We start from the raw sequence: 50,517 nt of genomic DNA on the forward strand, positions 1-50,517 counted from the left end.
TAGACCACGAAGGTACATTATGGATAGCCAACAATAACAGCGGAGCGTGTGCTTATCATTTTGACAGTCAAAAATTCTCCATTTACAAACATAAGAACAGTAATAAACACAGTCTCAGTAGCAATAGCATTAATTCCATTTACGAGGACAGTCAAAAAAGGCTCTGGTTTTGTACAAACGAAAATGGACTAGATTTATATAGAAAAGAGACTGATGATTTTATCAATTTCGATAAACGTAAAAACGGGCTTGCCAGCAATGTAATATATAATATTTGCGAACTATCACCTGAAAAATTGTTAGTGACAACGGATAAAGGATTCTCAATATTAGATTATCAACATAAAGAATTCAGGAACTATGATGAATTGCCCTTAAGCTGTATAAGTGAAAATGCGCTCTATAAAAGCCGGAAAGGAGAAATATTTATTGGTGGAACCACCGGAATGATTTCTTTCCAGGAAAAAGATTTGGAACAGGCGCCACGATCTTATCGCATACTTCCATATCGTCTAACAGTGAACGGAGAAAATATTCAGACTGGAGACCAAAGTGGAATATTACACCGGAATATTACATATACCCCAAAAATAACCCTAAAATCTATTCAGAACATTTTCAATATCGAATACACAACTACAGATTACATACCTTTCAATAAGAATAAAATTGTTTATCGATTGGAAGGTTTCTCAGACACATGGAATGTATTGGAGCAAAACACTATTACTTATACTAATCTTGCTCCCGGCAATTATACATTAATTGTAAAAGCAGAAAACGTAAACGAAAAGCTAGTTCCCCCTAGTCGATTACAAATAGAAATATTACCTCCCTTTTATCGTACAATATGGGCCTATTTAGCATACATTATAAGTATCATCATACTTACATATTATATCATACATACATATCATCATCGCCTAAAATTACAGGAATCTCTTAAATACGAAAAAAGACATATCGAAGATATCGAAAAACTAAATCAGGCAAAACTACGTTTTTTCACCAACATATCCCACGAGTTCCGAACACCGTTGACACTTATTATCGGCCAAATGGAAATGCTACTGCAAGTACGTTCTTTCAACCCCAATGTGTACAATAAGATTTTGGGAGTTTACAAAAGTTGCCTGCAGTTAAGAGAACTTATAACCGAATTACTGGATTTCCGGAAACAAGAACAAGGACATATGACCATCAAAGTCTGCGAACACAATATGGTTCATTTTATATATGAACACTACCTGCTGTTTCTGGAATACGCGGCACAACGCCAAATCACTTTTAATTTTGAAAAAAGCAGTAATAATATCAGTGTATGGTTTGATGCCAAACAAATGCAAAAAGCTATTAATAATCTTATTTCTAATGCATTCAAATATACCAAAGCAGGGGGAACAATATCTATCGCAGTCAGGAAGAGAAATCAGGAAGTGTTAATTGAAATAACAGATAATGGTTCAGGCATTGCTGAAAAAGATATTGATAAGATCTTCAATCGTTTTTATCAAGCAGACATAGATTCCCCATCACATACAGGTACTGGTATTGGTCTGGCTCTCACTAAGGGTATCATCGAATTGCATCATGGAAATATTGATGTGTCCAGCGAGCTTGGAGAGGGAACAACTTTCCGCATCCACCTAATGACAGGAAAAGAGCATTTCACAAACGACCAAATTTGTACAAATTCCAATACTTCTTGTTCAAATGAAGTCACTAATTTGAATTTAGTCTATCAACAGCCTCTAGAGCAGGAAAAGGAAAATATAGATAACGAAAGTATACCAAAAGAAGGAAAATACAAAATACTAATTGTAGAAGACAATGACTCGCTTAGAGAAATGTTAGTCAACATTTTCAAATCACTTTATACAGTAATTACTGCTGTTAATGGTAAAGAAGGGTTGGAAAAAACGTGTTCGGAAATGCCTCATATTGTTATCAGTGACATCATTATGCCTGAAATGTCAGGTACAGAACTTTGCCTGGCTATCAAACAGAATTTCGATACTTGCCATATTCCCGTCGTTCTGTTAACTGCCAAAACTACAATTGAACACAATCTGGAAGGTTTGAAAATGGGAGCAGACGATTATATCGCCAAACCATTTAATATCAATATTTTATTATCAAGATGCAATAATCTCGTTAATAATCGAATTATGTTACAGGAGAAATTCAGTAAACAACCGCAAATAAATACTCTAATTCTGACCAATAATATCCTGGATAAAAAGTTTATGGATAAAGTCACAGAAATTATTGAAAATGAAATTGATAATGTGAATTTTAGTGTAGACCAACTTGTTGCCCAAATGGGAATTGCCAGAACTAAATTATTCACCAAACTAAAAGCAATAACAGGACAGACTCCAAGTGACCTCATTATGACTATCCGTTTGAAACGAGCTGCATATTTGCTAAAGAATAATCCTGAATTAAATATATCCGAAATATCTGACCGAACAGGATTCAGCTTTCCAAAATATTTTAGTAAATGTTTCAAAAAAAAATATCATGTAACTCCACAAGCTTATAGAAAAGAAGAGATTCAGATATAGAACTTCAGAACACTAGCAGAAAATTATTCGAATTATATTCTTATTTCACATTAGGGATATTCTCAAAATAAATCGGAATATTCCTAAAATAATAAAATGTAAGACAACTAATTCATCGCGAGTTAATAACTTTTTTGCATCTTTAAGTATTTCTTGTGACAAAAAGTCGCACAAGTAATTGTTCAACATTGCGTCTGAACTCATTGTTCCGTCAATAGTAGCCTAAAAAAGCGTGCATTACCAATAATGGTTTAGTGCGAAGCTCTCTTGACAATATGGTTCTATACAAAAAGATCCAATGTATAGACTGTTAAACTGACCGATATGAGTAACATAAGGAACCGCCATACCACCCGTAATAAAGAAATAACTTACGGATATTGAGAAGCTATAACCAAAAGTCAAACAGGCAGGATAGTGTTATAAAATATTCTTCAAAAAACACTTTTCTTTATACATTTTACCTCAATCTGCACAACTTTTTATAACACTTTGTCTCCTCCCAGGAGTTATGTATATTACCACTCACTTCGTTTACTGACTATTTGCCTCCAGCTAACTCGATGATAAAATCTAGGCTGTTTACTTTGAATGCTGTCTTCTTAAAGCATAATGAATTCAAAAAAAGAGTGCACATAAATGAATTTCTCAAATAAAACGTTTCTTTCATAGAGAAATTCATCCTTTGAATAAAAACTGTGGCTATTTTATTTAGCGCATCATAAAAACAATATTATATCTTGCCGTTTTTCTCATAGGACCATATCAACCTCTAAATTATTAGATAACCTGAAACATCATTGGCATTACCTAAAACACGAAAAGAGCCCCATAACCCTCCGCTGAAGTAGAAGCCCTTTCTTAATACAAAAACTTAACTTTGACTTTACTAACTATTCCATTTATTGAGTTTCACAACCCACATGTTTACGTCCTGCAAAATTATAATGGAAATTTATATATCGCAAATTATTAACACAAAAAACATCATATACATCTCAAATTCTGAAGTATACCGCTCAATAAAACATCATTAATATTTTATGGAGTATTTATTGAACCAAAGAAAAAATAAAGCGACAAGAATCCGCTGACTCTCATCGCACAATAAAACACGACAAATACTGGAACGCTTTTCACAAAGGGTACAATATTTAGAGATTCTAAAAACAATAGACAAATCTCTTATTTCTAAAATAAACAAAAAACAAAGTCCGTTGGTTTACTTAAAAAATCATTATTTACAGAAAGCCTTAATTTTAAGCAATAGATAACCACAAAGACATTATCAAACAAATCAATCTGCAAATTTCTCCACTATATTATTCCTCTTCATATAGACAACCTCTCCTCTTGAAAATAATTACTATTCAAATAAGAGAAAATAAATAAAGCGATGATAATCCAACGACTAACACCGCTTGTAAACAATTTAATGCATGAGACCCTTTTCACAAAGAGCATGCTACAGAAAGAAAATGAATCACTTTCCATTTTATTTTTAGGACAAGCAAAAATACAACTTCTTCCTGAATTTAAGAAACAACATAAACTTTATCCTACTCAAAAATCCAATGGAATAAATCTATTTATGTATGAATCATTTGCAAATAATTAAAATATTGAATACTTTTGTTACAGAATATCTTAAATCACAAGACTCTCATGGAAACCTTTTTACTTATCGGCATTACCATTGTAGCTGCCATATGGATTATACGAAAAGAAAACAAGAAACTCAAGAACACCAGCAGACTGCACAGATCCAATAAAACTTTCAGCGAAGAATGTGTCAAGCTACTTAAGTATGAAAAATACGGATGCTACAAACTTACCGGGATGCAATACAAATGCCTAAAGCAGGCTGATTATGGAGTACATCACGGATATGCAATAGCAGAAGGAAACAATCAATATGACAATGCCGTTATAATAAAGAGGAAAGACAATGGGAAGATTATAGCTTGTGTGGAAAATGATGTAAACAGGCAACTACATGATTTTATCATTCAAAACGAAGGAAAGGTACATGCACTATATTACATCTGGAAATATGGTAAAAATAGAATCTACGGATGTGCTTACATTAGGAATAGGGACGAACATCGATAATTGATATTCTTTATGGTTGAGTATTATTTCGTGCTACTAAGCCGTGAAACTTGTGAAAGGCAATACGACTTTTCAAAAGAATCCAATATAATAACAAAGCGATGAAAGTTCTTTAGGGGAGCTCACATCGCTTTAACATAAAAAATACTAGTGTGCAATGATCACCTTCTCACAAAGATGTATTATTGCAATATACAACAATTAAAATTGCACAATTAATAAACAAAGCATTTGTATTGGATAACAGTGATATGATATACAGAAAAACTGTCGTAGACATAATTCTTCTTTAATTACTCATCAGGCACAATACCAAGTGGAACGGGACGATTGTTATATCATTAAAACATAATACCACCGTAAACAACAAACAAAGCGATGAAAGTATTAACTCACACCGCTTAAAAAAACTATAACAAGCCGTAACTCTTTTCACAAAGAGTAGCTACGACGGAAGATTCACACTGATACTAAACTGAGAACAAAAATAATTATTCCCCAGGTATCTACAAAGAAATAACGCCCTAAAAATGCGACTTATAACAAGCTGCTATCAAAAACAGAATCAGAAGAATATCTCATCACTAACTATCAAATATAAAATATCCCCACCACAGATAAAATAATGCACCTCCGGAAGAACAATATTAGAAATAAATTGCTATTTTTGTCACGATCAATAGTACGAAAAACACACCCTAATGCCATTCATGACATCCTCGGAATAAGTACTAATCTGATATATGATACTGCACTGTATGAAATCTAAAGAATCAGCCCCGGTATCATCCACCAAAAACAAACAATCTGTGAATTGGAATACAAAGAAGAGAATCAACCCCAATACGAAAGCATGATTGTCCTCAGATCTATTTCAGTAGCAGAACTTATTAGAAATACTTTAATCATTTAGATAAATAGACAATTCTAGTTTATAAGTACTTGCTTTAAATTCTACATTCCTCTAATGAAAAAACATAATACCCCCTGTCAGTCACGATAGGGGTTTTGTATTTTATAACATTGAAGACACAATGCTTAAAAAATGACATTTATTAAGATCAAATAAGAAGAAAAGAATCAACTATTAACAATCAAGAGCATGTAAACAATTCAGATTATCAAATTAGCAAGGGCAAGATTTTCTCCAATTCTCGTTTATTTTGATGAAAGGATGACAGGTAGCGCTTTACATGTCATACTTTCTTCAGGGATATCTACTGTTATCCGTCACTTCCGATTTTAAACATAGAAACTTTTTATTCAATATAACCCAAAAAGAGAGTTTGTAATAACCGGTAATAAGAAAGGTATGCCTGTTAACCGAATTACCAAGCCTCAAACAATCAACAATATGCCAAAAGAAAAAAATTAAAAAAACGGAATAGAAAAGACCAAAGCACTCATAACAAGATTAGAAAAATTCAGAACAGACTCTGAAGCAGGAATGAAAAACGAGACTAACAGTTATTTCAGTTGGAGCAATAATAACAGAGAACGTACAAAACATTCGATCATCAGCAAGTGACTAAGAAGAACTAATTAAAGAATTGCAGAATCACGCGAATATATAAAAAATATCTACAAATATCTATATGTGATTAAATTTGTAAAAGAACTTCCAAAAAGTATCAGTGACAAGATTTGCCGTATAGAGACTCGCCACAATGATAAGAAAGCAAAGACATCTTCAATCTTTCACCATCCATCACTCTTATATACTAAAAAATCAAATATAGTATACAAGATCTTTTTTTATGTAAACTACTCATCCTAAAAAAATCACGAGAAATCACAAAAAACACACTTTAAAATGCATAAAATTTCAAATTATAATATAATTTTGCTAATACAAAATACATTTAGTGTTTAATAAAGAATACAAAATGAAAAAGAATTTGGATAATAGAGAATTAAATATTATAAACCGCTTTCTTCATGGAGATCATGAAGCATATTCTCTATTATATAAAGAGCATGTCCAAGAACTTTTCTCTTATGGGAAAGCCTTAACAAGTAACGATGAACGACTAAAAGACGCAATTCAAGATGTATTTTATAAAATATTATCCAATCCTTCCTCATTAAAAAATGTACAAAACTTAAAATATTTTCTTTTTAAATCATTAAAAAACAGGCTTATTGATATACTTAAATCAGAAATCAACAAAGAAGCAGTATATGAACGGATTGACTTCACTGTAAATGACGTCACAATATTGGACTCCTTGATTGAAGAAGAAGAACGCTTTGAACTAAGCCAAAAAATCAAATTATTATTGGAACAATTGACATTCCGGCAACGAGAAGCCGTATGCTTGCGATATATATATAATATGGAATACGAAGAAATTGCGGATTTGCTGAATATGAATAACTCCAAATCTGCAAGAAACCTGGTATCTCGGGCACTTGAACATATACGCAATGAAGAATCAGGCATTTTCATTTTACTCTTTCTATACAATCAGCCAAATTTTGCAGCCGACATACTTATATTATAAGTCAATATCCTCCAGCATTTATTATACAATTGCCCTCAAAAATAGTTCTCAAAAAAAAAAATGAAAAAAATATCTCTTTTTTAATGGCAAAAAAATCTGGGTATCGTCTTTATTATAAACAAGTCCGAAACTTGTTTATTGTTAACCTGATTAAAAGTGAAAATAAACTATGCCTGTCAATACCAAATACAAAAATTACTCTGTCAAGGATTTCTTGAAAGATGATTTATTTCTCCAGTGGCAATTGTTGTCTACAGAAACATTAGACAACTATTGGAAACAGGTACTACAAGAAAATCCACATCAAGAGGCTAATATTACCAATGCTATCCGAACGTTACATTCAATAGCTATTAATCGCTCAGCGCTTTCCTGCCAAAAAGAAGATGAAATTCTCAAGAATATATATGCACGTTACCACCGTCATAAAATTCGCAGATTCATTTATTGGACTACCAGTGTAGCAGCAGGCCTGATATTACTATTTTTTTCAGTATCTCCATTAACAAACATAACAGAAGAAAATATCAATGTAATGCTATCGGATGTTCAGTCCGTAAGGTTGGATACAATTCAGGATGTAAGATTAATAATAGGTAACAAGAAAACAATAACAATGGCAGAAGATGCCGATATCAGCTGGTCGAAGAAAGACGAAATTGAAGTAAATGGACGTTCATCAAATTCTAGCTACAAATCACAAATAGATGCAGACGTCGAATACAGCACTTTGCTGGTACCTTATGGCAAGCGTTCTTTTCTAACATTACGTGATGGCACGAAAATATGGATAAATTCCGGTACCGAGCTCCGGTTTCCAGCAAATATGGAGAAAAAAGGACGCGGCATCTACGTCAATGGTGAAATATACATTGAAGTCGCAAAAGACGAAACATCTCCTTTCTATGTACGCACATCCGAATTTGACGTAAGGGTATATGGAACTAAGTTTAATGTCACATCCTACAAGGCAGATCTGAATAAGTCAGTCGTGTTGGTGGAAGGTAGCGTGTCAGTATTGACGAAAGAAAAAGAAGCTGAAGAAATATTCCTTCATCCGAACCAAATGTACAAAACTGATCAACCCGGGAACAAAGTCACTGATGTGAATGCACTTCAATATATTACATGGAAAGACGGAATATGGCAATTTACGAGTGAACGGTTGGAAAACATTGTTCTTCGGCTGTCACGCTATTATGGCATAAAAATACATTGTGATGAAATATCAGCAGCAAAATCATGTACCGGTAAATTAGTACTGTTTGACGACATAAATGAAACATTGCAAATAATTGAGGAAATATTCGGCGTGAAATATACCCCCAATCAGAATGAGATAACAATTAGTATAAACCCTTAAAAACAGTGTAGCCTATGGTAAAATAAACGAAATAAAAAGCCGGATAATACGGCAATACTATCCGGCGTAATTTAGCTTACTAATAAAATATTAAAAGCAATTCTAAAAACAATCAAATGTATGAGAAAAATGGCTCATTTGAAATTAATGAATATTTATTTATATAAAAGGATGTTGAATGTTCAACGCATAGTTTTACTCCTTTTATATGTAACTTTCACTGTTCCATCGCTGGCAGAAGTCGCTACGATGCAGTTACCGCAGCTTTCGCTGAATTTAAATAACGTAACGAGACGTGAGGTATTTAACACTATTGAAAAAAATACCAAATACGTATTTATCTATTCGGACGAGTTACTTACAGAATTAAACGAAAAAGTTAGTATCCATGTCAATAAGCAAACACTGGACAAAATATTAGATAAAGTTTTACATTTAACAAGTTTGGGTTATAAGATAACTAATAGACAAATAACAGTAAGCAAGAAGGCTCAAACGGTCATCCCGAAAACTCCATTAAAGATTACAGGACACGTAACCGATGAAAAAGGAGAAGCTTTAATTGGGGTAAACATACAAGAAGAAGGAACCAACAATGTAGTTATTACAGATATGGATGGAAATTTCTCAATTTACAATGTGTCAGGTCCTTCCTCCGTCTTACAGTTTACTTATATAGGTTTTGTTCCATTAAAAATTGTAGTAGGAAAACAAACGAATATGTCCGTAAAGCTGGACCCTGATATAAAAGGATTAGAGGAAGTAGTTGTAGTGGGATACGGATCACAAAAGAGAGAAAGTGTAATTGGAGCTATTACCACCATGAAACCTGCCGCTTTACAAGTGAATCAAAGCCGTTCTGTTACAAATGCCCTCGCCGGACAAGTAGCTGGTGTTATTGCTGTGCAACGAAGCGGCGAGCCTGGGAATGATACTTCTGATTTTTGGATTCGTGGCATCTCCTCTTTTGGTGCGGGAACAACTCCGTTAGTCTTGGTTGACGGAATCGAGCGTAGCCTGAGCAATATCTCTCCAGAAGAAATTGAATCTTTTTCTGTTTTAAAAGATGCCACTGCAACAGCAGTCTATGGTGTTAGAGGAGCTAACGGTGTGATTCTGGTACAAACCAAACGCGGTCAGATTGGTAAGCCTCGCATTCAGATAAAGGCTGACTATGGTTTCTCTGCTCCGACCATGCTTCCCGAATTTGTAGACGGAGCCAAATATATGGAAGTTATGAATGTGGCGAGTCAGTTTTCCTCTGGAAAGGATATGTATACACAAGCAGCAATCGATGCCACTCGCAATGGTACCGATCCAGATTTATATCCTAACGTAAACTGGTTGAAAACAATAACCAAAGACCATGTACCCAATGGACGTGTCTCTTTAGACATCAATGGAGGTACTGAGCGATTACGCTATAGTATGGTATTGGCTTATCACGGAGAGACCGGTATGACAGTAACAGATCCGGGAGTGGAATATAATACATCCAATAATCTGTCACGTTATAATATACGTACCAATTTGGATATGAATCTAACCCCTTCCACTGAAATTAACGTAAGCTTGGGAGGATACATCATGAACCAGCGCACACCCGGCTTCTCGACAAATGCCGCTCCTTTTACGGACATCATCTATCTGGCCTTTAAAAATACTCCGATTGTCCATCCCACCGTTTACTCTAACGGACAGATTCCAGCCAACACATCACAAACTAATCCGTGGGCAGCCGCTACACATTCAGGATTTATTTCAAGCTACAAGAGCAGTTTGCAATCTGTATTTGCCGTAACACAGGATATCGGCAAGTTGTGGCATCCACTGAAAGGATTGAAAGCGAAAGCCACTTTCTCATTCGATACCTATGCTTGGAACTCATTTTTGAGAAGAAAAACACAAACTACTTATATGGCAACCGGACGTGACGAAGAAGGGAATTTATTGACCAGTATCACGAACCAGGGAGATGATTACTTGCAGTATGCAAAAGAAGCCGGCGGCAATCGCACCATGTACCTGGAAGGTCAGCTGTCTTACAGCCGTCTGCTCGCAGATAATCACCAAATAGACGGACTATTGTTGTATAATATGCGGGATTATGTAAATGCAGACGCAGCTTCAGCCATTTATTCACTACCGTATCGTACACAAGGTATCGCTGCTCGTTTGTCATATAGCTATAAAGGCAGATATTTCATCGAAGGAAACTTCGGGTATAACGGTTCAGAGAACTTTAGTAAAGGGAACAAATGGGGATTCTTTCCCTCCGTAGCCGGTGGCTGGCTTGTGACCAACGAAAAATTCATGGAGAATGCCCTCTCCGTATTATCTAAATTGAAATTTCGTGGCTCATACGGTTTGGTAGGCAACGACCAGTTGGCAGGACGACGTTTTGCTTTCCTATCTACGATAAACAGTGGAAATGGATTTACTTACGGACTTACAGGCAACCAAGGTATAGGTGGAAAATTCGAAGGAGACTTCGGGGTTGAAGATTTATCGTGGGAAACCGTAAAGAAAACAGATATCGGGGTTGAAATCGGCCTATGGGACTGCGTCAATATACAAGCCGATTATTTCCATGAAAAAAGGGAAGATATCTTTATGCAAAGAAAGACCATACCGGAAACAGCAGGATTCAATACAAATCCATGGGCAAACTTCGGTATCGTAAAAAATCAGGGATTTGATGCCAGTCTGGAAGTAAACAAGAGTTTTGGAAAAGATTTCTTTTTATCATTACGAGGTAATTTCACTTTCAGTCGTAATGAAATTGTAGAATATGACGAATCCGAGACTATGAAACAAACAACCCGTGCACGTACTGGAAATCCATTGAACACATATTACGGACTGAAAGCTATCGGTCTGTTTCAGGAAGAGGATTTTAAAGCAGACGGGACATTAGTGAACGGAATCCCCGACCATACATTCGAACCGGTAAAACCCGGTGATATTCGTTATGAAGATACCAATCATGATGGTAAAGTGGATGCCTATGATTATCAACCTATCGGTCGTCCTTCTGTTCCGGAGATTGTATATGGATTCGGATTCAGTGCACGTTGGAAGAGTTTTGATCTCAGCGCATTCTTCCAAGGTTCTACAAATGTATCCAATATGATTCAAGGAGATTTACTGATTCCCGGCAGTGGCGGTGGTGGATTGGGCAATATTTATGCCAACTGCGATGACCGTTGGGATCCGAGTGATCCGTATAGACAGGTATTCTGGCCTCGTTTGTCCACCAATAAAAGTTCTAACAACATGCAATATTCTACATGGTGGTTAAAAGATGTTTCTTATTTGCGTTTGAAAAATCTTGAAGTAGGCTATACTTTCCCAAAAAAATGGCAGAAAGCGGCGATGATGCGTGACGCACGTATTTTCTTCAGAGGAAGCAATCTGTTAACATGGGCTGCATTTGATATGTGGGACCCGGAAATCAATTCCAGTGACGGAATGAAATATCCTTTAATGAAGGTATATTCATTTGGTTTTCAAGTAACATTTTAATCTTACGTACAATGAAAAAATATACATATAAAAAATATATCCAAACAATGATGCTGGCTGTTGCCGTCATCCCGTTTTTCTCTTCTTGCGATTACTTGGATAAAGAACCGGATGATATGCTGACTATAGATGCTGTATTTGACAATGCAGATTATACAAAGCAATGGTTGGCAGGTGTTTATAATCTTGTACCCGATCCCTTGTGGGAATACATGAATTTTGCCGGATATGGCTATTACATGATGAGTGATGAGACACAAATGGCTTCGTCACTGGGACAGTTTGGTTGGGGAAATCTGATGAATGTACAACAAGGAAGTTGGACACCTACACAAATTATTCCAGGAAAAAATCTGTGGAAAGAGACCTATCAAAAAGTGCGTTCAGGACTTATTTTCCTGGAAAGAGTAAAAGAGATTCCAGACCAGAGACAAACAGTCGAACTAGTAGAACGATATAAGAATGAAGTTCGGTTCCTAATTGCTTACTATTACTCAAGAATGCTGGAGGTGTACGGACCGTTCCCATTGATTACTTCATTAATGGACGTAAATGATTCGGGTGAGGTACTGAAAAAAGAGCGCACTCCCTATGATGAAATCGTAAACTACTTGGACAATGAATTTATGGAACTTTCCAAGATACTACCTTCTTCCTATGATAATGTAAACATCGGACGTCCCACTTCCGGTGCATGTCTGGCATTGCGCGCCCGTATGCTAATGTTTGCAGCCAGCCCATTATTTAACGGGAATGAAGATTTCAAGGATGTCGTCAATAAAGACGGAACTCCACTTTTTAGTCAAAGCAAAGATAACAAAAAGTGGGAGAAAGCAGCAGTAGCAGCCAAGTTGGTTATTGATCTTCCTGAATATGATTTGTACAAAGAGTACCTGGAAGACGGTTCCATTGATGCATTAATGTCCTGTACCAATTTATATCTGACTACTACTGAACAGAACCCGGAAATTATAATGGCCTTCCCAGGAAAAACAAGTTCATTATATGAATACCATTTAATGCCTCGCAAATCCGGTTTTGCAGGTTGTATCAGTGCCACACAGAACATCGTGGATGCTTTCTTTATGAAAAATGGCTTAAGCATCGATGAATTAGGTTCAGGATATGTAGAAGAAGGATTCTCTACTGAAGATACATATTATCCTACGAAATATACCTATGGTAGTGCGGATAAGAAAGAAGGATTGGTGACACCGAAAGGTACATATAATATGTACGTTAATCGAGAACCCCGTTTTTATGCCAACATTCGTTTTCATGGCAAATATTGTTCGTTCGATGATGACAAGAGGCAACACAACTTTTTGAACGGAGGGCAAGATGGTAAACCTTCGCATGATAGTCCAATAGCTGGTTATCAAATTAATAAGGCCATTCATCCTGCCACCCGTTCAGGGTCTTATCCTTATAAACCGGGGATCATTGTTCGTTTAGGAGAGATGTATCTGAATTATGCAGAAGCACTAAATGAATATAATCCAGGACATACAGATATTACAAAGTATGTAAATCTAATTCGTGAACGTGCCGGACTGCCTGCTTTAAAATCCGGTTTGTCACAATCGGAAATGCGTGAAGCGATTCACCATGAACGCAGAGTAGAATTTGCATTTGAAGGAGGAATGCGTTATATGGATATCCGTCGTTGGAAAGAAGCGGAAAAAGTTTTTGAAACCCCGATTTCTGGTATGAATACGGATGCTAAAACCAATAATGATTTCTTCAAACGAACAGAAATACAGAAACGAATATTCTTGAAGAAAATGTATTTATGGCCTATTTACCAGACTTACTTGGATAACAATGAAAAAATGGTTCAAAACAAATATTGGTAATAAGAAAATGATTATGAAAATGAACCTCTATTGTATTTTATGTCTATTTCTAACAGTTTTTTCATCAGCTTGTGGTAATGAAAAAATTGATGGAAATAAAACTAAACAGGTGACATTGACTATTACTCCTTCCGACGAGATAATTGTAGAAGGTAAAGGGGGCAGTGTCTCGTTTACTGTCACACCAAGTGACCCTACAGTAGCACTAAAATATGTACCTAGTGTAGAGTGGGTGAAAGCAACTAGCGGCACCAAAGAGACTCTTTGGAACATAGCGACAAATACTTCCAAACTAAGCAGAGAAGGATATATTTATATTCTGGATAACGCTTCATTGGTTCAGTTAGGTAAAATCACTATCATTCAAAAATCGACAGACGGTGAAATTCAGGAGAATCCGACAGTATCGTTTAACGAAGCGGATGTACCGATTTTTATTCCTTTTGCCGGAAACTCGTATATGACTACTCCTCCAGCTTCTTCCGAAATAGACCTCTATACCGGTAAATTCAAGGATACATGGATGGACAAAACAATTGTTAGCAGCACCTACTTCCATGTGGGCGAAACTGGTAATATGAATTTGGCAGTCGTTGGAAGCAATGAAACCGGAAATAGTGTCGTACGCTTCAAGATACGGGACAAAACGTATGATGTTACTATCAGTGGTCCTACTTCTAAAATATACGGTATTGCTACAATTCCGATAAAAAAATCGGGATATATCCGGGTGGATATGCAGGGAGTATCAAGAAGCGGTAAATCTTTCGGTGATGTCACTGGTTTCCGGATAGGTGGACAGGCGACAATGGGCGACAATCATTTTGTAACAGAAGAAAAAATGGCTGAAGATAAGTTGAATTGTTACTTCTTTCGTAGAGGAGCTTCCGTGCATTGGGGGTATACAATGCCCGAAGCTAATGTTGAGTATTTCTATAATGAAGTTTTGGTCACAGAAGAAAATGTCCGAAATAGTTCATACTATATGATGAACGGGTTCTCCGAAGGCTATATGGGTATTCAACAAACGAGTTCCGGTGAGCACACTATTTTGTTCTCTGTCTGGAGCCCTTATTCTACTGACAATCCTAGTGACATACCAGAGGACAAAAGAGTGAAGCTATTACGCAAAGGTAAGAATGTCACTGTCGGAGAGTTTGGAAATGAAGGAAGCGGTGGACAAAGTTGGTTACATTGCGGTTGGAAAGCTGGCACGGTGTACAAAGCGCTTGTTCAGGTGAAACCGGACGGAAACGGAAACACCATTTATACAGCCTATTTTTATGCAGACAATGAATGGAAGCTAATCGCATCTTTCTTACGTCCGGACACAAATACATGGTATAAGGGAGCTCATTCATTCCTAGAGAACTTCGATCCGGTAAACTCAATCTATACCCGTTCCGTACTCTACAAAAACCAGTGGGTACGGCTTGCGTCAGGCGACTGGAAAGAGATTACGACAGCTAAATTCACCTGTGACAATACGGGAATACAGGGTTTGAGATACGACTATTCCGGCTCGGTCGATGAGAAGAATTGTGGTTTCGTTCTAAAGAGTTTCGGCTTCTCGGATGATCATACGGAATATGGAAAGATTTTTACCCGTCCTTCCAGTGGAACAGCTCCAGACATTGACTTTAAGAGATTAGAGAATATTCCATCTGTTGAATAAATAATTCAAAATAATGAAAAAGATAAAATTTATATATGCCACGATGTTGCTTGTCCTCGCATTAGCAACGAATGCATGCGACGATTATTATTCGGTAACTGTCAACGGTGATCCAGGCATTACACCAACAGTATTGATAACACCGGAAGAGAGCATTACTTTGCCGGCCAAAGAAGCAGCAGGAGAAATAGAGATTATATCCAACATGGATAACTCGACAATTTCTTTCCACGTTCCTTCCGATGCAGAAAGATGGTGCAGCGTAACACTCGAAGGAAATAGGATATCGCTTGCATTGGAAGATAATCCACGAATGATTGCACGTTCTACGATTCTAACTATAAAGGTTTTTTCAGTTACTCGAAAGATTGAAGTAGTGCAGGAAGCAAAAGCAGCAGAACCTATTTATCCGATAGAGAAAGTCTATAAATTCAAAATTCCTTCTGTCGAGAATTTTGATATAAGCAAGATTTATAAGGTGATGGATGATAAATTAAAAGTTGCGGAAATCTGTCTGGAGTATCTAAAAAATGATCATATTGCTTCAAAGGCTGTCGTTGTTTATACCGGTCAAGGTGGAGCGGCTGATTATACCAGAGGGTTGGTCGCATATTTGGTAGACGATGACGGCAATGTGTCCGACATCGACAAAAACGGAGGAACAGTAGCATTCAACTATAACGAAAATACACTTGATTATGTAGCCGGCAATTCTAATGCTGTTCAAACAGTTTATCTTTCTGCTTTCGGTATTACAACAGAGGAACAAGAAAATGCTGTTGAAGTTGTGGCTGAGCCGTATTTAGTAGCGGATATATCAGGCAATTCATATCCAACTGTCAAAATAGGTAGTGAAGTATGGTTGGGGACTAACCTCCGTACAACAAAATTTGGTGATGGTTCGGAGATACCATTTAGTGCTATGAATTCTTTGAATCAACAAGTTGCATCTTATACATACCCAGGTGGTGACTCTGATGTTGATGCTTCCTTATATGGTTATTTATACACAAGTAAAGTAGTGGCAGATGAAGACTTATTAGCCGGCAGCATTGTGGATGGTCTGTGGCGTATCTCTACCGGAGGAGGAAATAATAGTAACGGATTAATGGGTAATGTAACTGACTGGCAACGCTTGTTTAAGTATATCGGACAGGACCAACTGGGAACATTATTGGCACCGGGATACAATTGGAACAACGGCGGCAATGGTGCGTTTGATATTAATACAGTATCCGATTTAACAGGTTTAAGTATAGTGCCTGCCGGACAAATATATAGCAACGGAGCTTTTGCCTTAGGTTATTTAGGGCAAGCGTTTTTCTTCTATGGAAATGCAGGTCAAGGATATAACTTAGCAGAGAGAGACGGCAAAGCGGCCGATCAAGCCGGAGTACGCCAATGGAATCATGTCACGGATGCTTGTTCCATTCGTCTTGTCCGAATCGACAATCATCAATAACAATCCATTTTACAGAGTTTTCTATATCAACAATCATACTATTGGCAGAAAAATCCGTCGATAGTATGATTGGAAAAAGAACAAATATGTCACATTGTTAATATAATTAATAATTTTAAATTTTGAAACGAATGAGAAATAGGACTTTGTTTGGAACCGTTGTAAGTGCTATGCTTACCACCATGGCATCCTGTGTGTCAGCTCCTCAACACAACACTTTGACCAAAGCGGAAATAGCTGACGGTTGGCAACTATTATTTGATGGAAACACACTCAATGGCTGGCGTGACTATAATGGAGATTCACTCACACAACCTTGGCATGTAGTAGATGGATGTATTCAAGCAAATGGTGACGGAAGTGACCTTTCAGGTTATATCGTAACCGATCGGGAATTTGACAATTTTATTCTTGACTGGGATTGGAAACTTTCGTACGGTGGCAATAGCGGCATGCTTTATCACGTAGTAGAAGATCCTTATTTTAAAGTTCCGTATGTAACCGGCCCTGAATATCAGTTGATTGATGTAGAAGGTTGGGAAAAGACAAACGCTCCCACCAAATTGGAAGAATGGCAGAAACTGGGAGTAGACTATGCAATGCATCTTCCAGACCCAGACTCCATGTTCGTAAATCCACAAGGCAAATGGAATAACTCACGCATCGTGTTCGATAATGGGCATGTAGAACATTACTTAAACGGACATAAAATTTTGGAATTCGAGGCATGGACCGACGATTGGTTTCAACGCAAAGAAAGCGGTAAATGGGAAATGTCTCCTGAATATGGTTTGGGGCGCAAGGGAGTTCTCTGTTTACAGGATCATGGCTATCCTGCTTCCTTCCGCAACATCAAAATAAAGGAATTATCCAAGAAGATACCTGCTAAAACGGAGTTCCTGTTTAACGGAAAGGACTTGAACGGCTGGAAAGTGTACGGAACCGAATTGTGGTATGTGGATAAAGAAGGCTGTTTGGTATGTGAAAGTGGAAAAGACAAACAATACGGTTATTTGACTACCCGCGATTATTACAACGATTTTGACTTGAATCTGGAATTTAAGCAATTAGCTAATGGCAATTCCGGTGTCTTCTTCCGTTCATTCATCGAGCCACCGGTCAAGATTCACGGCTGGCAATGCGAAGTGGCTCCGACGGGCAACGATACCGGTGGCATTTATGAATCTTACGGGCGCGGTTGGCTGGTACAAATTCCAGATGAAAAAGAAAATATCCTGAAACAGGGAGACTGGAATACTTTACGCATCCGCGTGGAAGGTGCGCATGTACAAACATGGCTGAACGGTGAACTGATGGCAGATTTGACAGACAAAAAGATTGGTGCCACACAAGGACGTATCGCATTACAGATTCACGACGGGGGCGGTATCAAGGTGCAGTGGCGCAATATCCGTTTGACAAGACTGTAAGACAGTATTAAAACATATACAACAATAACTTATGTACAAAATATGGGAATTGACAGAAGAAAATTTTTAAAAGGCATGGGCAGCCTCGCTTTGTTCTCTATCGTGCCAAGCAAAGTATTGGGTGGGCCCAACCATATTGCTCCAAGCGATCAATTGACAAAAGGTATCATTGGAGTAGGCGGAATTGGCAGAAGTAGCTACCATTTCACAAGTAATGAACAGTGTCGCCTTGTTTCTGTGTGTGATGTTGACAAGAACCACCTACAAAAAGCAGTAGACCTGGGCAAGAAGAAATTCAATGAAACATTGCAGACATATCACGACTTTCGCGACCTAATTAAAGATTCGAATGTAGACATCGTACATATCGCTACTCCACCTCACTGGCACGGTCTGATGGCCATCGAGGCAGCCAAAGCAGGAAAGGACATCTGGTGTGAAAAACCGATGACACGTACTATCGGTGAAGGTAAACGTTTGATGGAAGCCGTGAAACAGAATAATCGTATATTTCGACTGAACACATGGTTTCGCTTTAAAGATAATTTCTACGGACTGGGTACTACTGTTGAACCATTAAAAAAACTGGTAGACAGCGGATTGCTTGGCTGGCCATTAAAAGTAATCATCTCGGGTGCTACCGGTTTCACATGGAAATTCTTTTGGGTAGGAAAGGAAAATCTTGCTCCGGAACCAGTCCCGGCAGAATTGGACTATGACATGTGGCTGGGACCGGCTCAATACAAGCCTTACAATTCTCATCGCGTTCATTCCACATTCCGGGGATATTGGGATTACGACGGAGGTGGCCTGGGGGATATGGGACAGCATTATATTGACCCGGTACAATACATATTGGGAAAAGATAATACCAATCCTATCAAAGTCGAAGTAGATGCTCCCCAGCAACATCCTGATGCTATCGGTATTTGGCGTAAGATTACCTATACTTACCTAGACGGATGCCAGATAGTATTGGAAGGTGAAGGGTTTGAAAGTGGCAATAAGGTACCGTATATAGAAGGTCCAAAAGGTAAAGTCTATAAAGGTTTTGAATGTGAATTAAACGGTAAGCCTGCTCCGGACATAATGAACATCATTGCTGAACTGCCTGATCCGGAACCGCAGAACACGGATTTTATCAAATGTGTCAAAAATAGGGAACTGTTCGCCTTGAATGAAATGAACGGGCACCGCAGCTGCAACATCGTAAATATGGCCCTTTGCGCCCTTCGTCTGAACCGTACACTACATTTTGACCCAGTAGCGCAGCAGTTCATCAACGACGATGCCGCCAATCAATTGATTGACCAGCCGATGAGAAATCCCTGGAAACTTTAATCTACTAATACTGAAAAATGAAAGATATGAAAAAGATATTTTGGGCATTAACTTTTGCAGCTTTATTGCCGTGGAGTATTGCGGCACAGGATGCCCGCCAGCGTACTATTGCCACTATTATAGCTGATGCGTTAGACCAGCTTCCTGCTGCCAAACAACAAGACTACAACAACATAATGAATGAACTGATGTCCACCGGTACTGCCGGCATAGTTCTGTTGGGAGAAATGCTTGTTCCGGCAGACAAAGGTAAGAACGCTTCCATTGAGCATGCTTTGTATGGTGTAGTTTCTTATGTTACCGCTCCGGATAAAGCAGACAAAAGGGCTGAAGTGAGAAAAGGTTTAGCAAAAGCCATTGAAAAGTGTACTGACAATCCAAACCGAGCATTCCTAATGAGCCAGTTGCAACGTTGTGCAACAGTTGAGGACATCCCTGTTTTTGTAAAATACCTGCATGATGCTTATCTGGCAGAATGGGCTATCAACGGACTGGCACATACTGAAGGGGCAAACGAGGCACTTCTTGATCTCATTAAGAAAGAGGTTGCTCCTCGAGAGAAACTGGCCTATGCTGTCGGCGTAAAAAGACTGAAAACGGCCGAACCTATACTGTTGGAATGGTTGAAGAATGCAGACGCTCCAACTCAAAAAGCAATCTATCACGCATTGAGTATTTGCGGTTCATCCGCCTCCCTTTCTACATTGGAGAAAGCCGCCAAAGCAGCGAAGTATGAGTGGATACCGGAAACAGATGTTACTGCTTGCTATTTGCGACTACTCAAGACAATGGTTGTCAACGACGAGGGACATATCGCAGCTAATGCAGCAAAAAAACTGCTAAAAGATACTGACAAGGCTTATGTACGTGGTGCTGCTCTCGATGTAATTATTGAAGCAGAGGGCAAAAAAGCTGTCTCTTACATCCTTGCCGCTTTGAAGGACAGTAATCGTGAATATAGAGTGAACGCTTTACGCCTATCTGAAAACATTGCTGATGAAACCTTATATGCAAACCTGGCAAAGACATTAAAGGCAAAGAACAATAAGAAAGTAAAGGCTGACATATTAAATTGGTTCGGTACTAATCATGTAGTTTCACAGATTGATGCCGTAATAACCAATATGGACTCCGACGACGAGGAGATTGCCATTGCTGCCATTACTGCTGCCGGAAAGATTGGCGGCGATACAGCATTGGAAGCTCTAATTGCAAAACTGAATAGTAATCATGCCGATGCTGCAACCAAAGCATTGCTCTCATTTAACGGTAAAATCAACAACAATATCATGAAAGCGTTGGATGCGGACAAAGCCATTCGGATTGCCGCACTAAATCTTGCTTCTACACGCAGTATGGACGAAGCGACCGATAAAGTGTTTAATATGCTGACTTCACCAGAAAACGATGTACGCACTGCTGCCTATAAGGCTCTTGAGGGTGTAGTAGGTCCGTCAGATCTTGAACGTCTCAGCCGATTGATTGAAAAAGAGAGTGGCAAGAACATTCCTCAAATTCAGAAAGCGATGCGGAACGCAGTTCTGCCTTTGCCTAAAGATAAACAATATGCTACCGTAATTCCATATGTCAACAAATCCTGTAATCCTTCCTTGTACTATCCGGTTCTTGCGCAAGCGGGTAATCCTGAATCCATTGCTGAGATTCTAAAAGGATACAATGGCAATTACAAACAGGAAGCATTCGCGTCATTGGTGAATATTGACAATATAAAAATGATCGAGGTTCTCTATAACATTGCAGTTAATGACAAAACGAATGCTCAAGCTGCATTAAACCGCTACACAAGTTTGGTTGCCAAGTCTGCCCATACATCGATACGAAAATACCAATTGTATCGCAGGGCATTGGAAATTGCTTCCGATGTGAAAGTACAGAATCGCCTTATTAACCTGTTGGGTGAAACTCATACTTATCAGGCTTTGATGTTGGTTGAAAAATACATGGATAATAAGGCTACGGCTGAAGCTGCTGCCGAGGCAGTAAGAACTATCGCTTCAAAGAACTCTGAAAATTTCGGCGGTGAACCGGTACGCAAAGCTTTGGAAAAAGCAATTGCATGTTTTAAGGAAGCTGGTCATGCGGATGCCGGTTATGCCATCGATGACATTAATGCCATATTGCAAAGACTTCCGCAGGCAGCCTACATTCCGATATTCGGTAATGCCGAATGGACAGTAATTGCGTTGAATCCGGCTCAGAAGGCTTCAATGAATCCCAAGAAAATCAAAAAACACGAAGCATTGACTGCCACAACTAGCGATCTTTGGAAGATTACAGAAAATGGAATAGCTTATACCGGTGGTAAAAATGCCATTCTGGGTACTGGCAATTATGAGAACTTTGAACTATGGTTTGAATGGAAAGGCACAGGCAAGGCAGGTTTGGGCGTGCGTTCTATTCGGCAAATAGACTTAGGCGGTGATAAATCCGGGGCTTTGTCCGGCAACATAAAAACAAAAAATACACCGGAAAAAGTAGCCGATAATATAGCAGGTGAATGGAATACAGTTTATGTAAAGGTATTGAACGACCGGGTGACTGTCAGTGTGAACGGTGTGGTGACCGCCACCAATATTATCCTTGAAAACTCCTGCGATCGTAATATTCCGGCTTATGTGAAAGGTCAGTTGATGCTGATAGGAGAAGGCACACCTGTAGAATACCGAGAGATGTACATCCGCGAACTTCCTTCTACTCCGAAATTCAACCTTCCTGCAGAAGAAGCAAAGGAGGGATTTGAGATATTATTCGATGGTACTTCCATGCACAAGTGGACAGGAAATACAACCGACTATGTACCTGTAGACGGAACTATCTACGTGACTGCACAATACGGTGGTAGCGGAAACCTCTATACAGTAAAAGAATACAGCGATTTTGTATTTCGCTTTGAGTTTGCATTTATGCGTGAAGGTGTCAACAATGGCGTAGGCATTCGCACTCCGATGGGAGTGGACGCAGCATATGAAGGTATGGAAATTCAAATACTAGATCATGACGCTCCTATTTATAAAGGATTACGTGAATATCAACAACATGGGTCAGTATACGGTATCATTCCTGCCAAACGAGTGAAGTTCCCTGCATTAGGTGAATGGAATACCGAGGAAATCCGTGCAGTAGGAGATCGTATTACCGTAACTGTAAACGGTGAAATTATACTGGATGGAAACATTCGTGAAGCATGCCAGGGACACAACGTATCGGAAGACGGTTCTACAAAGAACCCACATACTGTAGACAGGAAGAATCATCCCGGACTCTTCAACAAGTCGGGACATATCGGATTTCTAGGACATGGTGCAGGAGTGAAATTCCGTAATATCCGTATCAAGGATTTGAGCAAATAAAAAACTAATAAGATAGCTTTCATACTTCTTTATGAATATCAAGGCAAATGATGCCCGCAGACCGGTCTCCATCGTAGTGATAGGAGCCGGTAACCGGGCTAACAAATATCTGGAATATGCAAAAATAAACCCTGACAAGGTACAGCTTGTCGGAGTTGTGGAGTTAAATGACATCCGGCGTAATAAAGTAGCGGAACGCTTTGGATTGGACGCTTCGCAGTGTTGCTCCGATTATAAGACTTTTTTTCACAATCCTGTCAAGTCGGATGCCATCCTGATATGTACACCCGAAAACATGCATTTTGAGCCAAGCATGATGGCCATCCGCAAAGGGTTTCATGTTTTGTTGGAAAAGCCTATAGCCCAGACACTGGAAGAATGCATTGCCATTGGCAAGGCTGCAAAAGAAAAAGGGGTTATCGTTGCAGTTTGCCATGTATTACGATATCATCCGTATTTCATGAAGATCAAAGAGCTGATTGACACTGAAGAATTAGGTAGAATTATTTCAATAAATCATCGTTCATCAGTAGGAATAGACCGTTCTACACATGGGTTTGTGAGAGGCATGTGGCGTAAAGAGGAAATAACCAATCCGATGCTTATCTCCAAATGTTGTCATGACATCGATTTTCTGTTATGGCTTACACGCACCCGTTGCCATAAGTTAACCTCGTTCGGTTCTCTGCGTTGGTTTCACAGTGCGAATGCCCCAAAAGGTTCAGCCGATCGGTGCATTGATTGCAGTGTTGAAAATGATTGTCCGTTTTCGGCTGTAAAGTTATATCGTGAGCGTCGTGAGTGGATCGCTAATTTTGATGTACCGGAGGGTAAAACGATTGATGATGTGATTGAATACCAATTACATGTAGGGATTTACGGGCGTTGTGTATATCATTGTGACAACGATGTGGTAGACCATCAGATTGTATCTATGGAAATGGAAAGTGAAGTAACGATTAATTTCTCAATGGATGTATTTACTTTGAAAGATAATCGGGAAACACACATTTGCCTGACGGAAGGAGAAATAGACGGAGATGAAACGACTTTACGCGTAAAACGGTTTTGCGGAAGGGAAGAAACGGTCTATGATTTTTCGGATATTGCCGGCACTCCGTTTCATGCAGGAGCAGACTTGGCTTTGATGGAGGATTTCATTGAAGCCGTCCGTTCCAGCAAAAAATCTCTCGCTACTGCCATCGATGTTTCTGTAGAAAGCCATCTCATCTGCTATGAGGCGGAGCGTAGCCGCAGAGAAGAACGCATTATTGTTTTTTAAGGCACTGTCCTATTTTTTGTGTAAATTGAAACAGGATTCAGTTGTAAGTTTCCTCTTATATCTGTATTCTGTTTTCAAAAATAAGCATAAATTGGTTCATAATCAATCCCCAGTTATGAATTGGCTATGTCCATTTCTTCTCAATCTCCATTAGTGACAGATATACTGTTTTCTTCACGGCATCATCAGAAGGGAATAAAAACTTTGATTTCGTGTACTTTCTGATTTTCCCGTTGAGATTTTCAATGAGATTTGTGGTATAGATTATTTTTCTGATTTCCAGTGAAAACTGGAAGAAAACAGTCAGGTCATCCCAGTTGTTTCTCCATGAAAGTATGGCATAAGGGTACTTTCTTCCCTATTTCTTTTCCAGATTATCAAGTTCTGTGGCAGCAACTTCCTTATTGGGTGCATTATAGATATTCTTCATATCTGCCGTAGACTCTTTCTTGTCCTTATAAACGACATATTTACAGGAGTTTCTGATCTGATGTACCACATAGATTTGAGTGGACGACTGAGGGAATACGGTACGAATGGTATCCGTAAATCCATTCAGGTTGTCGATACAGGTAATCAGTATATCCTGCACTCCACGTACCTTTAAATCAGTCAGTACACCCATCCAGAAAGAAGAACTGTCCGATTTGCCAACCCACATGCCAAGAACTTCTTTCAGGCCATTCTGCTTCAGGACGACACAAAGATAAACGGTCTTGTTTATGATCTTGCCGTTATCCCCGTACTTTGAAGACGATTCCGTCCATCCAGACTATCAGATAAACCGGATCCAAAGGGCGGTTCTGCCATTCCTGAACGGCCTGGTTTACTTTGTTTGTAATGATGGAAATGGCTGATGTAGAGAGTTCTATTTCATAAATCTCACACATCTCTTCCTCTATATCGAAAACACTCATTCCTTTGGCATATAAGGAAATAACAAGCTTTTCTATCGAAAGTCCACTGCTTTCGTGTTTGGGCATTGCAATCAGTTCGAACTGGCTGTTACGATCATGGGGAATGGAAATAACAGCCTCCCCATGTTCGGTTTGGATTTTCTTCGGATAGCTGCCATTACGTGAATTACTGGTATTATTCCCGGCTATAGAATTCTTTTCATAGCCTAAATATGCGTCCATTTCACCTTCAAGCATCTTCTCCAATACTTGGGCATGTAACTGTTTAAGAAACTTGCTCACATTGGATTCTGTTTTGAATTGGCTAAGGAACTCCTTACTTAATACTTCATCTGGCACTACATGATTCTTTTCTTTCATAATCTTCTTCATTTTACAAATGTATAAAATAAAAATACGAGACTCTAATATGAATCCCGTATTTCAATTTACACAAAATATTTTATAGTGCCCTCCCCTTCGGGAAGTTATGCTATCATCATTCGCTTCGCTCACTGAGTATTTGCCTCTAGCTTACCCCGCCATTTCATTTTTTATTTCATTAGTGGATTCCCGCTCAATGTCACATAATTCATTAAACCTTTTGATCAGCTTCTCAATATCTCTCTGCTTTTTTAGCTATGCTTTTCCTATGGAGAGATAAGATATTAGCACTTAAGTCAAAGAGTAACCTATATAGCTCAACATTATCAATTTGTCAAATTACTTTATTACACCTTTAATTCCTTCGTAAAATCCCGAATTGTTTTACTTATGCAATTATCGAATAATGAATGCTATAAGATCTTTCCCTTTAGAAGTCAATTTATCCTCTAAAGTACGAATGGGATGACCGTTGGTTTGCAATTTTGATAATGAAACATTATCAACAATAAGTCTATTACTTTCAAGATAGTATATACTTTCGGCAACATCTTCTTGGGCAGCATTTAATAATTCGCTCAACATCTCTATGAAAAAATAAGTTCTGGTATAGAATATCAGGTTTCTGTAGCCAGGTGTTGGAGCATTGGGATCTTTTATTTTCTCTCCATTTTGCCGATTAAATTCTGAAGGATTTTGAAGAATTCGCAAAATTAGTAACTCCAAACCATTCATTTGTTCTAATATTCTTAAATATTTTTCCGTTTTATCGTAGCTGCATTCTTTTGCAGTAATGCTACTAAGCAAAATATTTCTAAACAAAATTCTTTTCTCTTCTTTACGTTCATTTACAATATGCCTAGCAGTTTGTTCAAACACATCAAGAAAATCAGGTTGATTGATGTATGATTCATTAATTTGCTCTTTAATCTTTTGAACTTCCATTTCTAAGGAAAGATAAAATTCTTCAAGCCGTTCGTGCTTTCGCTTAGCTTGAATTGCATCTATATCTGACCAAACAGAAGTTAAAGTACCTCCTAGTACAGGTATCATTGCTGTGATGCCTTTAATCGCCACCATTCCTTTTTCAATAACATTTTCTTTCTTCATATCTATATCTATGCCCCGATTGAGGCCTTTATCTACTTTTTACAATGCTTTTATTCCGAGAGCAACTGAGTAAATTCATGAAGGCGAAAACGATAACTGTTGAAGTAAAACTTACGTAAAAGTCTAAATCTTCAGATTTCATATCAAACCTGTTGACTCCTCCTTTGTATCCTCCCAACGTTCTTTTTAAATATCAATTCCTGTCGGAACTTTAATTTCTCTATCCCTCACTCAGACCCTGAAATATATTGAATATTTATCATTTCGCTTCACCGGATCCCTCCTCTAATTCAAATTATAATAAAATATTCTACCATAATATACGATTTAATTTATATTTTCCATGTACTAAAATAGTTACTTTATCAATGCAAGCAAAATTTCGCCAGAGAAACTTTATTTTATGAGTTCATCAATCGGAAAATTTCACTATCTTTGATAAGTTATTTACTGTAAACCATAATTTTTAAACAAGGATATAAAAATGAATTCATCTTACTATCAAAATCAGATAAATCGGTTAGAAAAAGATATTGCAGATTTGCAGAAGAAAATTGCTGATGAAAACAAAAAAGAAATTGATAAGAATAAACAGATAGACTCGGTGCATAGAACTATCAATAAAAATACTTCTATTTCTACTCTTAACTCAAAGCAACGGCAAATAGATGGATATCAAAAGGATATTCTTAATTGCAGAACCAAAATTGCGAGCTATCAAAAAAGTATTGCAACAAAGTCAGCAGAACTGGGGAAAAAAAGGCAAGAGTTGCTAAAAGCACAACAAAGCGAACAAAAGAAACTACAAGATGACCAATTAAAGTTCCAAAAGAAGTTACAAAGTGAAATTGAAATTCAAAAAAGACATTTGGAGACTCTTATCGCCCAAAATTATTCAACACAAAATAATAAATTGGTTTCGACAGAGGATATTCCGGAGCCGACTAAACAATATGACTTTTTCATCTCACATGCTTCAGAAGATAAAGATGATATTGTTAGAGATTTAGCCGAAGCATTAAGGAATAATGGTTTTGAAGTTTGGTATGATGAGTTTGAACTAAAAATCGGAGATAGTCTCCGAAAGAAAATAGATTATGGTTTATCCAATGCTAATTATGGAATTGTCATAATCTCCCCTTCCTTTGTCAAGAAGAATTGGACGGAATATGAATTGAATGGCATGGTTGCCAGAGAAATGAATGGGCACAAGGTTATTTTACCAATTTGGCATAAAATAACGAAAGATGAAGTTTTAAGATTTAGTCCATCATTAGCTGATAAGCTTGCACTAAACACTTCAATTCACACAATTGATGACATCGTCGAAAACCTGAAGAATTTATAAATATCTGATTACAAGAGCGTATATAGAAGCGTAAAAGATGCAATAATATGATTTTCTTTAAACTTTGATTTGAAATCGAGATTTTGTATCTTAGCAATACTGAGATTTATATAATTACAAATAAAGTCATAAGAAATCAAAGTGAACTTCACCTAAGACCTTGAAAGGATTCTTTCCGAAATAGAAACCATTGCAAAAAAATGGAATAAAAAAAGGTGCTGTTCATATTGGACAGTATCACAGTGGCGGCAACAGGAAGTGTCACGGCCAGAGTTGCAAAGGAGCTGATGAAAAGGCTGAAATTAATCTGTGGACGCTATAACGTAACAGTGATAACGCTGATGCATACAAGAAAGCGGGACAAATCCAAACCTATTGAGATGCAGGACCTGGCCGGTTCCGCCAAACTGACTGACTTGGCGGATAATGTGCTTGCAATAGCCAAATGTAATGCTACTGAGGTGTATGTCAAGGTTCTCAAGTCACGCAGCAATGCCATTCCTGACAAAGTACGGCATTTTGAGATTCGCAGTGACGGCTATCTCCATTTGGAATTCATTCGGGAATGTGAGGAAGAGGATCTGCTGGCACAGGGTAAAAGCAAGCTTACACCAGAGGTGGAACAGGAGATTCTCACCCTGCGTGGAAAAGGATACTCCGTCAGGAAAATAGCAGATCATATGAAACTGTCAAAATCTGCTGTTGACCGTGTGGTTCAAAAGCATAAGGACAGTGAAGAATCCAGCGCGGATGCTATTAAGGATGCACAATTCCCCGACAACGCAGCCTGATAAAAAGACCATATCCTGTAAGACTTTTACGTAATCATACAATGAAGACTGGAATTCAATAATGAGTTTCAGTCTTTTTGTTTATCTGAAGCTTCTTAAGCCCCCTTGAGTTATCCACTGTCCCTTTGTCCCGGAACTGACGATCCCACTGTCCCGGATATCACATTTTTCAGCATTTTAGGCATGAAATTTATATAAAATACCCTCCAAAATTATGTTTTTTATCATTCGTAAACAAGCATAATTACAGACATGATATAGTAAGTATTTGTATAGTTACAAACATTATCAATAGATTACACACAAACATCTATTTCGTATTATTTACATCACATGGGTAAAGTTCCAAAATGTACATATTTTCTGGGACACCTTCCCGGGACAGACGGATAAAAAGAGATTCAGGGTTAGCCCGACCATTTCTTTTCCTTCAAAAAAATATCTGTTTTGCCGTTCAAATCCCTCGAAAGCTTGATATATGTATGAAAACATATATAATATTGTCAAGTAAGAACGATAGCTCTATACTAGACCGTCAGGTAAGGGATTGTCCTGATGTCAGCGAAAAAACAGTTCCACAGAGAATACCCAGAAGATACAAAGAGGATATCAAGAGATTACAAGAAAAATACGATCTGCATGAAGGGCTGGTCATTAATGTGTCCCTCAAAGAATTCAGGGGCATATGTGAAAGGGATTATCCAAAGATCGAAGCCTACCTGGGATTAAAGAAATACCTGTTACGCACTTTCGGAGTAACCCTGAATATACATTCACAAAAGACTAAGGGGGATTTCGATAAAAATACAGATGAACCATAAATTTTGTATAACCGGGGTTGGCTGGAGGCAAAGAGTAAAGGAACGTAGTGAAGTGACATACATAACTCCCTGAAGGGAGATAAAGGTGGAATAAAAAAGTTTGCAAAAAGAGGTAAAATGTATAAAGAAGAGTGTGTTTTGAAGAATAAAATATTCCACCCTTCGGTTATGTATTACATACTCTCTACTATCGTATACCCTCTGTCTCCGACTTACCCCATTAATCTTAAAAGTGAAACAATGCATAAAATTACATTAAATGTCCCTGAGGGGATCAGATACCTTTCAGACTGGCATGACTTATGGAATACCCTGCTGCCGGAAGGACAACATTACATTCTAAACAAACGTATATGCGGATGCGGAGCTACTGAAGCCTATCTAAGATCAGGCAGGAAAGTCATATTAGCCAGTCCCAGAAAGCATCTGCTCTATAACAAGTATTCCCAGCATCTCTCCGACAACCTGCACCTGTACCGTTACCAGGGGGATAAGAAGAGGTATTTTGAAAGCAGACTTATTTCCCCGACCGACACGCTTGCTTTCAATGAAAACCTAACCGGATATATCAGATCCGGAGGGAACAAGATACTGACAACGTATGATTCACTCAGGAAAATCATGGAAGTCCTGATTAGTTCGGGGGAGGATATATCCGAATGGGTGGTAGTGATAGACGAGTTCCAGGCTATATTTTACGATTGCCAGTACAAGGCCACTACGGAATATGAGCTATGCCAGGTACTCCGGAAATTCTCCACTGTCATCTATTTGTCGGCTACGCCCTATCTGGACTCCTATCTGGACATGACGGAACAGTTCAGGAATATGACCATTTATGAGCTTCTCTGGCCGGAGGATATGACACAGACTCCCAATGTCGAAGTTGTGAAATCTAAGAAACCCGTCCTGGAACTGTGTTCTGACCTGATCGGGAAATACCGGGAAGGCAACGGCAAGTCAACCGTTGTGAATGGAGAAGGTTTTACCGCCAGGGAGGCCGTGTTTTATATCAACAGCGTTTCTGAAATCAAGAAGATTATCAAAAAGAACGGGCTCACACCGGAAGAAACGGCCATTATCTGTTCAGCCAAGACTGATAATCTTCGGAAACTGGATAATCTTTCCAGAGAAACGGGCATGAAATTCAGGATCGGAGATATCCCACAAAGAGGAGAGCCACATAAAATGTTCACTTTCTGTACCTCAACTGTATATATAGGTGCCGATTTCTATTCGACCAACGCCTATTCATACATTTTTGCCAATCCGCAAGTCAGTTGCATGGCAGTGGATGTTTCGGTGGACCTCCAGCAAATAGTAGGCCGCCAGAGACTTGAGGAAAACCCTTTCCGGAATTCAGCCACTCTTTATTTCAATACCAAAGAAGCCAAAGCGACAAGGGATGAACTGGAGAATTCCATCAGGGAGAAGAATGAGGGAACTCTGCGTCAGATAGAGAACTACAATGCCGTACCCAACAAAGACGAACAATTGCGGCTGATGGAGGATAACATAAGAACGGAAGGTCACAAGAAGCATTATTGCTGTATAGTCAGAGATGCGGATAATCATGTGCATGTCGTTAAGAATGAAATTCTGGAGATAGCAGACAGGAGGGCCTGGGAAGTATCCGACCGAATCTATAACAACGACTTCTCCATGTACCGTGCATTGAAAGCCGGGGTGAATGTGACAAAGGCTACCGACAGCAATAATCCGGAGATACAAAGAATCTTCACCAAATGGAACATGGACAACCGGTTCGACAGAAAGGCCAGGATGTATTGTGACCTGCATGAAAATGCCCCACTGCTCCTGGAGGAATGCAACTTTATCGAAAGGAAATACAAAGATTACTACGATGCCCTGGGAAGGGAGGGCTTTGAGAGCTCATACTGGCGGGAGGACTATATAAAACAAGCCCTTGCCCCGGTTCCCATGAAGTTATTACCCAGGAATGAAATCGCCGGTCGACTGATGAATGTACTGAAAGTAGGCGGTGAATCTACAAGACCGGAAGTAAAGGAAATCCTTCGGGGAATCTATCATGACCTGGGAATACAGGGTAAACCGAGCGCATCCGATATTACTGGTTACCTGACTTGTGAAGAGAAGACTATTAGGATAAACGGTAAAAAAACAGCAATATTCAGAATTATCTCACATGCACGGGAAAAAGTCTCCCTGTTTCCTAGAATCACCGATGTAACCCAAGCACAGGAATATGACGTGGACAAGCTGCTAGAAATTATCCGGGATGACACCTACTATCATCTGAAACCTAAAGTAGAAGCCGTCAGGAGTGCTGGAACCCAAGATGAGAAAAACAGGAAGAAAGCCCTTCTCCCCGTAGCCACCTGGAACGGAACCTTCAGGTCCAGACATAAGAATGAATGCACAGTCTACTCCTCCTATACGGCTCTCGATTTTGACCATATCGGGGTGGATGATATGCCGGATTTTGTCAGGTGGCTGCAGGGATTTCCATGTGTCTATGCCTGTTTTGTCACTCCAGGCGGAACGGGGTATAAAGCGATCATCCTGCATGATAACTGTGAACCGCTTTATCACTATGACCTGTACGGACAATTAGTAAAGCTGTTTGATTGTCCCTGGATAGACAAGAGCACCACCGACCTGGCCAGAGGGAATTATCTCTCCTATGATCCGGACTTATGGAAAAATCCATCTCCTGTTCCCTTTCACTTTGTACCGGGAACACCGGAACCTGTCATACCCAATACGATGACAGAAACAGTTATCAGGGATGTGCAAGGAGAACCTGTTCTGGTACAGGACGAATCCTGGGTCGAAGGTTTTCTGAACCAGTTGAACAAACAAGTCATTTCTGATGACAGCATTATCCGGATACTGAGAAAAGCATGGAACGGGAAATCTTTGAGCAATGGCAGGAATAATACGGCGATGTCCTATGCGGGTATCTTATGTAAGGCTGGCGTTGAGCCGGGTAAGGCAAAGGCATTCATAGAGGAACTTATTCCCGGTTTTGATATAACGGAAATAATCGAATACGCTTACGCCAATAATATATTCGGGTGTGAACGTATGCGGTACAGAAATAGAAAATGAAAAAAAAATAACTAACTTAAAAAAAAGAATTATGGCACTGAATAAAAGTATCGGGAACATGTATGCTTTCGTTTCACATACATATAACCCGATGAAAGGCGAATGTGAACACTCCTGTGCGTATTGTTTTATGAGATGTAAACTTCTCCTGCCTCCCTTGCGTCTGGAGCTGAAGGAACTGAAAGTGAACCTGGGGGAAGGCAACTTTATCTTTGTAGGCAGCAGTACGGATGAATGGGCGGCTAATGTCCCGGCAGAGTGGATTGAGCAGGTACTGGACTATTGTGACGGTTTTGATAACAGGTATCTCTTCCAATCCAAGAATCCCGCTCGTTTTTTGGAATATCTGGATCATCCGGTCATGAGAAAGTCCGTCCTTTGCACCACCATTGAGACGAACCGTTTTTATCCGGATATAATGAGGAATGCTCCCCTGCCCCGGGAACGTGCAATTGCTATGCGAGAGATTGCTAGTCATGGAATCCCCACCTATGTAACCTGTGAGCCCCTGATGCAATTTGACCTGGCAGAACTGGTGGAACTGGTCGGTATATGTTCGCCACAGCAGGTGAATATCGGTCGTAACTCACGATATGATATTATCCTTCCCGAACCGACTGCGAATGAAGTGAAGATGTTGAAAGCGGAACTGGAACAGCTGAAGAACAACGGCTACGTTCCCTCCGGAGATAAGAAGGCCGATACGGGCTGGCTTGCATTCTATATCCATCCGAGCACGCTCTCTGACAACGGGGACGAGACGATGAAGTATTATTCCGATACGGGGGCGTACCTGCTCTCACTGGAGGAGTTCCTTTACAGGTTGATGACCGAACCCGACTATGTGTTCAACGCCACTACGGGACTTTGCAAGGTGACGGTTTACGCCAACGAGTATTTCTATGAGCGAGATCCCATGCAGGAGAACGCCCCCCAGGACAAGGATCTGTGGAAGACCTTTGCCAATGTCGAAGACCGGACCTTCGACCTGCTGGTGAACACCTCACATGAAATCTCCCCCGACGGACAGTCACGGTATCACCAGGCCATTGTCTCGATTCGCCAGATGTCCATAAAGACGGTGTTTGTCAGCTGTCCCGACGGCATGCGCGTGTGGGGGGGGGTGGAGAACGTGAACGAGACCGAAGACCTGGACTGGTCAGTAAAAGCCCCCAGTGAGGCGGACGCCTTCTATAACAAGTACTATGCGAATGGCTGGACGAATACCTGGAAAGCGATGGCACGTTCGGGACTTGCGGGAGGGTTCAGCGGGGAAATCATGCGCGATCCGATGAATCGGGGGAAAGAGGACCAGATCTGGAAGGTCATGACAAAAGTGGACAATGCGAAACTGACGCTCAGCAAGGATCATTATAATCCTGCTCTTAGTAACTATCATGCGACATATGCCTGCTTTACCCCGTTCCTGAGAAATCGGGACAATAACCGTGACGGCCAGATGCAGGCCGGTGAGATGCAGTGGTATATCCCCTCCGTCAGCGAGATCAACATGCTGTATGTGGCGGAACGTTCATTGCCTTTGAAGAGCAGGCTTGTCGGGCATGCTCCGTCGGATAATGCTACAGCGTTATTCACCTCAAGGGCTTTCATGGGAAGTACCAACCTGACACTGAACAGCTGTAATCCTATTATACTTATTGAGGAGTCCCATAGTATGACCCCCATATATGAATTCGATTACCAAAGAACTGCGAGTCCGGGAGAAAGACCCCCCTATTCGGACGTGAGACTGGTCAGGGATCTTGGGATCCTGGAGACTTCTGAGGACCACAGTTACCATATTGATGAGATGGAAGATGAACTTGCCAAGACGCTGATCAACAACCGGACGGAGGATGAGTACCTGATTTTCAAGGCTGACAACCTGCCTGCCAGTACTACCAGAGCTTCAAGGGCCATTTATGAACTTCCGGCGCATGACGAGACCTCCCAGAATAATACGATCTATCAGAAAGGATTTGAGGTTGCAAAATATATTGCAAATAGAATAGACAAGCCGAAGGATTTGAACAATCCAAACAGGGAAAGTGAGTATTATTTCGAAACGTGGAGTACGCTGATGGACGATGTGGAAAAAGGCAACTCTCCCTGTGCCTATTATTACCAGAATCCGGATAAAAGTGACCTGGGTACATGGCGTCTGCCCAATGAGGCTGAACTGATGATAATGAGCGGAAGCCTGTTCGACTGGGATGACAGGGAGAAGAAAGATGTCTATGATTTCTTTCAGGGGGATAAGTTCTATTCCTTGAATATGACAGACGGCCAGGTCATCCATTCCCGGACTGGATTTTCCAAACGGGACATGAATGGTGCCAAGTCATTCAGTGCCGGATATCAGATGTTTTTCAACGGTTATCTGCGGTTTGTCACCACTGTCGATACCAGTTGGGGAGGCGACAGGGGCAGGCTTGTCAATGACAAAAAGGGATACGTGCGTTGCGTAAGGGACCTTGAATAAAGAAAAGCTCCTCTTACCCTTTGAACTTATGCCGAAGAAAAAGATGGATACCTCTTTTCTTCGGCATTCTTTTTTAGAAGAGTGTTCCCTGAATATATAAAATAGAAATGACTTTAAATGTCCAGCCTATTGATGATATCACTTTACGAGGCATACAATCTTTTATAAGTTTTATAGTTTGCATTATATTTATTAATAACTTCTAATCAGTAGTTCATTTACCGTCTCCCTCTTTTCGGCTATGGAACATACCGAGCGGAAGATGCTCAGTCGTTGGATATGGAAGCCGGCGTACAGGTTGTCGAAGAAGGTTTCCCAGGATTCTTCTGACGGGGGTCGGAGTTGGAGAGCATTCATTTGCTTCCCTTCTCTCCCAAGTCCTTGCAGAATCCGGCCAGCTCTATCTGGCAGTCGTCATCGAAGTCGTCCGGCATGTAGGAGGTACAGGCACCGGCCTCGTTGACGGGTTTGTAGGGCGGGTCGAAGTAGAAGAACGATTTCTCTCCCGCGTATTTTTCCGTCTGGCGGTAGTCCCCGTCCAGGATGATGACGCCCTGCAGCAGCTTGTGGTTGAAGCGGATCAGTTCCTCCTCCAGTATCCTGGCGCGGCTGCCCGTACCGAAGGTTACCGAGAGCCTGCCCTTGCGGTTGACCGAATAGATGCCGTTATAGCAGGTGCGCATGAAGAAAATGAAAAGGGCGGCACGGGTGATGTCATCCGGGTGCTCCTCGTTGAATACCCTTCGCTTTTTCATGAAATAGTCCCTTCTTTCCGTACGTTCCTCCAGGGCGTGGTATTCGCCCTGGATGCCGGCAAGCAGTCCGACCAGTTCTTCCGGCGTGTCGCGTATGATGCGGTAGACATTCACCAGGCTCTCGTTCGAGTCATTGATCACGCAACGGATATGCGGATAGGTCTGTCTCAGTCAGAAGAACGGGGCGCCGCCCCCGAAAAAGGGTTTCACATAGGTTTCCATTTCCCTGATATTCTCCGGCAGTGACTGGATCAGTACCGGAAGCAGTCTTCTCTTGCCTCCCACCCAGGGAGCTGGGTTTTGCCCTAGGCAGAAGACAAAGCTCGGACGCATACTCAATGGAACGGCAAGCAAGGTATGGTTCATTCCTATCTATCTAGGACTAGTCTGTTGGTTCTAACGACACCATGGCATGGAGTCCCGCTGGATCGACATTAGGACAACGTGACAAACACCTTGGCAGTCAAACTTGTCCTGCTGGGCTTCGCCCTCCATTCTGGTTTTGGCTGTCACAGTCGGCAGTGCCGACTTACCAATTACTACCGGCAAATTCACCTCTTTTTCCTGAAGGGTGAAGCAGGAAGCGAACTGACAATTTCACACAGCAACAGAAACAGCATGACGTGACACGATAGAAAGAAAATTTCCTTTGGAAACTATTCCTGAAATCATACGTCAGCTATACCCGAACACAGGAGCCCCCAAAATTCCAACTGCTAATGACGAGGCTGCTTGAAAAATACGGGGCTACGGAAAACATCTCCCGGTCGTTTCGCAACCAGTTCCGTGCCCCGACGCTGCCATTAATAAAATAGACCAACTTTGACCATATATTTTTCCTGTTGCAATATAAATCCTTATAGAAATCATTCGCCATACAATAAGTCTCTGTAATTTTAACCTCTGAGAACATAGTGGTAATCATTTTAATCTTATAATTGGACACTATGAATTTAATACTTTTATCAGAATTTCCCTCCTAACAGTCAAAAGAATAATTGGGATTTTAAACGAAAAATAACTTATATAAATATATCATTTTTTTATGATAAATTCATCCAGCATTTTTCCGTTTCGATCTATTACCTCTATCTTCATCTGTGTGGTCGTGGCATAAATACGTAGCAAAGATGTGTTAGCATTAACTACTACGGGGAAAGACGTTTTGTCAGTGGCATCATGACGTACAAAACGATGTAAGTGTCCACAAAGCATTAAATCCGGATAAGCCTGGCGTAATAAAGGCATAAACTTCTGTTCTACTTCTATATTTCCATGCCAATCCTCATCGGGACCAGCTTCAGTAACTGCGGGAGGAATGTGAGCTACAATTATTTTAAAAGGCGCTTCTTTATATTCGGCACTTTCCAAAATACCGGCCAACCATTCGGACTGTTCGGTACGGTAGAAGTCATATTGGGTAATACCGGCATATTCAATATCAGAATCAGGCTTATCTTCTCCCGTGTCCAGAACAACACAATAGACAGGACCTTGTCGAAAGGCATAATAAAGATGCTCCTGACAGGGAGAAAAATAACGTTGGATTTCGGTTGCAAATACTCCCCGTGTTTCGTGGTTGCCACGGGCGTAGTACATCGGGATCTCAGAAGCGAAAAGTCGTACAGCCGTATCCATAAACCCCTTGAAAAGCTGCTCCTCACTATTCATGAAAGAGAGCATATCACCATTAAAAAGAACAAAGTCGGTTTGCGTAAGGTTACAACGGGACATTAAGTCCTCCAGCAGTTTATTGTCCCCATGTATATCGTTGACCATTACAAAAGAGGTGGCAGGCGCTTGCGGATTGCAGGTATGAAAAGTTAGCGGTTTACGATAATAGACATCAGTGGAAGCATAATCTCCATAAATGATTTTATACCCGGTATGTTTCAACACTTCCTGAGCAAAAACACGGTAACGATATTGTTTTCCCGGTGTAAGTCCCTTGATTTTAACGGCATGGATGGTTGATGTATTCTTTATGCCATTAGACGTGTCAAAATAACGCGGATGCTCTTTGGCGTAAAAACTGCCGTTGCCATCTGATGCCAGTTCCACCCATCCTATAGAGGGCTTATCCGTTATCCATACAATGGTAGCTTCGTTAGATCCCACGTTTTGCAAGTAAGGTCCATGCGTGATTGTTATTTTGGAGATTTCATCTTGCGAATACAGGAATGTAGCTATTCCCCATAATAACATTTCTAAGAATATGATTTTTCTTATCATAATGCCTAATCTAATAAATTGTTAAACTTTCGTATGTGGAAATCTGGCAGACAGAGAGGTATCCTTACTTTACCTTCGGTATCTGGTTCAGCCGTCCTCCCTCATTATATCGTTGATTATTCGGTAACCCCTTCTTATTCACTCCCTTTTGCATGAGTGATTTTAATTCTTCCAAATGATAACGGTATATGTCACGGGGAGTGGCTTGATATTTTTTGCATAGTGAGGCTGCCATGCCTACAACTTCCCCCATCATACCTGTAGTTCGCATGACTCGTACGGTTCCCAAGGCAACATGTGTGACACTGATATTGCGTCCTGCCATGAACAGATTGTCTATATTACGGGAATAAAGACATCGGTAGGGAACAGGATAGGGATAAATTACTACATGGTCTGTCGTCGCTTTGAATTCACGTCCCGGGAAGTGCCGGGTATTCTCGGGGTCGGGCCGGTGCAGATCAATACTCCAGGTAGTAGTGAAAGATGCGTCCTCGTGGGCCACATGCTTTGTTAAATCATCCTCTTTCAGGACATAGTCGCCCAATAGCCTCCGGGATTCCCGCTTTCCGGCAATGTAGGCTACCCATTCCAATGAACGTTTTTTATAATCTTTTCTTCGTTCCGATTGATTTTTCAGGTAGCTCCAATTAGAATATATAACTAACATTCCATAGTCACGTATTTGTTCAGAATCATTAATTTGATTTTTATTCATTCCGGTTTCCCAGGTCCATTCACCATAAGTGACAGGTTCACAGGTCTCCTCATTGAATTCGATGCCGTACCGGAATTCCGGAAAATAGGATGTTTTTGTGCCTTCCACAGAATACCATTGAACAGAAGTGCCCATTACTAAGCTATCAGCTATTTCGGGAGCTATAGTCTCACCGTATTCAGAACGGCTTTCACGGCCCATACGATAGTCCGCCCCGGCCAGATAACCGATAGTGCCATCACCAGTACAGTCAGCAAATAAACGACCATAAAATTCGATCTCTTCACCGGATTCAATATGACAAGCGGTTATCGAGATGATCCGGTCCTCTTCCTTCTTCACCGAAAACGCCCGATAATTAAGAAACAGGGAAACATTAGTTTCAGCTTGTAGCCATTCCATTTTTTTATGATCTTCATAATTGCCTGCCGGTTGTGCATTACCCTCCTTGACGGGACCGAACTCTTTTTGCAGCCCCCCCAGTTCAGGATATTTTCCGATCTCAATAGCTCCTCCCAAATGAACACGAATCTCGGAACTATTGTTTCCACCGACTACGGGGCGATCATTGATAAGTGCGACTTTACAGCCCAGGCGGGCGGCAGATACTGCTGTACTCATACCTGCAATACCTGCACCTATAACTACTAAATCATATGATTCTGTTTTTTGGGGGGCTAATAATCCAAGTTTGGCACGACGAAAGTTATCTAAAGCCGCCATATCCGATGGCGGAATATCATCTTTCCGTGTCGTAAAATAAATAGCATCACACCGCCCGTCAAAACCTTTCAAGTCATGCAAAACAATGTGAATATTCTTTTCTGTTGCCTGATATTGCCCGGCATACTGCCATATCCACTGATTGCCTATAATACCCAACCGGTAAGAGATTTTCTTTCCGTTTACTGACAAACCGAACAATCCGGGCCCTTCGCCCTCCTGCCATGGAGACGTCCAGTTGTAGGTGCGTACAAAAATATAATATGTGCCATTTTCTGGAAGTTGTACATTGGTACTCGCATTTTCAACAGGACTACCTAGACCGTGTGCCAGTAAATAAGGTGATCCCATCAAGTCCATAAATTGTTGGTCCACTACCCAGCCTCCTTTTTCCGTGAAACTTTCTGCCTCTACCAATAAAGTAGCAGCATGAAGACTCGCTCCGTGAAATACCATCCAGATGAGAGAAATATATATAAATTTTTTTATCATAACAATTTTCATTATTCTTATACTTGTTTATTCATAGTAGCGAAGGATAATCTCCTTGATAGTCAGCCGGGCCATCAGTGGAGTTGTCAATTCCATTTTGAGGGCTTTAATCATGGCTGGTGTACTGAAAGATGCTGACAATTCTCCATTTTTGTTATCTGCAGCTACTTTCTTAAATATTGTACCGTCCTCGCTGACAGATAATTGTACATGTTCCGGATGTTCCTTTGAAACATCAAACACAATTCTGATTTCCTGTACTGCTTGTCTTTTTTCCAAAGTAAGAGTAAAATAATCTCCTTTTTTTAAGGAATAGGGGGTTGCAAAGAAAGTCTGTATATCACCGTCAAACGCATATTCAGGCATATAATACTTGATTCCCTTCATATTGGTATCGATACGGGCAGGACATACAAGACGGGGCCTTTGTTCGCTTTGCGGAACAAAACCTGTGTTATCCCAATCCTCGTCTTTGAAGTAACAGATATTCAGTTTTTCCATAATAGCACCGAACTTGCTGATACGTTGTCGGAACCCTTCCCATTCTTTCTTTTCTTTCGTGTTCCAGAGGGTTTCGGCCAAGGCACAAGTTCTGGGATATAACATCCTTTCCACCTCATCCGAGGTTGTAATGAATTCAGTCCACAAATTAGCCTGTCCTCCCTTGACGAGATGTGCTTGAGTATTCGTACATTCTTTGCCAACTGGTTCCCATTCATACAATCTGCGTGTGGAATTCCGTGAATACCCGAAATCAAAGTAACAGGGATCCTTAGGAGACATAATGACTGACAACCCTCTTTTCAAAGCTTTCTGTTGCTGTTCTCTTCCATCACGTTGCCAGATCATGATCACGTCACTGATGTCAGCGGCATTACGGTCATTTATTTCATCCCAACCTATCATCCTTTTTCCCTTGGAACGTACAATTTCACTAACTCGTTTCGTAAAATAGTCCTGTAACTCGTGCCATGAAGTCATATTCTCTTGTTTGTAAATCTTTTGGCATTTCGGACATTGTTCCCATAGATGTGTCGACACTTCATCTCCTCCCAGATGTATGAATGATGAAGGGAAGAGATCAGTGAGTTCTGCTACCAGTTTTTCCACAAACCTATAGGTTTCAGGATTTCCTATACACAGCATATTCTCATCCGCTCTCTTCCGTTTTTGTCCGTCCAGTTCCTCTGGATAGGCTTCAAATTTTCCGCCTTTACATGACAGTTGGGGAAGGGCTGCAAGCAAGGCCAGACAGTGTCCCGGAAGGTCAATCTCCGGAATGATCTCTATGCCGTACATGGCGGCATAGTTGATCAATTCCTGCAACTCACTTTTACGATAATAATGTCCCGAGAGATCCTCGAATGTTCGGTAGTACGTACCTTTGAACGCTAAATCCGGATATTGGTCCAGATACAGACGCCAGCCTTGATTGTCTGTCAAGTGCAGATGTAAAGTGTTAAGTTTAAAAAAGGCCAATTGTTTGGTATACTTTTTAAGTTGTTCGATAGTCCAGAAATGGCGGCTACAATCTATCATGACTCCCCTGTAACTAAAACGGGGTTTGTCGTGGATTATGAGCCGGGGTAACTCTTTTCCCTCACTTCCCAGAATCAATTGTAAAAGAGTGGAGAAAGCACGAATCATACCTGTCTGGTCGCCTGCTTCTATGATGATCCCCTGCTTTGTAATTTCCAGCATGTACATTTCCGGCTCCTGCATTTTCACCTTTTTTACATGAATGGAAGGATTTGAGGCAGTCACCATGACAGACAAATTTGCCAGTTCTTTCAGATCGCTGACAAAGAGGTTTCCTGTATTTTTCCATTCGTCCGGGAAATGGATGCTTTCCAGACGTTCGATGGATAGCGTACCTTTTTTCCGGACCATGCTTTCAACTTGCGGGATCAGACAAATATTATCTTGAGAATAAATACTGTCTGGTAATATGAGAAGAAATAGAAAAAGGTGAAAAATATAGCTCTTTCCAATCATAAAGTTAGAAAAATAAAAGGGTGAATAATTAAGGAGTTACCTTTTCCCGGACTATCAACAACTTTCCTGCATTTAATAGCCGGGATTTTGTTTTAAGTTCTCGTTGATCTGAAGTTCCGTGGTAGGGATAGGCCACAAATATTGGCGATCGTTCCAACTACGTACAGCAAGTGCCTGACATTTACCCGCTTCTTCCAATTTGGAGAAATCTGCACAACCATCCTCGTCCATTTCCGGTGTGAAAGCCCAAAACCAATCTCCCTGACTGGTTACCCGTTCGATACATAGTGAGGCCGGATAAAGGATACCATATGTCTTGCGATTCATAACCTTTTCGGCCAGTTTCCAACGGATGATATCCGTATATCGCATGTGTTCCTTTGCCATTTCCATACGACGTTCTACACGTAGCTGGTGGCGAAGTGTGGACTGGTCGTTAGAAGTGAAAGCCGGATAACTTGCCTTATCGGACTTGTCCACACCATAAGCACGCGCCCGAACCTCATTCAGTGCATCCAATACGGAGTTATCTATCTCATTTAATTCGATTTTCGCCTCGGCATATGTCAACAATATTTCGGCATAACGACAATAGATAATATCCTGGTCTACCTTGAAACCATTCTGAAGCCATGTTTCGTCTATCCCTTTTTTCCACACCAGACCATCGAAAGAAGCATATTGGGCATTGGCACGTGTATCATAATTTGTCACGATTTCACCCGTATTATAGTTCATACACGTCAGTGCCTCCGGGTGTGGGTTGTATTCATAACCGAGGTGGTTGGAACCAAATGGTACAATGGTTTCTGCTAAACGTGGATCACGGTTTGCAAATGGTTCATGCGGATCGAAGAGTGGTGATTCGTTAATAAGCAGACCGTCGGTACAGGTGAATGCAGCTAGTAACTCCCATGACGGACAGGTCTGCGTCCATCCTCCTACGTTACGGGGTAGATCATTGTATACCTGGTTAACTCCTCCGTTTCCTGTTCCCAGATAAATGTCATATGTAGCATCACGTGGAATTTTGAAAATAAATTCATTCGAGGTTTTTGTAGTAGACAAAAAAAGATTGCCAAAATCGGGATGCAATTCATAAATATTCAAGTCCATAACCGCCTTGGCTGCATCGGCCGCTGTTTCCCAATCTTCCATAATCAAGGCAACCCGGGCTTTTAGTGCCAGTGCAGCACCTTGGGTGGCTCGCTGTTGGTCAGTATAGGAAGTTGGAAGCACACTAATTGCATCATCAAAATCTTTATAGATTTGTGCCAATACGATGGATTTATCTGTACGTCCCATTGTCAACCCCTCTTCTGTACTTACATCGGTTAATACCAATGGTAAGTCACCGAACTTTACAATCAGTTTGGCATAAGCGGCAGCTCTATGGAATTTGGCTTCGGCAATCAGGCGGTTAATAGTAGCGGCAGATGCGCCATTTTCGATAGCACGATGCGATTTCTCAATAACTGCATTGGCACGTGAAATAGCTTTGTACTGATTGCCCCATAAACTGGTAACCCAAGCATTTTGTCCATTTAGAGTTCCGTCATCAAAAGAGGTCAGGAGATCGCGTGAAGTATAGTCGTCCGACCAGTCGGTCTGTTGTTGTCCGTCTTCCGGCCAGAAGTCATATCGATATAACTCATCAACGGCCATCTGCACTTCAGTTTCCGTGGAATACCAGTTTTCAGTAGAACCGCTTGACAATGGATTTAAATTGAGATCATGGCAGGCAGAGAGTAAGAGTATTCCTGCCCCGATATATAAGAGTAACTTTTTCATGTTTTTTATGGCTAGAAATTAATAGAAACACCAAATATTAGAGAGGTGGTAATAGGATACCCTTCTGTACTTACTTCCGGATCCCATCCTTTGGGGGCATTACTGATGGTAAACAGGTCACTTCCGCTTACATAAAGACGGACTGTATTCATACACGCCTTCGTAGTCCATGCTTTGGGGAGCGTATAACCGACAGAGAGATTTTTTAAACGAATGTACCGACCGTTGTAAAGCCAATAATCAGACATACAGAAATTAGCATCCCGATTGGTGCGAGTCAGGCGCGGATATTTGGCTGTCGCATTCTGCTCATCCGTATTTTTCGGACTCCAATAATTGCCATCAAGAATAGTAGGGAAATTGAGCCAGTTGTCTCGAAGCCCTTCAATCATTGCTGCACTGATTTGAGATTTCTGACTTCCAACACCTTGTAGTGTCAATCCAAAGTCCCAGCCTTTATAGGCAGCATTGAAAGTGAGTCCAAACATATAGTGAGGCAGGGAACCGCCCAAAAGTACACGGTCATACTCCGGTGAGATAACTCCGTCGGGGACACCGTCCGGTCCGGAAATATCCTTGTACTTAATATCACCCACTTTGACGCTATTGTTCAGTTTGGGCGACTTGTCCACGTCTTCCTGAGTCAGGAACAAACCATCGCTTAAGTAACCATACCATTCGTTATATTCACTTCCTTCCATTTTTACCTGATTGCCTAGGAACTGTGTACCGTTCAGGTTTCCCATTTTGGAGGTAAAATCTGACAGATTAGCGGAAATGGAGTAAGTAAAATCACCGACTTTGTCCCTCCAGCCGACTTCAATATCATAGCCGGTAGTGTGCATATTTCCGGCATTGACTTCCGGGTTGTCGTAGCCGATGAAATGTGGAATTTCCAGTGCCAGCAACATGTCCTTCGTATTTTTTCTATAATAGTCAGCGGAGAAGTGCAGGCGGTTATCCAGAAAATTAGCATCCAAACCGATATCCCAGCTTTCTGTTGTTTCCCATGAAATATCTCGTACGGCATACTTTTGCTGTGCGGCTGTAGTCACGGAAGAAACAATCCCCTGTGAATTCTGAAATAGTGCAGTGCTGTAATCAATTGCAGCTTGGTAAGGGTAATAATTATAAATAAAGTTACCGTTATCGTCATAAGCCCCGATACGTTCGTTTCCCAGTTTTCCCCAAGAGCCTCTCAATTTCAGGTAAGAAAACCAATCCATATTTATATTCTTGAAAAACTTCTCTTCAGAAATTACCCAACCAAGTGACACGGAAGGAAAATTGGCCCAACGACAATTGGATGCAAAACGTGAAGAACCATCCCGGCGGAGATTTGCTTGGATAAGATAGCGGTCTGCATAGCTATAGGTCATGCGTCCGAATAATGAGCGGTAAGCATATTCTTCCGCATTGCCACCATTATCCCGATAATCCTCCGAACCGAGGTCCAGGTAAGGATAGCTTGTCAACTGGTACTGGTCTCTGGATGCATCCAGGTTTTCCCAGAAAGCATAATAATCCTCGTAACCGATCATGACAGAGAAATCATGGCGCCCCAGTGTCTTGGCATAGTTGGCAAAGAACTGTGTTGTTATATCATGGCTGTCATTACGATTTTCCGTCAAATTGGTAGTGCGATAACCTCCCATGTAACCAACAGTGGTATTCGGATCTTCTGAACGGGTGTATGGAATCTGTTTGACAAAAGTTTTCTTCTTTACATTATTGAAATTGGGCGCCACGGCTGCTGATATTTTCAGCCCATTGACAGGAGTTATGTCAATACCGAGTTTACCGCCAATATTGGTTCCCCAGTTGGTAAAAGTGCCGCCATCTGTAATTTTGGCCAGCATATTTTCTCCATCTTTCACATCACCCCATAAGCCATTGGTCCATGTAGCAGCATAAATTGGCGGAATGTTTCGTCCACCTGCCCCCATGGGGTTGGAATTAGGCGAGAGAGCTTTAGAACGGGAAAAGTTCAAATCCAGATTTGCGGAAATATATTTATTTATATTGAAATCATTATTCACGCGTACCATAAAACGGTCATATTCCTTGTTTACATAGAGGCCGTCCGTTTTGTCATAGCGGAAAGAGGCTTTTGTACGAATAATCTTACCCCCACCAACAATGCTTAGAGTATGTGTCTGCCGGGGTGCGGAGCTTTTCAACAGAATATCTCCCCAATCCGTCATAGGATATTTGTCCGGATTAGTCGCATTATTCATGCTCCAGTTGGTAATTTCATCTTCCGTATATGTTTGGTACCATCCACCGTCTGGATTATCGTTATAGCGTGTTTCATTTACCATTTCCATGTAACGCTGGGCTCCTACATAGGTCGGCAACTTAGTCGGTATTTCCCACCCGTACTCAAAGTTGTAACTCAAAGCCACATCACCGCTCTTGGCACGTTTGGTCGTGATGACAATTACACCGGCTGCGGCACGTGAACCGTAGATCGAAGCCGAAGCAGCATCCTTCAATACGGACATACTTTCTACGTCTTCAGGATTTACGGAGTTGATATCACCCGGAATTCCGTCAATAATCACCAACGGACTGGAATCACCAATAGTTGTTACACCACGTATCTGGATAGAAGCACTACTACCGGGAGCTCCATTGTCACGACTGACCATTACTCCGGAAAGCGCGCCTTGCAAAGCTGTGGAAAGTTGGGTGGTACGACGGGCAGCAAGTTCGTCTCCTTTAACAGCTGTTACCGAACCGGTGAGGTCTTTCTTCTTCATCGTACCATACCCCACTACGACTACCTCATCCAATTGCGCATTGTCTTCCTGTAGAATAATGTTAATATTCCTCTGCTCGCCGATATTGACAGTCTGCGTTTGGTAGCCAATATAGGTTATTTGCAATGTAGAATTGGCAGAGGCACTGATACTGAAACGTCCGTTCATATCCGTAATTGTGCCTGCCGATTTTCCTACGACTTGAATATTTGCTCCGATAATAGGCTCACCATTTTCATCTTTTACTATCCCCGTAACTAAAAAATCTTTTTGCTGCGCACCCTTTTCCTTATCCGTAGAGTTAATGAGCATGATGTTTTTACCTTCTATAGCATGGCGAATGCCTGTATCCTTGAATATATCATTCAAAACTTCATTAACGGCTTTATCTTTCGCATTCACTTTGACATTACGTTTGATATTGATATCTTTTACGTTGAATACAAACAGATAGTCCGTTTGTTTCTCTATTTCATTAATCACTTGTCCGATTGTTATATGGTTGGAAACAATCGTAACATGAGCTGTCTGCGCATAGCTTCCTATAGCTAGAAGATTTCCTACACATAAGAAACAGACGTAAACAATAATTTTCATAATACGGAATAACTGTTTATTTTCTATAAATAATTCCTGGTATAGAGAATTTTTCATATTTTCGCAACATATTAGTTTATTAGGTTTAACTTGATCTAGAACTATTTTGTCAGTTGGTATAAACTGATGGAAAATGTGGGATGGTGTTGCAGCACTGTCCCCTTTTCTTTTTTAAATGTTTCTTTATTGTTTCATAGGCATTAGAAATATTAAAAAGTTAATTAATGGTTATCGTATTGCTCTCGTTATCTTTAATATAGGTAAATTTATTATTGAGGGCAAGCACACGTATTACATGTTCAATCCCATCATGGGTCCGGAATTTTCCGGTATAGTGCGCATCAAGAATCTGTTGATTGTTAATGACAAAATTCACATCATAATAGAGTTTTAATTTCTCCATTATATCGCGTAGGGAGATATCGTTGAAACAAATAAGCCCTTCTTTCCAACGAAAATAGTCTGTTGTATGTATCTTTTCTTTAGTAAGTTGGTTTTTACTTAGTCTGGCCATGTCACCTGGTTTCAGTTTCATGAGAGATACTTCACTTTTCTTTTGCAGAATTTCTACAGCACCTTCCAATAAGGCTGTTTCCCATATACTATCTTTCTCATAGGCCAGCACATTGAATTCTGTCCCCAGCACCCGGATATTGCATCGGTTAGTTCCAACAATAAAAGGTTGTTTTATATTAGAACTGACTTTAAAATATCCTTCACCATCTAATTCTACATGACGTACCTTTTTAGAAAACCGTCCCGGAAAAGTCAACCGGCTACCGGAATTCAGCCATACATGCGTTCCATCAGCCAGGTATAATTCGGCATGCTGGCCTGCCGGAACAACTACCGTTTGCATATTCTCCTCCTTGTCTTGTAAAACGTGGTGAGTGTAAAAATAAGTGGTTGCCACAGTAAAAACAATGACAGCCGCTATCCGTACAATAACATCGAGAACCCTCCTCAGCGGATCTTTCTTCTCTTGTTGTATATCAACGGGACTTTTAGTCTGCCATAACGTAATGTCATACAATTTACGTTGCCGCTTATATTCTCTAAGATGCTGTTCATCTTCGCGCAGCCACTCCATTATCCTCTGTGACTCTTTTTCAGAGGCATTTCCTGCTATATATTTTTGTAATAGTTCATCCATCTTTTTATCGCTTTCATTTATATAACGATTCATCTTCGGTTTACCCTAAACGAAAAAGAATATTTTTTTCAAAAGACAAAGGAACGTGCGTAGTAATCGGTGTTACATATGGTAAAAAAAGAAATAAAATAAAGGCAGGTAATCTTTTAGAGTTTTTCTAAAAGCCTTAAGTGATTTGGATATATGATATTCCACATCTTTGATTGAAATATTTAATTCGCAGGCAATCTCCCGATTTGTTTTATTTCCAAACCGACTGAGAGTAAATATACGGGAGGTTTGTTCAGGTAATGATTGCAATGTTCTTTGCACAATATCCATAACTTCTTTCGAGTATATTTCATTTGGATTACAGTCTTCCAGCGAGGAGAGGCGAAGAGCTAACTCTTCATTTTGTTTCTCACTAATCCGTGTTATGACCTGTTGTTTCATGCTTTCATGACGTAAGTAGTCCAAGGCTTTATTTCGCAAAATACTGAGCAATATCGGTTCAATATTTTCCACCGGGTTGTCCTGTATCCATTGCCACAGTTTGATAAGTGATTCAGATGCAATATCCTCGGCTACCATCTCATTGTGTATATATGATTTTACAAATAGAAAAGACTTTTTGTAATATCGCATATAAATATTATTAAAAGAATTCTCTGGACGAGTGAGTTTTGCAGGCATTTTAATTCTTTTTAGTTCATTAAAAATTTTGAGAAACAAAAATATAAAATGATATTTGATTCGCAAATTTTCTTTTTAGCTATTTATCCCAGCCAATTGTGACATGTGGTGAAAGCAACAGAATATTAAACACATTTGTTGCTCACTGTTACTATCTCATTCAAACATATAGTATGAAGGTCTTTTCCTATCGGAAGTGAAATCTTAATGGGTGTTTTCTAAATAAAAGATACCCTACATAAATGATTACACGTTACCGGATGAATACTAAGATTTTATTTTCCTGGGTAAAGCCGAATGGTTAGGCAGGTATGGTGTGCTCTATGAAAATGCACTTTTCTATCTCACCGGTACATTTGGGTTACATGGAATAATAAAAGGAATGGTTATCAATAATTATAATGCCAACAGAGGAGACTTCGGAAAGGACAGAATGAGGTTGTACCTGAAAAAAAAGAAGAGGGCAGAAACTATAGGATTCAAAAGTTGAAAGGGGAATAAAGTATTCGATCGAGTATACTGGAAACTATTCTTTCCCTCCCCAATCACCCCAAAACCTTATCAGAGAAGAAATAATACTCACATATGAAGAGTACCTGAAACCAAAAGTATCCTACTACTTGAACTAACACAGATTAAGAAGCAAAGAAAATACAGCGGCGGAAGGTACTCTCTATTTTTTTCTTCTCAATTATAGTCGTACCCAATATCAGACAGAAGAGAATGTATGAAAAATAAGAAATCGTTTTCTCTGTTTTAATGCCATTTTACCTGTATCTTTACGCCTCGAAAGACCTTATTCTCTTATATTATGAAGAAATAATACTCATAACAAGAGCGTCATATTGAACAAAAAATGTATATTTGCAGTGTTCGACTAGAGAAATGGCCGAATATGCAGAAAGCGTTTTTTGCTTTGTCATTGAGGGAAACGAAATCGCCAAATTTCATATAGTACCACTCGAAGAATGATGAGGGATATGACGCTCTAACTGTTTTGTATATGTATCTGATACAGCTTATGTTGTATCTTGACATAGCATTATAGCGTGAGAGTATTATTTCTTCTATTCATTTTTTGAGTGTGGCGTTTGGCGATGCCTGTTTCCTTGATGAGTAGGTAAATAAAGTCCTCACGTATTCTATGTTTCTATCCAAGTCATTTTATGAGTTTAACATTTTCTTAACATCGGTAAATTTAGCATTGTAAAACA

General features: G+C 40.1%; 25 protein-coding genes and 3 pseudogenes (1 of these 28 cut by a window edge). 18 read left to right on the forward strand and 10 right to left on the reverse strand.

Annotated elements, in window-relative coordinates; genetic code table 11:
• The 13 genes from KFO40_RS02780 to KFO40_RS02840 all read left to right on the forward strand — a co-directional run.
• A protein-coding gene (locus KFO40_RS02780) for a two-component regulator propeller domain-containing protein (RefSeq protein WP_048697637.1) crosses the window boundary here: on the forward strand, positions 1 to 2,567 show its 3' portion. Its footprint begins 1,441 nt before the window's first position; 2,567 of the gene's 4,008 nt are visible here — the last part of the coding sequence; its start codon lies beyond the left edge, outside the window; the stop codon is at positions 2,565 to 2,567.
• 1,462 nt (positions 2,568 to 4,029) lie between these two features.
• Positions 4,030 to 4,185 carry a hypothetical protein gene (locus tag KFO40_RS02785; protein ID WP_153882589.1) on the forward strand — a complete coding sequence of 52 codons (156 nt, stop codon included), beginning with the start codon at positions 4,030 to 4,032 and terminating at the stop codon, positions 4,183 to 4,185.
• A gap of 47 nt (positions 4,186 to 4,232) precedes the next feature.
• Positions 4,233 to 4,679: a hypothetical protein gene (locus tag KFO40_RS02790; protein ID WP_048697631.1), complete on the forward strand. Its 447-nt coding sequence runs from the start codon at positions 4,233 to 4,235 to the stop codon at positions 4,677 to 4,679.
• A 1,886-nt stretch (positions 4,680 to 6,565) separates the two neighbouring features.
• On the forward strand, positions 6,566 to 7,183 hold the full coding sequence (locus KFO40_RS02795) for an RNA polymerase sigma factor (protein WP_048697630.1): 618 nt from the start codon (positions 6,566 to 6,568) through the stop codon (positions 7,181 to 7,183).
• A 169-nt stretch (positions 7,184 to 7,352) separates the two neighbouring features.
• A complete protein-coding gene (locus tag KFO40_RS02800) occupies positions 7,353 to 8,546 on the forward strand; it encodes a FecR family protein (RefSeq protein ID WP_048697627.1) in 1,194 nt (397 codons plus the stop codon).
• Between the two features lie 120 nt (positions 8,547 to 8,666).
• Positions 8,667 to 12,071, forward strand: a complete 3,405-nt coding sequence (locus tag KFO40_RS02805) for a TonB-dependent receptor (protein ID WP_225629800.1) — start codon at positions 8,667 to 8,669, stop codon at positions 12,069 to 12,071.
• An 11-nt stretch (positions 12,072 to 12,082) separates the two neighbouring features.
• Positions 12,083 to 13,927 carry a RagB/SusD family nutrient uptake outer membrane protein gene (locus tag KFO40_RS02810; protein ID WP_055229376.1) on the forward strand — a complete coding sequence of 615 codons (1,845 nt, stop codon included), beginning with the start codon at positions 12,083 to 12,085 and terminating at the stop codon, positions 13,925 to 13,927.
• Positions 13,928 to 13,940: 13 nt separating this feature from the next.
• Positions 13,941 to 15,602, forward strand: coding sequence for a DUF3472 domain-containing protein (locus tag KFO40_RS02815; protein WP_167541981.1), 1,662 nt, complete (start codon positions 13,941 to 13,943; stop codon positions 15,600 to 15,602).
• Positions 15,603 to 15,615: 13 nt separating this feature from the next.
• Positions 15,616 to 17,064 (forward strand): FISUMP domain-containing protein, encoded by a 1,449-nt coding sequence (locus tag KFO40_RS02820; protein WP_074705997.1) that lies wholly within the window; start codon positions 15,616 to 15,618, stop codon positions 17,062 to 17,064.
• Positions 17,065 to 17,234: 170 nt separating this feature from the next.
• Entirely contained in the window at positions 17,235 to 18,494 is a 1,260-nt protein-coding gene (locus KFO40_RS02825) for a DUF1080 domain-containing protein (protein ID WP_048697613.1), read from the forward strand.
• 42 nt (positions 18,495 to 18,536) lie between these two features.
• On the forward strand, positions 18,537 to 19,835 hold the full coding sequence (locus tag KFO40_RS02830; RefSeq protein WP_048697610.1) for a Gfo/Idh/MocA family oxidoreductase: 1,299 nt from the start codon (positions 18,537 to 18,539) through the stop codon (positions 19,833 to 19,835).
• A 26-nt stretch (positions 19,836 to 19,861) separates the two neighbouring features.
• Complete coding sequence (locus KFO40_RS02835) at positions 19,862 to 23,206, forward strand: DUF1080 domain-containing protein (protein WP_048697606.1); 3,345 nt, start codon at positions 19,862 to 19,864, stop codon at positions 23,204 to 23,206.
• Positions 23,207 to 23,237: 31 nt separating this feature from the next.
• Positions 23,238 to 24,488, forward strand: coding sequence for a Gfo/Idh/MocA family protein (locus tag KFO40_RS02840; RefSeq protein ID WP_062694410.1), 1,251 nt, complete (start codon positions 23,238 to 23,240; stop codon positions 24,486 to 24,488).
• 55 nt (positions 24,489 to 24,543) lie between these two features.
• Here the strand turns inward: KFO40_RS02840 and KFO40_RS02845 are convergent.
• Positions 24,544 to 25,777, reverse strand: a pseudogene (locus KFO40_RS02845) (IS256 family transposase).
• Between the two features lie 387 nt (positions 25,778 to 26,164).
• Entirely contained in the window at positions 26,165 to 26,878 is a 714-nt protein-coding gene (locus tag KFO40_RS02850; protein WP_195591944.1) for a hypothetical protein, read from the reverse strand.
• A gap of 484 nt (positions 26,879 to 27,362) precedes the next feature.
• Here KFO40_RS02850 and KFO40_RS02855 point away from each other — a divergent pair, with 484 nt between their 5' ends.
• The 5 genes and pseudogenes from KFO40_RS02855 to KFO40_RS02880 form a co-directional block, all read left to right on the forward strand.
• Complete coding sequence (locus KFO40_RS02855) at positions 27,363 to 28,226, forward strand: TIR domain-containing protein (RefSeq protein WP_048697596.1); 864 nt, start codon at positions 27,363 to 27,365, stop codon at positions 28,224 to 28,226.
• 215 nt (positions 28,227 to 28,441) lie between these two features.
• On the forward strand, positions 28,442 to 29,017 hold the full coding sequence (locus tag KFO40_RS02860) for a hypothetical protein (protein ID WP_048697594.1): 576 nt from the start codon (positions 28,442 to 28,444) through the stop codon (positions 29,015 to 29,017).
• A 482-nt stretch (positions 29,018 to 29,499) separates the two neighbouring features.
• Positions 29,500 to 29,838, forward strand: a complete 339-nt coding sequence (locus tag KFO40_RS02865; protein ID WP_048697591.1) for a hypothetical protein — start codon at positions 29,500 to 29,502, stop codon at positions 29,836 to 29,838.
• Between the two features lie 240 nt (positions 29,839 to 30,078).
• Positions 30,079 to 32,931 (forward strand): BT4734/BF3469 family protein, encoded by a 2,853-nt coding sequence (locus tag KFO40_RS02870; RefSeq protein WP_048697650.1) that lies wholly within the window; start codon positions 30,079 to 30,081, stop codon positions 32,929 to 32,931.
• A 628-nt stretch (positions 32,932 to 33,559) separates the two neighbouring features.
• Positions 33,560 to 35,413 (forward strand): annotated as a pseudogene (locus tag KFO40_RS02880) (DUF4906 domain-containing protein); the annotation flags it as partial.
• Between the two features lie 353 nt (positions 35,414 to 35,766).
• Here KFO40_RS02880 and KFO40_RS02885 read toward each other — a convergent pair.
• The 8 genes and pseudogenes from KFO40_RS02885 to KFO40_RS02925 form a co-directional block, all read right to left on the reverse strand.
• Positions 35,767 to 36,534, reverse strand: a pseudogene (locus KFO40_RS02885) (DNA adenine methylase).
• A 669-nt stretch (positions 36,535 to 37,203) separates the two neighbouring features.
• Positions 37,204 to 38,400, reverse strand: coding sequence for a metallophosphoesterase (locus KFO40_RS02895; RefSeq protein WP_370867670.1), 1,197 nt, complete (start codon positions 38,398 to 38,400; stop codon positions 37,204 to 37,206).
• Between the two features lie 64 nt (positions 38,401 to 38,464).
• On the reverse strand, positions 38,465 to 40,333 hold the full coding sequence (locus KFO40_RS02900; protein ID WP_048697643.1) for an FAD-dependent oxidoreductase: 1,869 nt from the start codon (positions 40,331 to 40,333) through the stop codon (positions 38,465 to 38,467).
• A gap of 27 nt (positions 40,334 to 40,360) precedes the next feature.
• On the reverse strand, positions 40,361 to 42,328 hold the full coding sequence (locus KFO40_RS02905; RefSeq protein ID WP_055229379.1) for a beta-N-acetylhexosaminidase: 1,968 nt from the start codon (positions 42,326 to 42,328) through the stop codon (positions 40,361 to 40,363).
• Positions 42,329 to 42,400: 72 nt separating this feature from the next.
• Entirely contained in the window at positions 42,401 to 44,119 is a 1,719-nt protein-coding gene (locus tag KFO40_RS02910; RefSeq protein WP_048697585.1) for a RagB/SusD family nutrient uptake outer membrane protein, read from the reverse strand.
• A gap of 11 nt (positions 44,120 to 44,130) precedes the next feature.
• Entirely contained in the window at positions 44,131 to 47,535 is a 3,405-nt protein-coding gene (locus tag KFO40_RS02915; protein ID WP_048697582.1) for a TonB-dependent receptor, read from the reverse strand.
• Positions 47,536 to 47,695: 160 nt separating this feature from the next.
• Positions 47,696 to 48,664, reverse strand: a complete 969-nt coding sequence (locus KFO40_RS02920) for a FecR family protein (RefSeq protein WP_161800196.1) — start codon at positions 48,662 to 48,664, stop codon at positions 47,696 to 47,698.
• Positions 48,665 to 48,733: 69 nt separating this feature from the next.
• A complete protein-coding gene (locus tag KFO40_RS02925) occupies positions 48,734 to 49,303 on the reverse strand; it encodes an RNA polymerase sigma-70 factor (protein ID WP_048697640.1) in 570 nt (189 codons plus the stop codon).
• Between the last annotated feature and the right edge of the window lie 1,214 nt (positions 49,304 to 50,517).

Source organism: Bacteroides sp. 1001302B_160321_D4 (assembly GCF_015667765.1).
Classification (GTDB): domain Bacteria; phylum Bacteroidota; class Bacteroidia; order Bacteroidales; family Bacteroidaceae; genus Bacteroides; species Bacteroides xylanisolvens.

Coding starts and splice junctions, on each gene's coding strand:
- KFO40_RS02835 (WP_048697606.1), top strand. CDS start 19,862: ATGAAAAAGATATTTTGGGCATTAACTTTTGCAGCTTTATTGCCGTGG.
- KFO40_RS02855 (WP_048697596.1), top strand. CDS start 27,363: ATGAATTCATCTTACTATCAAAATCAGATAAATCGGTTAGAAAAAGAT.
- KFO40_RS02870 (WP_048697650.1), top strand. CDS start 30,079: ATGCATAAAATTACATTAAATGTCCCTGAGGGGATCAGATACCTTTCA.
- KFO40_RS02800 (WP_048697627.1), top strand. CDS start 7,353: ATGCCTGTCAATACCAAATACAAAAATTACTCTGTCAAGGATTTCTTG.
- KFO40_RS02790 (WP_048697631.1), top strand. CDS start 4,233: ATGGAAACCTTTTTACTTATCGGCATTACCATTGTAGCTGCCATATGG.
- KFO40_RS02815 (WP_167541981.1), top strand. CDS start 13,941: ATGAAAATGAACCTCTATTGTATTTTATGTCTATTTCTAACAGTTTTT.
- KFO40_RS02795 (WP_048697630.1), top strand. CDS start 6,566: ATGAAAAAGAATTTGGATAATAGAGAATTAAATATTATAAACCGCTTT.
- KFO40_RS02810 (WP_055229376.1), top strand. CDS start 12,083: ATGAAAAAATATACATATAAAAAATATATCCAAACAATGATGCTGGCT.
- KFO40_RS02830 (WP_048697610.1), top strand. CDS start 18,537: ATGGGAATTGACAGAAGAAAATTTTTAAAAGGCATGGGCAGCCTCGCT.
- KFO40_RS02840 (WP_062694410.1), top strand. CDS start 23,238: ATGAATATCAAGGCAAATGATGCCCGCAGACCGGTCTCCATCGTAGTG.
- KFO40_RS02820 (WP_074705997.1), top strand. CDS start 15,616: ATGAAAAAGATAAAATTTATATATGCCACGATGTTGCTTGTCCTCGCA.
- KFO40_RS02850 (WP_195591944.1), bottom strand. CDS start 26,878: ATGAAGAAAGAAAATGTTATTGAAAAAGGAATGGTGGCGATTAAAGGC.
- KFO40_RS02865 (WP_048697591.1), top strand. CDS start 29,500: ATGAAAACATATATAATATTGTCAAGTAAGAACGATAGCTCTATACTA.
- KFO40_RS02910 (WP_048697585.1), bottom strand. CDS start 44,119: ATGAAAAAGTTACTCTTATATATCGGGGCAGGAATACTCTTACTCTCT.
- KFO40_RS02895 (WP_370867670.1), bottom strand. CDS start 38,400: ATGATAAGAAAAATCATATTCTTAGAAATGTTATTATGGGGAATAGCT.
- KFO40_RS02900 (WP_048697643.1), bottom strand. CDS start 40,333: ATGATAAAAAAATTTATATATATTTCTCTCATCTGGATGGTATTTCAC.
- KFO40_RS02825 (WP_048697613.1), top strand. CDS start 17,235: ATGCTTACCACCATGGCATCCTGTGTGTCAGCTCCTCAACACAACACT.
- KFO40_RS02785 (WP_153882589.1), top strand. CDS start 4,030: ATGCTACAGAAAGAAAATGAATCACTTTCCATTTTATTTTTAGGACAA.
- KFO40_RS02905 (WP_055229379.1), bottom strand. CDS start 42,328: ATGATTGGAAAGAGCTATATTTTTCACCTTTTTCTATTTCTTCTCATA.
- KFO40_RS02920 (WP_161800196.1), bottom strand. CDS start 48,664: ATGAATCGTTATATAAATGAAAGCGATAAAAAGATGGATGAACTATTA.
- KFO40_RS02915 (WP_048697582.1), bottom strand. CDS start 47,535: ATGAAAAATTCTCTATACCAGGAATTATTTATAGAAAATAAACAGTTA.
- KFO40_RS02805 (WP_225629800.1), top strand. CDS start 8,667: ATGAGAAAAATGGCTCATTTGAAATTAATGAATATTTATTTATATAAA.
- KFO40_RS02925 (WP_048697640.1), bottom strand. CDS start 49,303: ATGCCTGCAAAACTCACTCGTCCAGAGAATTCTTTTAATAATATTTAT.